The sequence below is a fragment of the Paenibacillus contaminans genome (genome assembly GCF_003285015.1).
Classification (GTDB): domain Bacteria; phylum Bacillota; class Bacilli; order Paenibacillales; family NBRC-103111; genus Paenibacillus_V; species Paenibacillus_V contaminans.
In genome coordinates, this window is record NZ_QMFB01000016.1 from 115343 (window position 1) to 172519 (window position 57177).

Here is a 57177-nt window from a genome sequence, read left to right on the forward strand (position 1 = left end):
GCAAAACGGCGATTGTCCCTCCGCAGTTCATTAACCGCATAGGCTTGTCCGGCATCCGCTCGCACGGTGCCGTATCGGCATCCGAGTCAAAAGAAACATGTTTGGACATTGGCGCTCGCATGGACTTTATGCTAATGATAACGATCATTGTCCCAAATCACAAGTTCCGCCCACGGAAAATACTTCCCCGGACAATGACGGGAATGAGGAAATATGCGCTCATAAGAGAAATCGTATAGCCGGGAGACGCGTAAAATAAGCTTTGACAACAAAAAAATCTGTTCCTTTACCTCAGGAACAGAACCGGAAAACGAACGGGCGAAATCGCCCTCCAAGCATATATGAATATAAGCCTTGTCCGTCCTGGAGGACGCCGGAACGATCGAGCCGTTCTTCGCGATATAGAAATCGTACCCCTTGCCGTTTATGGAGGAGCAAGCGGAATCGTGAATGATAATGCCTTCAGTCTGCATGCCGTTCACCTCCGGCGCATAATTGCTGCTAGCAATATATGACGGCGCCCGGGCGAATGTTCTAAAAGTTATTCAGACCTGTGTGACCGGTTCAAGCGAAGACGAGAAAACAGATGGCGATGGCGGCGATAAAACCGACGGCATCGGATATGAGACCAACCTTTAGCGCATATCCCGCTTTACGGATGCCGACGGCACCGAAATAAACGGTCAGCACATACAGGGTCGTATCGGTGCTCCCTTGAATTGTCGATGCGATACGGCCGATCATCGAATCCGGTCCGAATTCCCGGATCAGATCCGTAGTGAACGCAAGCGAGCCCGCTCCGGTTATCGGCCGCAATACGGCAAGAGGAAGCACCTCGCCGGGTATGCCCACTTTATCGAGCAGCGGCCGGAATACGCCGATCAGAAGATCCATCGCGCCCGAAGCGCGGAAAACCGTGATCGCGACCATCATCCCGACTAGATGGGGAATGATTTTAATCGCGGTATCAAATCCGTCCTTCGCGCCTTCGACGAACGATTCGTATGTAGGTATTTTTTTATAGGCGGCGAACAGCGGAATAAAAACGATAATGACGGGTATGGCCCAAGCGGATATGAGGGAAATCAGCCCATACATCGGTTACTTCCTCCTCTCGATAAAAATCAATGCCGGCTGCGCCAATAACGGCGCCGGTACCACCGGTCGGCGACGATCGCCGCCGTCGTCGAGATGACGGTGGCAATAAGCGTCGTTCCGACGATTTCCGCCGGATTGAGAGACTGAAAGCTCATTCGGATCGCGATCAGGGTAGTCGGAACGAGCGTGATGCTGGATGTATTCAACGCAAGCAGCGTACACATCGCCGGACTGGCCAGCTCCTTGTTGCCGTTGAGCTTTTGCAGCTCCTGCATAGCCTTGATGCCCATCGGTGTAGCGGCGTTGCCGAGTCCCAAAATATTGGCGCTCATATTAGACATGATGTAACCAAGCGCCGGATGATTGTCCGGTATGCTTGGAAATAAAAAGCGCACGACAGGCCTGAGCAGCTTTGCCAGCTTCTCCAGCAGCCCGGCGTCTTCGGCGATCCGCATAATGCCCAGCCAAAAGACGAGAATGCTGATCAATCCGAAGCACACCGTCACGCCCGTCTTCGCGCCGTCGAATACCGCTTGCGTAACCGCTTCGATATTGCCGTTTATCGCCGCAACCACAAAGCCTGCAAGGATGAAAAAAAGCCATATGAAATTAACCATTCAAACTCACCTCGCTTTGCCCGTAACCAATGTTCGGAACACGTCCCGCAGCGTGTCGAGATATTTATTCGCCGTTTTCATCCCGCTCTCGCCCGTTCGGAAGCCCCAAGCGCTTTTATTTTCGCTTCCAAGTCTGACGTCCCCGTCCGCATATAGCGGAACGACTCCCGCTTCTTCGCCGGCAACGGTAATTTTCAGCTTGCCGACTATGCCCAGCCGATAATTTAAGGTACCGGCCTCTTCCAGCTCGATTTTGCGCGTAATCTGCTCCGACTCGGCGCCATCCATCGGATAAGAAACCGTGTTTCCGGCCACTAAGCCTTGACCGACCGACTCGCCTTTCTCGACCAGCATCTGCAGCCTGTATTTGGCGAAACCGTAATTGAGCAGCTTCGTATGATCCGCCCAATCCTGCCCGTCGTTGATCGTAACGGCGGCAAGCTGCTGGCCTCCACGTGTCGCAGATGAGACGAGACATCGTTTGGCGAGCTTCGTATACCCCGTCTTTACGCCGTCCGCCCCCTCGTATAAACCGAGCATCTTATTTTTGTTGAACCAAGTGTAATCCCAAGACTCGTTAGGATTCGGCGCTTTCTTGGTTTCGGTCTTGACAATTTCCTTGAACACGGGATTTTTCAAAGCATAAGCCGTCAATTTGGCCAAATCGTTCGCCGACGAGTAATGACCTTCGACATCCAATCCATGCGGATTCATAAAATGCGAGTTTACGAGTCCCAGCTGTTCGGCTTTCTGGTTCATCAAGTAAACGAAGCCTTCCTCGGAGCCCCCGACGTGCTCGGCTATGGCAGTGGCGGCATCGTTGCCGGAGCGCAGCATTAATCCGTAAAGCATATTATGCAGGCTCATTTCTTCCCCCAGCTTCAAATAAATGGACGAGCCCTCTTTCCCGAACGCCCTTCCGCTCACCTTCACCAAATCGGAAAGCTTGCCGTTCTCGATCGCGACAATGGCCGTCATAATTTTAGTCAAGCTGGCGATTCTTACCTGCTTGTCTCCCTTTTGGCTGTACAGAATACGTCCGGAGGCTACATCGATCAGCGCGGCCGTTTCCGCATTCGTACTGATGGCAGGAGCGGCTACGACAGAGGGCTTAGCAGGTACGGCAGTTAATATAACGGCCCAAATGAACAAACACAATAAAATCTTTTTCATGGCATTCCTCCCAGAACATCGGAACATCGGAAACGGCTTCTGTTCCATAGCCTTATCAAGGTTCATCCGCATCCTTAAAACTTCCATACTTGTACATGTATATGCCCGTCCCGGAAAGATCATGTCCGAACGACGGCAAACAAGCCGCCTCTTAATAGAGGCAGCTTGCGCTTTTCTTTTCTCCGCTGTAAGGCGGTCGGTTAAACGATATAATTCGGCGAGTTCCGGTCGGTTTTTCCAGCTTGCTCCGCCTGTCCAACGGACGTCGAGGAAGTCGTCGTTGTCGTCGTGCGCGCGTTTTTCATCATCGATTGAATGCGGTCGAAAACATGAGGCGCGGAATCGATCAACCGTTCGTATAAATGCGTCGTATTGTCCAGAGGCACGACTTTAACGCCTTCCTTGCCCACAACCAGGAAAGCGATCGGCTGAATCGAAACGCCGCCGCCGCTGCCGCCGCCGAAAGGCATAGCGACCGAAGCGTTATGCGAATCGTTCTTGGACGTTCCGTGCTGCTCTTCGAATTCGCCGCCGAATTCGCTGCCACCTGCAGCGAAGCCGAAACCTACTTTAGAAATCGGAATGATTACGCTGCCGTCGGGCGTTTCTACCGCATCCCCGACGATCGTATTCACATCGACCATATCCTTAATATTTTCCATCGCGGTTTTCATTAAACCTTGAATAGGATGCTCTGCCATTGTCCACTAATCCTCCTGTCTGAAGTTCATGATGACTCGTCTATAGAGTCCCCATCGCAGAATTAGTTTATGTACAACCGAGTCACCCTGCCGGATTGCTTTCCAATTTGGTTTTCGTTTTTTTGTAATCGCGGTTCGCCCGCATAAAACGAACAGCTAGAAGCATCGCTGCAAGCAGTACAAGGCCAAACCGGATATGAATCATGCAGCGAAGCTTCACTGAAAACTGTTTGCGGTTATATTGCGGCTGTACAAGCAGCTCCGGACGAGCATCCAATTTTAAATAGCGAAATACAAAGCCGAGCAGCGATGTTTTGAGACCCCAAATGATGCCGGTTGCAATCGCCGTCTCTGCAGCATCGCCGATCCCTATATAAGTGGCCCACTGAAGCTGGGTGCAGCGGACTTTGGCAACCGTCCATTTCATCCATCCGGAAAAATCCTCGATACGTTTCGTAAACAGCTTGGCTTGCCGATAAAAGTCTTGAATGTTTTCAATGGAAATATCGCTGTCTTTTTCATCCAACAACACATCTTTTTTGCGGTCGACACGCTCCGTTTTCACATCGAAAAGATGGATCAGTCCATGAAATCGGATTAGCGGCACATCATATTTATAACGTACGATTCCGTAAAGGGCGCGAAACTCGACAAGCAAATGATCGTCTGAGCCCACACGAGAAAAATAAAGCTTGATTCGCACGCGGCTTGCGAGCAAAGCAGCAACCGCCGCAGCTGCGACCGCAGCAGCCCATAACCAACCCATCATTCGAGCCTCCACTTCCGGCAACGCCAAAAAACTCCGTTCTGCCGCCAGCGTATAATAACGCCGCTTCGCAAGCCGCCGAATGCGGCTTCGAAGCTGTTGAGCACGGAGTTAGTATGACCGTAACCATTGGAAACCATGCGGCGGCTAGCGCTCGGAATCGTCCTTAAGAAAGTCGGGAAGCTCGATTTCCATATCGGCCGGCTCCGGATTTTCTTTCATAACTTCCGCGAATTGTTCCTCCTCCGGTTCGAAGCTTTCGTCTTCATCCGGAAGCTCGCCGCGTTTGCCGTCGATATCGTCGATCGTTAACTGGCGGTCGAGCTTGGTGAACAGCATGCGCTCGTCTTCAAGACTCAGGTCCGCTTCGAATGTCGAGGAATCAGGCAAATCCTTCAGGCTGCCAAGACCGAAATAATCCATAAACTGCTTCGTCGTCCCGTAAAGGATCGGCCTGCCGATCGCTTCGGCGCGTCCCGTTTCTTCAATCAGCTCTTTCGCAACCAGCGTATGGAGCGCCCTGTCCGACTTAACACCGCGAATTTCCTCGATCTCGACTCTTGTAATCGGTTGTTTGTAAGCGATAATCGATAACGTTTCCAGCGCTGCTTGCGAAAGATTCGTGCGGGAAGGCGTATGGGCCAGCCGCTCGAAGTAAGGAGCATGCGCCGGAATACTCGCCATTTGAAACGAGCCCGCAATTTCGACGATCTGCAGCCCTCTTTCGTCGCGCACGTAATCTTCTTGCAGCTCGAGCACAAGCTCGACGGCAACATCCTTCGGAAGCTCTAGAACATCCGCCAATTGTCTGCCGTCGATGCCTTCGTCGCCCGAGACGAATAACAAACCTTCAATAATTGATTTCATCTTCCGGTAATCCATCGAGCAGCACCTCTTCTCTAGCCTCTATGACTATGTCGTCAAACAGCCGGTGCTGAAAGCAGACGATTTTTTTGACCTTCATCAATTCAAGAAGAGCCAAAAACGTTACGACGACGTCTTCTCTTGTAAAGTCGTCCGACAGCAGCCTGGTGAACATCATTTTGCCGCCTTGCTGCTCCAGAACGGAGACGACTTGGAACATTCGGTCTTTGACCGAAACCTCGTCCCGTCTAATTTTCGTGACGACGTTGCGGCTTGCCATCTTGCGAAGCGCCTTCTGAAAAGCGAGGAGCAAATCCGCCACATGCAGTCCTTGCACCGGATTTTCCTGAACGACCGGCACATACGGAGACAAATCCGCCGGCTCCCTCGAAAAAATCAAGCTCCGTTCGATTTCCTTCTCTCTCAGTTCTTCGGCGATTCCTTTGTACTTCCGATATTCGATCAGCTTCTGTACAAGCTCGGATCTCGGATCTTCCTCTTCCATCTCGAACATCATATCGTCCATCTCGATAACCGGAGGCTTCGGCAGCAGCATTTTGCTTTTGATGGATAGAAGCGTCGCAGCCATAACCAGAAATTCGCTGGTCACATCGAGCTCCATCTCCTGCATTTGCGACAAGTATTCGAGGTACTGGTCCGTAATTTCTTTGATTGGAATGTTATAAATGTCCACTTCCGCTTGATCGATAAGATGAAGCAGCAAATCAAGGGGGCCTTCAAACGTATCCAGCTTAAATGTAACCTTCAATGCCTTAGTCCCCCCAAACATTAATCCTTGTTATAGCTTAAAAACGATTGGTTTCGGTTATGCCTTCAGCTGCTTAACCAGGTTAACCATTTCGATGGCTGTCGCCGCTGCTTCCCAGCCTTTGTTGCCCGCCTTCGTACCGGCGCGTTCGATTGCCTGCTCGATCGAATCGGTCGTCAGCACGCCGAAGATTGTCGGAACGCCGGTTTTCAAATTAATTGCGGCTACGCCTTTGGAAACCTCGCTGCAGACGTAGTCGAAATGCGGCGTCGATCCGCGGATGACAGCACCCAGCGTGATGACGGCGTCGTATTTGCCGCTCTCGGCCATTTTTTGGGCGATCAGCGGAATTTCGAAGGCGCCGGGAACCCATGCGATTTCCACGTCGTCCTCGGCGGCGCCATGGCGTTTCAGCGCGTCCAGAGCGCCGGACAAGAGCTTGCCCGTAATAAATTCGTTAAAGCGGCCGACAACGACCCCATATCTGGCTTGCTGCGATACTAATTGACCTTCGTACATTTTCGTCATGTTGAATACCATCCTCTCTGAGTGAACCATAACTGTTATAGGTTTGACAAGCGTCAATAGGCTTATTTGTGAAATCCGCGAACTCTAGTTCAACTATTTGTTTTCCGCGCCGGTTTCGCCGGCATCCGTAAATTTCAACATGTGACCCAGCTTTTCCTGCTTCGTATGCAAATAGTTGCTATTATTTTCATTTTCCTTCATTTGGATCGGCACCCGCTCGACGACTTCAAGACCGTAGCCTTCGAGTCCGCGGATCTTTTTGGGGTTATTCGTAAGCAGACGGATTTGACGCACGCCGAGATCCTTCAATATTTGCGCGCCGATGCCGTAATCCCTTAGATCGGGAGCGAAGCCCAGCTTCAAATTTGCGTCGACCGTATCGAGTCCCTGCTCTTGCAAACCGTAAGCTCGAAGCTTGTTAATGAGTCCGATGCCGCGGCCTTCCTGGCGCATATAAAGCAGCACGCCTTCGCCCGCTTCCTCGATCGTACGCAAGGCGGCTTCCAGCTGAGGACCGCAATCGCAGCGATGCGAGTGAAAAATATCGCCGGTCAAGCATTCGGAGTGCACACGCACCAGCGTCGGGCGGCTTGGATCGATTTTGCCTTTGATCAGCGCGACATGTTCCTTGCGATCCACCTCGTTGGAGTATGCGATCATCGAGAACACGCCGAAATCCGTCGGCATTCTGACTTCGGCTTCCCGGGTGACCAGCTTTTCTTTCTCATTGCGGTAATGAATCAAATCGCGAATCGTAATGATTTTCAAGCCAAACTTCTCGGCTATTTCCATAAGCTCCGGTACGCGGGCCATCTCGCCGTCTTCCTTGATCACCTCGCAAATAACGGCGGCCGGATAAGAACCGCACATCTTCGCCAGATCGACGGCCGCTTCCGTATGGCCTGCACGGCGCAAGACGCCGCCCTTCTTGGCGATCAGCGGAAAAACGTGACCCGGTCTGCGGAAATCTTCCGCTTTCGTGTTCGGATCGATCAGAGCCTTGACGGTACGGGATCTTTCGGAAGCGGAAATGCCTGTCGACGTGTCCGTATGGTCAACGGATACGGTAAACGCCGTTCCGTGAAAATCGGTATTCCGCGCAACCATCGGAGGAAGCTCCAGCTGGGTGGCGCGTTCCTCCGAAATCGGAGCGCACACGAGCCCTCTGCCTTCTTTAATCATAAAGTTGATCATTTCCGGCGTCGCTTTCTCGGCCAGCGCAATAAAATCTCCTTCATTTTCGCGGTCTTCGTCATCTACGACGATTATCGCCTTGCCTTGTATCAGGTCGTAAATCGCTTCTTCTATCGTGTGAAACCGGATGTTTGTCAAAACGATCACCTCTTATTCTTCATTTAGGTCTTACAAAAACCCGTTCTCGGCGAGAAATTCCGCGGTAAGCCTTGAAGACCCGGCATTCGTTCCTCCTCCGCGCGCCGCCTCGTCCGGCATCTCGCGGTCCCGATAAAAAAGCAATCTCTCGATATATTTGCCGAGCAGGTCGCTCTCGATGTTGACGGACGAGCCGGGCTGCTTGTGAAGCAAAATCGTCTGAGCGAGCGTGTGCGGGATGATCGATACCGAGAACGAGCTTTCATCCACCCCGACTACGGTGAGGCTGACGCCGTCAATCGTAATCGAGCCGCGCGGTACGATATATTTCATCACTTCCCGGTTTGCGATCTCTACGGTGAAATAAACCGCATTTTCCTCCGGCCTTCTGCTTGTAATCCGCCCGGTCGTATCGACATGTCCTTGTACGATATGGCCGCCGAACCGGCCCTGCGCAGACATGGCCCGTTCCAGATTGACGCGGTCGCCGGCATGTAATAGCGACAAATTCGTATGCCGAAACGTTTCCGGCGTTACGTCTACCGTAAAGCTGCCGCTATCGAATGCGATTACGGTCAAGCAGACTCCGTTAATTGCGATGCTGTCGCCAAGCTGGACATCGTCCATAATGTGCTTTGCCGCAATCGACAAAACCATCGCTTGCCCCTGCTTGCCAATCCGCTGCATAATACCCACTTCTTCGATGAGTCCTGTAAACATGAGCGCTCCTCCCCCCAGATTTAGTAAGGTCCATAAACCGGGTATCCGGTTATGCAAACATCGTCTCCGAACGATTCCACACGAATGCGTTCCAGCTTCAAGGCGTCGCTCATCCGTTCAAAGCCTTCAAATGCGAAGCTGCCCGGAGCCTCGCGGCCTCCGATAATTTTCGGAGCGAAGAAAAGACGGCAGACGTCGACTAGCCTGTTTTCCAGCATCGCTCCGTTCAATCGGCCGCCGCCTTCCAGCAGGATAGAACCGATCTCCCGCTCGCCGAGCAATTTCATCGCCATCCTCAAGTCAACGTGCGGACCTTGTCCCGTTGCGACCACTTCCACACCTTTGCCGGTCAGCCGTTCGGCTTTATCGCGAGGCGCTTCGTCAGTCGTCAGCACGATCGTCCGCGACTGTCCGTCGAATATTTTCGCATTTTCGGGTGATCGAAGCATGGAATCGACCACAATTCGAATCGGCTGCAGCGCCTCCACTTCCAGCCTTGTCGTAAGGCTCGGATCGTCGGCAAGCACGGTGCCGGAGCCGACCATAATCGCTTGATGCCGATGGCGAAGCACGTGAACGAAAGCGCGGGATTTCTCGTTCGTTATCCACTTGCTGTCGCCTGTGCGGCTTGCGATTTTACCGTCCAACGTACAGGCTGTTTTCAAAGTTACGAACGGCAATCCGCTGACGATATATTTGTTGAACGGCTCGTTTAGTGCCGCAGCTTCTTCCTGCAACACCCCTGTTTCCACCTCGATGCCCCGGGAACGGAGCTTTTCGATGCCCTTGCCCGCCACTTGCGGATTCGGATCCAAACAAGCGACTACGACCTTGGCCACCTTCGATTGTATAAGCAGATCCGCGCATGGCGGCGTTCGGCCGTAATAGCTGCAAGGCTCCAGTGTCACATAAACCGTGCTTCCTTCCGCTTCGCCGCCGGCCATCCTTATCGCGTGAACCTCCGCATGCTCGGTGCCGCGTTTCAGATGCGTCCCTATGCCGACGATTCGTCCTTGCTTAACGACGACGCATCCGACTACCGGATTGACGCCGGTTTGCCCGCGTGCCGCTTCGGCCATTTGCAAAGCCAATCGCATATAAAATGATGCATCCATCGTTTCCGTTTCCATCACTCTCCTCGCCTCTTCGGGAACGCCAAAAACACCCTCAACGAACGGTTGGGGCGAAGAAAAGAGCACAAGCCGACCGTACCGAATGATTCGGCAAGGTCCCCGCAATATGGATAATTCCGTTCCGCCGGCTTGGGACGCGCATGACGAAGTCCGCACCGATTTACATACTTTTCCAATGGCGAATGATACAAATCCCCCTTGTTCCAGTCGAGTCGGACTAGACGGATACAGCCAAATAAAAGGCAGACCGCCCGCCGTAATGCCAGCCGCTAACGGCTAACCCGAATAATCCGAAATCGCGTTAAGCGATATTACGGAAATGGACGCAAGAAACCCATGTGAAAAAAAGTACATAAAAGCGCCGTTGAAACGAAAAAGTTATGCTCCTTCTCCCATCCAGACTATACTGTCGGTCTCGGAGTTGCACCGAGTCCACCGGTTGAATGCACGCTCTCGCCGGGAATGGCGGCTGCCATCCTTATCACCGATCGGGCGCAATTCATTCAACGCGGGTCACGGACTGACCGGCAAACGTCTGTTCGCCGGATCACCGCCGGTCGGGAATTTCACCCGGCCCCGAAGGATCGTATTATGTTATGGTTGCTTTCTTTTGTAGAACGCCTTACTTTGATTGAAATAGTACCACTGCATCGTAAAAAAAGCAACATTTTTCATTCCGATTTTTCATATTGTTTCAATCGGAATTATTTCGTGCAAACTAAAACCGACGTTCGGCCGCTTCCGGCGTACATGTCGGTTTCACTTTCCCATTATGATGAAGAAGCCTATGCTTCTACAACTTTGACGGTTTCCATTTTGTCGCGGCCTTGGAACTTATCTACATGCTCCATGCCCGAAACCACTTTGCCGAATACCGTATGCTGGCCGTCAAGATGCGGCTGCGGCTGGTAAACGATATAAAATTGGCTGCCTCCCGTGTTGCGTCCGGCATGCGCCATTGCGAGCGCGCCGCGCTCATGTTTGTTCGGGTTGATCTCGCAGTTGATTTGGTAGCCCGGGCCGCCTGTTCCCGTGCCGTGCGGACAACCGCCTTGCGCTACGAAGCCTGGGATAACACGGTGAAACGTCAATCCGTTATAAAAGCCCTCGTTCGCCAATTTTTCAAAGTTTGCAACCGTGTTCGGAGCATCTTTCTCGAAGAGCTCGATTACGACTTCGTCGCCGTTTGCCATTTTGATTTGCGCTTGCTTTGCCATTGATGAGGCACACTCCTTCATGCGAATAGTAGTAGCTCGTATACGTTAGGATCATACCGTAAAAATATTCCGGTTGCAACCGCAAACCCTATTTATACGTCGTTTCGAAGCCCTTCCACGCTCAATAGGAATCTCCGGGATTGATTTGACCCGAAGTATTACACTTGTCCGGCTATAACAAGGCACGCAAAAAGCACCGGAGCTTTCACCCCGGCGCCCATTTTAACGCTGTCGCTTGATTACTTGGAAACTACCGCTTTTTGCAGGCGCTCCGGAATCACGTCAAGTCCGACGATTGTGTCCAGCGACTCGCGTTTGACTGCGATGTCCGCCTGACCGTCCTTCACGAACACGACTGCCGGCTTACGAATCCGGTTGTAGTTGCTTGACATGGCGTAGTTGTACGCTCCCGTGCACGCTACGGCCAAGATGTCGCCGCTTTCTACCTTCGGCAGGTTTACGTCCCAAATCAGCATATCGCCGCTCTCGCAGCATTTGCCGGCGATCGAAACGACTTCCTCGTTCGCTTCATTGGCGCGGTTTGCAAGCATAGCTTCGTATTTCGACTCGTAAAGCGCAGGACGCGGGTTATCGGTCATGCCGCCGTCAACCGCAACGTATTTGCGGATGCCCGGAATATCCTTCGACGTTCCGACCGTGTACAGCGTCGTTCCGGCATCGCCGACGATACTGCGGCCCGGCTCGATCCAAATTTCCGGAATCGGATAATTGTGGCTCGAGAAGTGCGTTTGAATACCGTCCGTGATCGCCTTCACATATTCCGCTACAGGCAATGGCGTATCGCCTTCCACGTAACGGATGCCGAAGCCGCCGCCGAGGTTGACGACTTTGAACGTAACGCCCAGCTCGTCGCGTACCTTCGTCGCGAAGCCGATCGTTTTTTCCATCGCCATACGGAAGCCTTCCGTTTCGAAAATTTGCGAGCCGATATGCGAATGCACGCCCAAAATTTCGATATTGGACAGCTCCTTCGCTTCTTGGATTACGCGATAAGCCGCGCCGTTCCCGAGGTCGAAGCCGAATTTGGAGTCCTGTTGTCCGGTTGAAATGTATTCATGCGTATGCGCGGAAACGCCTGGCGTAATGCGGAAAAGCACTTTTACTTTGGCATCCTTCTCAGCCGCAATGGCATTGAGCATATGGAGCTCGATAAAGTTGTCTACGACGAAACAGCCGATCTGAGCGTCGATCGCCATTTCGATTTCCTGCGGCGACTTGTTGTTGCCGTGGAAGTGAATGCGTCCAGCTGGAAAGCCTGCTTGCAGCGCCGTATACAGCTCGCCGTCCGATACGACGTCAAGCGACAATCCCTCTTCTTCCGCGATGCGGCACATGGCCATAACGCAGAACGCTTTGCTGGCGTATGCAACCTGAAATTTCAAGCCCGATGCTTGAAATGCTTCAACGAATTGGCGCGCTTTCTGACGAACGAGCGCTTCATCCACTACATAAAGCGGCGTGCCGAATTTGGCTGCGAGCTCCGTCGCGTCAACGCCGCCGATTTCCAAATTGCCTTGATCATTTATTCGACTTGTCCCATGTAAATACATTGATCATACACCTCTCCCTGGCATGTTCAATTTGTACGTTTTCGTCCGCAAATCCTGTCGTAACGACTATATTTAAGGTATCATATCGGTTTTCATAACTCAATAACGTCATACGCGGAATGCAAAAGTTCGGAAGAAAGTGCATCAAGCCTCCGCACGAGGCTAATCAGCAAATCGTCCCAGAATAGCAGTATAAGCAAAAAAGCATAAAATGTGCAATGGGATCAGCTTCCATTTTTCATTTTTTGCCGCGAAACGTATGCACGTTTCAATTGTCACATTGATCAAGAAGTCATTCGAGCTGCATAGATTCGTACTGTATCAAATAAATTGAAGGTGAAATCCCATCTCCATCAATTGAGTGATCAGCAGTCCGATTCGGCCCATTGAAATGGAGACCGGCTTCCTTGACCAGCCAATACTCCGAAAATCCCTGCTTGCAGCTTAATTGACACACTAAAGCAGTAAATCCGATCTCTAAACGGTATTTATACCGATTGCCCTCCCCGCTCAATCGCTCGCATGTGCTGTAGTCCGGTTTTGCCCTCTTGGAATAGAGTAAAGCTTCCATTCCTCACTTGTAGTACGGAAACGCCCACTTGCAGCAGCTTTTTGGCCTAATACATCGATGAAATCGTTTTCCAAGCAGGCTACTTCGGACTACAACGTAAGAGCAGCCTCGATTTCTTGTTCCAAGTGGGATATATCGGATTGCAGCATAAAGTGGCGTCACTTAGCAGTTGCATGTTTAAAGGCTTCGCCGTCCATTAAGGCGCGTCAAGCGAGGTTTAGAGCCCCTCCCACGATGCGATTACCGGTAATTCGAAAAAGACGCATCCATTCCCACAAACAATGTGGTTTTGGAGGCGTCTTTGCAATCTTAGCGGGACTTAATTGCTTGTTTCAGTCCTATTTCGCGTTTCAAACCATTCGCGTAAAAAAGGTCAGTCTTCCCACATCTGCAATCCGGCGCCGAGCATTCCGCTCAAATTTCCTTGATACGCCGGAACGATCGTTGCACTTTCGAGCTGCGAGCTCATCGCTCTGCTTGCGACCTCCTCGCGAAGCTTCGCGAACAAAGGCTCGCCCGCTTCCGCGACGCCGCCGCCGATTACGACGACCTCGGGGTTGAATATATGAATGAGGCTGGCGATCGCCCCGCCCAGCGCGGCTACCGTCTCATTCATAATGGCGGTTGCTCCGGCGTCGCCAGCCAGCCACCGTTCGACGACGTCGCGAGCGCTGACGGCTTCGTCCGGTCTGCCTTCGGCGACTAACAGCTCCTGCATGCGTCTGCCGATCGACGTGCCGGATACGTATTGCTCCAAGCAGCCGCGATTGCCGCATATGCAGACGGGTCCGTTAAAATCGACCGTCATATGACCGATTTCTCCGGCGCCTCCCCACGCACCGTGTACGACTTTGCCGTCCGTCATGACGGCGCCGCCGACGCCTGTGCCGAGCGCAATGCAAATAACATGCTTCGCATTTTTGGCGGCGCCGATATATTTCTCGGTCAGCGCGAGTACGTTTACATCATTATCGACGTATACAGGAAGGCCGTACGCCTCTTCGAGCAATTTCTTAACCGGCGTGCCGGTGTAGCCGGGGATAAGCTCGGAAGCGAAACGGATGCTTCCGGAGGCGCAATCGACCTGTCCGGCCGTACCGACGCCGATACCGCGAAGCGTTCCGCCCGGCTGTAGGACCGCAAAGCGTTCCATTACCTCATCGATTCCCGCCTTCACTTGGTCGACGACCGTGCGGCCCGGTAGCTGCGTGGCAACGCGCACGGACGCAAGTACATCCCCGTTCCGGTTCATGATGCCGACGTTCGTCTTCGTGCCGCCGACATCGACGCCGATTGCCGCATCCGCCTGCGGATCGAACGGTAGCCGGCTCATTGCTTCTCCTCTTTCCCGGCCGCCGCCGCTACCGCCTTGGCGAAACGCTCAGCGATCAGCTGAGGCCTTGTAATGGCGCTACCTACAACTACGACGTCGGCCCCCGCTTCAAGCGCCTCTGCCGCCTGCTGCGGCGTCCATATGCGCCCTTCGGCGACTACGGGCACTTGCAAAGCCGCCTTCAGCTTGCGCACAAGCTCGAAGTCCGGCTCTTCCTGCTGCGGGCTATAAGGCGTGTAGCCGGACAACGTCGTACCGACATAGTCCGCTCCAAGCTTCTCCGCCGCTACGCCTTCCTCGAATGTTGACACATCCGCCATAACCGCCGCCCCGAGCCGATGAGCACAATCGATCAGCTCACGCACCGTATCGAGCCTTCCTTCGCGGTCGGTCACATCCATCGCGACGATGCCCGCTCCCGCTTCAACGATTGCCGTTACCTCATCAACCGTCGGCGTGATGAATACGGCGGAGCCCGGCATATCGCGCTTGATCAAGCCGATAATGGGCAGGTCGACGGCTTCGCGGATTCGGCGAATATCGTTTACGCCATTCGTGCGAATTGCGACTGCGCCGACCGATTTTGCGGCGACCGCCATTTTGGCCATCGTATCGCCGCCGTGCAGCGGTTCGTGCTCCAGCGCCTGGCAGGAGACGATAAGTCCCTTCGGCTGTATCGTTACGTTTGCTTGTGTCATTACGAATACGCTCCTTTGACGCCTTTTTTTTCATTAAAGGCGTTTACTCGCCCTTCATGATCGCGGAGTTTTCCTCCAATTATATAATATAAGGCGGAGTTTTCCTCCAATTATACATGCGGCCAAAGCGGTCTGTAAAGACCATAATGGCGGAAGCCGACGATTCCATCACTATCAGCACCGGTCCCTGCAGGCAACCGTCAATATTCCCTTATCGCCCTCTATAGCGTCAATATAACATATCCAGCACGGAATTCGCCGTTTTGCGAATAGCCTCGAGCGAGCGGTCCTTGCATCGCAGCGCCGCAGCCGTCGATAAAATATCGAGCACATGGATTTGCGCGATTTTGGCGTTAAAAGCCCCTCCCTGAAACGGGACTTCGCGTGATTTCGTCAACAATACGGCATCGGCATGCTGCGTAAGCGGAGAGCGGGCATGATTCGTCAAGCAAATGACAAAAACGCCTTTTGGCTTCGCTGCCCGTATCGCATCGACGATGTCCTTGGTGCTCCCGGACGTCGAAACGGCGAAAATAACGTCAGCGTTTGTCATTAGCGCGGCAGACATCGCCATCAGATGAGAATCCGTCACCGCCTCCACCTCGAAACCGAGCCGCATAAAACGGTATTTGGCGTCGGCTGCCGTATAAGCGGATGAACCGATGCCGAAAAAGAATATTTTCCGCGCCCGCATCATCGCCTCAATCGCTTTGTCCGTCTCGCGGATATCCAGCAGCGCAAGCGTGTTTTCCAAAGCTGCGCTGTTTTCGTTCGTAATTTTTCGCGCAATCGTCGCCAAGTCGTCGATGTCCTCGATTTCGCTGTGCTCGCTTTGAATCGGCGTCACCAAATCCTGCGCAATGGCCAGCTTGAACTCGTGATAACCGCGAAATTTCAGCTTGCGGCACAAGCGCAGCACCGACGTCTCGCCTACCCCCGCTTTTTCCGCAAGATCCGTAAGCGTGCTGTATACGACGTTCTCCGGGTTTTGCGTGATCGCGTCGGCGATTTTCCGTTCCGTCTTCGTTAGCGAATTATAAATGCTTGAAATCGTTAAAAGCGTGCTCGAGCCCTGGAGCATGGGCCGCCTCCCCTTCGTACTTCGATTCTCTTTCGGTCATGGAGCATATTGTTGAGTATAGTCGTTTTCATGTCTCCGGACAACAAAAAGCCCCGGCCGCAGCATGTTATCTGCGATACGGGGCGCCGGCATGGCTGCCGCGAGCTGCCGTTCGGTTATGTCACTGCTAAGCTCGCATTCATCTGCAAATAGCGGCGCCGAATGGGCTGAAGTTATGTCGGCTGCCGCGAGCTGTCGTTCGGCTTCGTCAAGCTGAGCCTGCTTTTCTCCTGCGAGAATGGAGCGCGTACGATGATGTTGTAGAGCGCTTTGGCATTAAACGGAATGAACGGCCATAGAAACGGCGAATTAAACGAGCGTTGAAACGCCAGCAGCAGCACCCAAAGCGTCGTGCCGACGACGAGACCGGGAACGGAAAAAGCGGCCGTAACGATCAACAAAATAAGCCGCGTAACGCGGTTGGCAAGCCCCAGCTCGTAGCTCGGCGTCGCAAAAATGCCGATTGTCGCCACCGAGAGGTACAAGATGACCTCCGGCACGAAAACGCCCGTCTTGATGGCGATATCCCCGATCAGGATAGCGGCGATCAAGCCCATTGCGGTCGCAAGCGGCGTCGGTGTATGAACGGCCGCCATGCGCATCAGATCGATGCCGACCTCGGCGATGACGAACTGTACAAGCAGCGGCAAATGCCCGCTTTCCTGCGGTCCCAGCCACCCCATGCCGGCGGGCTTGAATTCCGGGTGGGCGACCATCAGGAACCAGAGCGGCAGCAGAAACAGCGACGAAAAAATGCCGAAATAACGCACCCAGCGCAAATACGTGCCGATAAAAGGAGTCTGCCTATATTCCTCGGCATGCTGCACGAGATGGAAAAACGTCGACGGCAAAATGATGACCGACGGCGAAGTGTCGACGAACAGCGCCACATGCCCTTCGAGCAGATGCGACGAAATGACATCCGGTCTTTCCGAATATCGCACGACCGGATACGGATTCCATTTTTTATCGAGCAGCGCTTCCTCCAGCTGCTTCTCGGCGAGCGGCAAACCGTCCGTTTCCAGCTTCCGTATTTTGTCGCGGATCGACTCCACAAGCTTCTGATCAGCGATGTCGTTAATGTAGGCGACGCATACGTCCGTTTTCGTCCGCTCGCCTACTTGCATCATCTCCAGCTTCAACCGAGGATCGCGCAGCCGCCGCCGTACAAGCGTCACGTTCGTCAGCAGCGTCTCGACAAAGCCGTCGCGAGAACCCCTGACCACCCTTTCGAGGCTGGGCTCTTCGCTGGAGCGTACGGGAAAGCTTTTGGCGTCGATCACAATTGCGGCCGTTTCGTTTTCGATGAATACCGCAGTGCCGCCCGCAAGCACTTTGTTGATCGTATCAGTCATCGTCTCGACTTTTTCCACCTGGATGTGGGGAATGTACTTCTCCATAAACATCGTCAGCGTCCGGGAATCGACCTCGTCCTCGCTTAAGTACGACATGCGCGCCAAAACCTCCGTCAGCACGCTGTCTTTAACGAGTCCGTTCAAGTAAAAAATACCGGTGCGCTGCTTGCCGAAAACCATCTCGCGAAGCACGACGTCGAAGCTGCGCCCGAGTCCGACCGTCTCCTCAAGCACCCTTTTGACGCTGGCAATGCTGTCGGGAATCCGCTTCGTATGCATCAGCCGCTTCTCTTCGTCCGTCAGCTCCTCCTGATCCTTCCTCCGCTTCCGTTCGGTTTCGTCAAGCGCCTGCTCCTGCATATTGTCCGGCTCCCCTGCCATTCCGCCATACTGCAGCAAGCTTTCCGGCGGCATCCCTCCTTCGGTTCCGGGCTGCTGCACCTGATTATCCGAATTCGCCATAACACGTTCACTCCTTCACATCGTTAATAAAACAACCATTCGAACAAAGACCCGAATACTTTGCCGAAAATCATCGCCATCAGCAGCCAAATGATATAACTGCCCATCCCCATCCGGTTGGCGAGGACCGGCAGCACGTTGATCACTTCCGTTAATGCGGCGGCGAGCAAGCCGACGAACACGCCACACAGCAGCCCGACGAATGCCGTACTGATAGGCGAGAAAGAAGCTTGAAAGCTATAAAAATCGGCCAAACTGAAAAAAACCGAGCCGAAGACGACCGCATTTTCGTACCAATGGATCATGCCGATCGATTTCGTCAGCTGCACGAGACGCGGGATAATGTCCAGCACCACAAGAAATGCGACCATTCCGCTCCCGACAGCCAAACCTCCGGCAAAGCCGATAAAGATTTGGACGACGTCAATTAGAACGTTCATCAGACAACTCCGCTCCGCCTTGTTTCTCTTGAAGCTTGCTGTATTCGTTCGTGATGACGTAATGGTTCACATTTTCCTGGTACATGAACATTTCCACCTCCAGCGGACTCGGCTCCTCATTAAACTTCTTCTTGAACAGATGATTGAAAAATAGCACCATACCCGCTCCGATGCCGATCGAATACGGAATTTGCAAAAAGTACGGCTTCTCCGTCTCTTTCCCCGTCATCATTTCGTAAATTCGCTGATGCACCTTTAGCATGCTGACATCGGCATGGAAGTTCATGATGGCAAGCCCCGAGCCGATAAAAAGCAGCAGCCAGACGAGGACGATCAGCACGACATGCGGCTTTCGACCTCCGCTTACCACCTCAACCAGCGCATGCGGCTCTCCGATCAGTTCTATGTTCAGATTCGGCGCTATTTGCTTTACTTTGCGGATGACCATCATCATATCGATGACAAGCAGATTCCCGTCCTGCGGCCTCGGCTCGTATACGATAAGCTTGCGAAGGCGTTCTTCCAGCTCCGGTTCGGCGATCAGTTGGGCAATCTCCGAGAATAAAACCGACTTCCCCTTCGGAATCGTCACGCGTTTGCGAAAGCGTACATACAGCACCGGCGCGTTTAAGGAAGCATCCATCGTTTGGCACGCTCCTTTCTGGGATCGTTTCGGCAGGCTGCGATATCCTTTATTTTGCAATGGAGGAAGTCCTCGTAGTCGCGGTAAGTTCCGGTAAAAAGAACCGGGCCGCCGGTACCGTCTTGCTAATGTCGGAAAATCACTTGCCGTCATCCCGGCTTTGCGCAGGACATGGCTGTATAAAGCGGAAATCCGTGGTCATACTACCAATAATCTTGGAGCGGAAGCGAGGATGGAGCCGCCATGGGAATAAGAAGGCAAAGGCATCGGGAAAAACAGCAGCAACAGCATGTAGACGACAGGCTGTTTCTCGAAGCGCTCAAGAAATGCACGATCAGCGACTCGGCGGAAGAGAACAAGACGTTTCTCAACGACATCTTTAAAGACAGCTCCGATTTCGTCATCAGAGACTTCCAGCTCGATGACCGCACGGACGCCCTTCTCATTTATATTGACGGGCTCGCCAAAACCGATTCCGTCGATCTTGCAATGAAAACGCTCATGTTTCTGGATCACCATCAATCGATAGAAGAACAGATGAAGCGGATCAAAAGCTCGATTCTCCCCGTTACGCAGCTCGCGGATACGGATAATTACGGCGATATGCTTTCGCATGTTTTGTCCGGCGACAGCGTGCTGCTTGTCAACGGCAGCCGACTGGCCATCGCCCTGGGGCTGCGCGGCTCGGAGCACCGGTCGGTATCCGAGCCGGAAACGGAATCGGTCATCCGGGGCCCGAGGGAAGGCTTCACGGAAAACCTGCGGACGAACACCTCGCTCATTCGCAGAAAAATCAAATCGCCCAATCTGAAAATGCAGCCGCTCGTCGTCGGACGCGAAACGAACACAAACGTCGTCGTTTCCTATATCCACGGCCTAGTCGATCCGCAGCTTGTCGAAGAAATTGTCAGCCGTATTCAAAAAATCGATATCGACGGCATTTTCGAATCGGGTTATATCGAGGAATTGATTCAAGACAACGGTTATTCCCCGTTCCCTCAAGTGCAGTACTCGGAACGTCCGGACACCGTGTCGGCCGCATTGCTGGAAGGCAGAATCGCCATCCTCGTCGACGGCACTCCCTTCGTGCTGATTGCGCCTACCGTCTTCTTCCATTGGCTGCAAGCGAGCGAGGACTACTACGAACGATTCATGACGGCGACCTTGCTTCGCATGCTTCGGCTCGTTTTTTTATTTGTGGCTCTGCTGGCTCCGGCCATTTATATCGCAGTCACCACCTTTCATCAGGAAATGATACCGACGAATCTGCTGCTCAGCATAGCCGCGTCGAGGGAGCCGATACCTTTCCCCGCCGTAATCGAGGCGCTCATAATGGAAATCGCCTTCGAGGCGCTGCGGGAAGCCGGCATACGCCTGCCGCGGACGATCGGTCAAGCGGTCAGCATACTCGGCGCTCTCGTCGTAGGACAAGCGGCCGTGCAAGCAGGCATCGTATCGGCGGCGATGGTTATCGTCGTATCCGTAACGGGGATCGCTTCCTTTACGCTGCCCCGCTACAACGCCGCCATCTCGATCCGAACGCTTCGATTCCCTTTAATGATCATGGCTTCCATCTTCGGGCTGCTCGGAATCGTTATCGGAGTCATGATGATCGTGGGTCATATGGCGAGGCTCCGTTCCTTCGGCATCCCATATTTGTCGCCGGTCGGACCGCTTTCCGTCACGGATTTGAAGGATGTCGTCATCCGCGTTCCGTGGTGGAACATGGATAAACGGCCGGATTTCCTCGGCGCGACCGATCGTTCGCGGATGAGCGAATCGACGGCCGACAAAAGCGGCTCGCAACAAAACGAGACGGGAGCTGGAGACAATGACGAATCCGACCGAAAATAGCCGGCCGCTGTTGCGTATCGGCTTGCTGGCCATCGTTGCGGCCGCTTGCGCGGCGCTTTTGTCCGGGTGCTGGGACCGCCGGGAAATCAACGATTTGGCGTTTATTATGGCATCGGCCGTCGATAAAGAGAAGGACGGTTACAGAGTCAGCGTGCTCGTCCCGCTGCCCGGCAATATGGGCGGCCCATCAGGGGGCGGGGGCGGAAGCGGCGGTCAAAAGCCTTTTGCCATCGATTCCGAATTCGGCCGGACGCCCAGCGAAGCGACCAAGAAGCTGCAAAACAGACTTTCCCGCCAGCTCTACTTCGCTCATCGGAGAGTGCTTCTGTACGGCGAGGACGTATTGAAGGACGGTCTTATCGAAATTATGGACGGTTCGACCCGGACACCGGACAACAGACTTACGACACTGATTGCGGTCACAAGCGGGAAAGCCGCCGATTATTTGTCCGCAAAGTCAAATATCGAACGATTCGTAACGGAAGCGATCAGGGAAATGCTCCAATCCGATATTTCGATACCGATCCGGGTTAAAGATGTCATCGGTCAAATGAATTCCGTAGGGGACGACGCCCGTTTTCCTTATTTGGAGTTTGCGCCGATCAAGGACAAAAATCCGTCCAACGAAATACAAATATCCGGCTTTGCCATTACGAGCAAAGGCAAAATGGTCGGCCTGATCAAAAATGAAGACGCCCTCGGCTTTCGCTGGCTTCGTCAAAAATTCAAGCCTTACATGGATAACTTTCAAACGGAGAAGGGGCGTTATTCGGTTCAGATCGGCAAAAATTCCAGTATCATAAAGCCATATTTGGTCGGAAACAACATCCATTACGATTTGAGGTTCGATGTGACGGGTTACATCACGGAAGCATTCGATTCGCCGAACTATGAAAACCCCGATGAAACGAAGCTGCTAGAGAATGCGGTCGCATCCAAAATCCAAAACGAAATAAGCCGTGTCATCAAGGAGCTGCAGGACAAAAGAAGCGACTCCGCCGGCTTTGGCCAGCTGTTGTACCGCTCCTACCCCGGACAATGGAACCGTTCCTGGAAAAATAACTGGTACGATATTTTCCCAACGTGCAACTTCCATGTTTCCGTGGAAGCCGGCATACATAGAATTGGGATGCTTCGCGAGAATTTAGCGCAGAGGGAGTGACTGCTTGCATGTGGAACCATGGGATGTTCGTTGCGGTATTTTGCATTTTGCTAATACGAACGGTATTCGCCAACCGCAAAATTTTGGCTTCGAGAGGCAGCAGAGCCGCTTACATCTGTTTGACGGGTTTGACTTTATATTTGTTGACCGCATATGCGTTCGGCCTGAAGCCTCCTTCGTTTCCGGGCTGGTTGGTCGACCGGACTATACCTGTTTTCACGAAATTTACAAAGGGGTAACCGTATATGAGCCATAAGCGTTACATCGGCAGTTTACAGCTTGCGGGAATGGTATGCACCGTATTGGCCGTCGCGAATATGATAAGCCTGCCCATGTCGCTGACCGAGCTATCCCTGCAGGATTCGCTGTACTCGTTTTTCTTCGCTTGCCTGTATTGCATAGGCATCGCTTTCCTCCTGTATAAACTCGCGGAAAAGGTGCCCGGCAAAAATATTTTCGAAATTTCCAGACATTTGTGCGGCAAATGGATCGGAGGACTGCTGAACGGGCTGCTGATCCTCTACTTATTGTACGATTTGGCCGGGCTGCTCCGGCTTCACGCCGATTTTTTCAATTCGTCGATATTGCTGCGGACGCCGGTGGAGTTTATCATTCTGGTCACCGTCATGCTGCTTGCCTATTTCGGAGCAGGGTCGATCGAGGATCTGGTGCGGACCAACGATATGTTTGTTCCTTTATATTTGCTCCTATTCTTTATCCTGGCCCCTTTACTGTTTCTTAATGAAATCGATTTGACTCAGCTGCAGCCATCGCTCGCCGGAAGCTGGAGCAAGCCGTACGAAAGCGGCATACTGGGGATGGGCGCCTTCGGAGACATCATTTTGCTCGGCGCATTTATGAACAACGTCAAAGATCCGCGGGCGCTTTACGTTTCGCTGCGCAGCGGCATCATTTTGTCCGCCGGCATCATGACGATGTGGACCCTGCTTATCATTACGGTGATCAGTCCGACTACGGCTTCGCGAATCATTTACATCGGCTGGATTCTGGTTCAACAGATTCATATTACCGATTTCCTTGACCGCGTCGATCTGGTCGTCTTCTCGACCTGGCTTCCGCTGTTCCTGGTCAAAATGATGATTCTGTATCTTTCGATTTTGACCGGCCTTGCGACCTATACGAAAGACAACAGCTACAAACAGCTGAATATGATGACCGGGCTGTTCCTCATCATGCTGTCGACAGTTTGTTTCAAAAATGTGATGGAAGTCGTCACCTTCAACAACTACGGCATATTCCCGTTCACCTTTGCCGTACAGCTTCTGTATTTTGGCGTTCTCTTCGCCGTATTGTGGCTGCGGCGCCGCGGCAAGCATGAGCTTCGCGAGACGAACACGCCGATTGGACACGCATTGTGGCTGGGGCTCGCAGGATGCTTCGCGGCGATCATATTCGGAAACTTCTTCGGTCATATCCGAGGCTTTTACGGCATCGTATCCGTCGGCTGCTACATATTATTTCTCCTTCTGACCGTCATCTTCGCACTTACCGAATTGCGCCGCGTGCAGATGAGGTCGGTAAAGCAATAAAAAGCAAGACAAGGATAAACGCGCTCGTCCTTTAAAGGACGAGCGCGTTTACCGGAAATTGGAACAATCAGCGGAGGATATACTTTCTGACAATTGGAAAAAAAACCAGATCATTGAGCGATCTGGTTTTTTATCGATTGCAATATTTTTTTCTCGAGCCGGGACACCTGCACTTGCGAAATGCCCAGCCGGCTCGCCACCTCGGACTGCGTCTGATCCCGGAAGTACCGGAGATAAACGATCAGCCTTTCCCTTTCGTTCAGCGCTCCGATCGCTTCATTCAGCGCAAGCTTGTCGAACCACTTGTCTTGGGATTCGTCGGCTATTTGATCCATCAGCGTGATTGGATCGCCGTCATTCTCGAAGACGGTTTCGTGAATGGAGGTCGGCGGCTTGTTCGCCTCCTGCGCAAACACGACTTCCTCCGGAGTAATCCCCAGCTCTTCGGCCACTTCGCCGACTGTCGGCAGACGGCCGAGCCTTTTGGAAAGCTCGTCCTTCGTCTTGCGAACCTTATTGGCGAGCTCTTTGAGCGAACGGCTTACCTTAAGCGTACCGTCGTCGCGCAGAAACCGCTGTATTTCTCCGATTATCATCGGAACGGCATACGTCGAAAACTTGACCTCATAGGATAGATCGAATTTGTCGACAGACTTGAGCAGACCGATACAGCCGATCTGGAACAAGTCTTCCGCTTCGTAGCCCCGGTTAAGAAAACGCTGCACGACCGACCAGACGAGCCGGATGTTGCAGTTGACCAGCGTGTCTCTGGCCACGTTATCGCCGGATTGACTGAGGGCAATGAGCCGTTTGACTTCGGCATCATCAAGGTAACTGTGTGAGGCGTTCTTCAAATCGACATCCATAATTGATTACCCCTAGTTAACGAGAGCTTTTTTCGTTTCGATGCGCTTCGTCATTCTTACCAAGGTGCCTTTGCCGGGTGTCGTAACTATTTCGATCCGATCCATAAAGTTTTCCATAATCGTGAAGCCCATTCCCGATCGTTCCAGCTCGGGCTTCGACGTAAAGAGCGGCTGCCGGGCTTGCTCGATATCGGCGATACCGATGCCCTGGTCTTCTACGGCGATGGAAACCGTGTCGTCATCTATTTCGCAAGAAATCGTAATTGTGCCGTCAGTGCGGTTTTCATAGCCGTGAATAATCGCATTCGTTACCGCTTCGGAAACGACGGTTTTCACGTCGGTCAGCTCGTTTAACGTCGGATCGAGCTGCGAGACGAAAGCGGCGACGGCTACGCGGGCGAACGATTCGTTCTCGGAACGGCTTGCGAATTGCAGCTTCATGAAATTCGGACTACTCATGATACGACCTCCAGACTCGAAACGGCCAGCCGTTCGTTTTCCTGAAACGCCAATATTTTGAAGAAGCCCGACATTTCAAAAAGCCGGTAAACCGCAGGACTGACGTCGCATACGACCATCTTCCCGCCCTTTGCCGTAACTTGCTTGTAACGGCCAAGTATAACGCCCAACCCTGAACTGTCCATAAAGTTCAGCTCTTTTAAGCTAAGGATGACATGTGCCGCCGATCCCTTCTCGATCGCTTCTTCCATTTTGACGCGAACCGTCTCGGCCGTATGGTGGTCAAGCTCGCCCCGCAGTCTGACGATCAGCGCTTTGCGGACGTGTTCCAGTTCAATCTGCAGACTCATCCATGTTCACTCCTTCCTGTTGCAACCCCTAGCGGCTTGTAAGCCGATAGGAGTCGTCAACACGCATGAACATTGATTTCTACAATCGGACAGGAGATTCCTGCCCCTCGACAAAACTAGAAGAAATGCGTCATAACTCGTCAAAAGAGCCTATGGATCGGAACGAAACCGATGCAAGCTTACCCTTTGAAAAACATATGGGACGCCGTCCGTTTGAACAGCAGCCACCATCCGGCTTTTCTCACTTCCACCGGAGATTCGATATCGAATTCCGCGAGCTGCTTGTCGTCTTTATAAACGACCAGCTTGCCGATTTTTTGGCCTACGACGATTGGAGCTTTGAGTGTCGTATCGAGCACCAGCTCGTGGCGGATGCCTTGGCCGGCATCGCCCTTCTTCATCAGAACGCTATACTGATGCTTCGCGGTAAGCGGAACGTTTTCCAGCACGCCTTTGCGCACTTTAAACGTGCCGATTTCTTCGCCCGTTTTGAAAATCGAGTAATTTGTATATTGGGAGAACGCATAGTCGAACAGCTTTGTGACCTCGGCGTTGCGTGTTTTGGTGTCAGGCTCGCCCAGGACGACTGCAACGATACGCAAATTATCGCGTTTGGCCGTAGCGGACAAACAGAACTTCGCTTCGCTCGTATAACCCGTTTTCAAGCCGTCTGCGCCTTGATAAAAGCGCACGAGCTTGTTCGTATTCACGAGCCAGAAAGGCTTCTCGGAATCTTTGCGAAGGTAATCTTGATATACGCTAGTAAACTTCGTGATTTCCTCATGCTTCAGCAGCTCGCGGGACATGATCGCAATATCTTGCGCAGTCGTGTAATGATTATCCGCCGGAAGGCCGTTGCAGTTGACGAAATGCGTGTTTTTCATGCCAAGCTGCTGCGCCCGCTCGTTCATCATTTGGACGAAAGCTTCTTCGGAGCCGGCGATTTTCTCCGCCATAGCCACCGAAGCGTCGTTGCCGGACGCCATCGCTATCCCTTTCAGCATATCCTGCACGGTCATTTCTTCGCCCGGCTCGAGGAAAATTTGCGAGCCGCCCATGGAAGCCGCATATTCGCTTGTCCGGACTTTATCGTCCATCTTGATTTTGCCTTGATCAAGCGACTCCATAATCAACAGCATCGTCATGATTTTCGTGATGCTCGCGGGAGGCAGCTTTTCGTCCATATTTTTTTGCGCCATTATCGTTCCGGTATCGACATCCATCAGAACGGCCGACCGCGCATTCGGCGTCAAATCGATAGCTTTGGGCTCCGCCGCCTTTGCTTCTCCGGCCGGCTTGGCAGCGTCCGCCTTCGGTTCGGCAAACGCTGCTGGCGTCAGCACTCCGAAAACGGCGATGTGCAGACAAAGTAAGGTTGCAATCGTTCTTTTCAGCATATTCTCTACCCCTCCGAGCATGTTTTTCCTAGCTTTCTGCTGCTTCTTATCCATTGTTGACCAATTGTCTGGAAAATATTCGGACAGAGCGGTGATTCTAATGCCGCATAGAGGGGAAATCGATTGCTAAAAATAGAAGCGTACAGTCGTGTGAACGTTTGATCGTTTTAAAACCATGAAACGGGGTTGTATGCATGAAGGTTATACTAAGTTCGGTTATCGTTGTTTTCTTGCTTATGCTGCCTGTCGTGCCCTCCGTACATGCGGAGATTGTCCTTCCGCTTCCGTCGCCTGTCGTCGAACAAACGAGTCCCGAGGCGGACGAAACAATCGAATCCCAAGCCGCCCGTGCGGGAAGAGGAAGCTATAGATCGCCTACAGGCGGGTATCGAGCCCCTACAACCGGTACCGACCGAACGGGCAGAAATACGCGCGTAAACGAACCGACCGGACAGACGCCTGCTGCGCCTGCGACCGGCCGGTTCGGCTTCTTCGGCGGGCTGGCCGCAGGAACGCTGCTCGGATCGATTTTAAACCCGTTCGGCTTCGGCGGATACGGCGCCGGCTTCGGAGGCTTCTCGTTGATCGGCATCGTTTTTTGGGCCGTTATCTTGTATGTCGTATACCGCCTTATACGGAAATGGATGCGTTCGACCGGCGGCAGCCGGTAAATCGGTCCAACGCAAACAACCTCCATCCCGCTTCGATTGGAAGCGGATGGAGGTTGTTTTTTGTTGGAATCAAAGGCTGTTCTTTTTCTGAAAAAGCATGCGACAGCCATGTTCAATTATCTTTTATTGCTTGCCGAGCATATGGATCGGGTGGCCAAGCGCGATCTCGGATGCTTCCATCACGATCTCGCCAAGCGTAGGATGCGCATGGATCGTCAGCGCGATATCTTCCAGGGTCGCGCCCATTTCGATGGCAAGACCGATTTCTGCGATCAGATTCGATGCTTCCGGTCCGACAACTTGTCCGCCAAGCAGGATTTGCGTTTCTTTATCGGCTACGAGCTTCACGAAACCTTCGGTCGCATTAAGCGACTGCGCGCGTCCGTTGGCCGCGAACGGGAACTTCCCGACGGAAACGGTATAACCTTGCGCCTTCGCTTCGGTTTCGCTTAGTCCGACGCTGCCGATTTCCGGATCCGAGAACACGACTGCCGGTATGGCTTTATAATCGATCACGCTGGAAAGTCCTGCGATCGCTTCCGCAGCCACCTTTCCTTCGTAAGATGCTTTGTGCGCAAGCGCTGGGCCTGCCACGATATCGCCGATCGCATAAATGTTCGGTACGCTCGTTTGACATTTTTCGTCGATTTCGATCAAGCCGCGATCCGTCACCTTCATGTTTAGCAAATCCAGTCCGAGATCTCCGTCCGTATTCGGGCGGCGCCCTACGGTTACGAGTACATATTCGGCCGTTGCCTTTTTCTCTTCGCCTTTAACCGTGAACGTTACGGTAACGTCGTTCTCGGTTTTCTCATGGCTTTGCGCGAGCGCCTCCGTATGCACATCGACATCGAGCTTTTTCAGGTTGCGCGCGACAAGCTGCGAGAATTCCTTCTCGAAGCCGGGGAGAACCGTATCCGAGCCTTCCAGAACGGTAACCTTCGTGCCGAATTTCGCGAACGTTTGGCCAAGCTCGATCCCGATATATCCGCCGCCGATGACGATCAAACTTTTCGGAATTTCCTTAAGCTCAAGCGCTTCGGTCGAAGATAAAATACGGCCGCCGTACGGGAATGCCTTCAGCTCGATCGGGCGCGATCCCGTTGCAATGATACAGTGCTGAAAACGGTAGCGAGGCGCTTCTTGATCGTTGAATACGCGCGCTTCCGATTCATTGATGAACATGACCTCGCCTTGGAACGTTTGGATCTTGTTGCCCTTCAACAGAGTCGACACGCCGCCGATCTGTTTTTTGACGATGGACGATTTCCATTCCTGCACCTTCGTAAAATCGACCGATACGTTTTCCGCTTTGATGCCGATAGCTTCGCCATGCTTCGCCGCTTCGTATTGGTGAGCAGCCGAAATGAGTGCTTTGGACGGTATGCAGCCGCGATTTAAGCACACGCCGCCTAATTCGGATTTATCGACGATGAGTACGCTCTTGCCCAGCTGTGCGGCACGTATAGCGGCAACATAACCGCCGGGGCCTGCACCGATGACTAGAACGTCAATATCTAGAGATGCGTCTCCTACTACCATCGGATTATACCTCCATCACGAGCAGCTCGGGATCGGCCAGAAGCTGCTTGATATAGTTCAAGAAGTTTTGCGCGGTTGCGCCGTCGACGATCCGGTGGTCGAAGCTTAGGGACAGCGCCATCACAGGAGCGATGACGATCTCGCCGTTTTTGACGACCGGCTTCTCGGTGATGCGGCCTGTCCCAAGGATGGCCGATTCCGGGAAGTTGATGACAGGCGTAAAGAACATGCCGCCGGCAGAGCCGATGTTCGTAATCGAAATCGTGCTGCCCTTCAGCTCGTTCGCGCCAAGCTTGCCCTCACGTCCGCGGGTCGCCAAATCTTTGATCTCCGCAGCGACGGACCAGACGTTTTTACGGTCGGCATCGAAAATAACGGGAACGATCAAACCATTGTCCGTATCCGTTGCGATACCGATGTTGTAGTACTTTTTGTATACGATCTCGTTGGCCGCTTCGTCGATCATGGCGTTCATAACCGGGAATTGGCGGCATGCCGCAACGAGCGCTTTGACGATAAACGGCAAGTAAGTCAGCTTAACGCCCTTCTTCTCGGCGAGCGGCTTCGCTTTCTGGCGGAGCGCGACAAGCTGCGTTACGTCTACTTCATCCATCAGCGTAACGTGCGGAGCCGTATATACGGATTTGACCATTGCATTCGCAATGATCTTGCGGATTCCTTTGAAAGGAACGCGCTCTTCGGTGCGATCGCCGACCGGCTGCGAAGCAGGTGCGTTTACGGCTGCCGCCGGCGCCTGAGCTTCTTCCGAAACTTGCGCCGCTTCGGCCGGAGCTGCAGATGCGCCGCCGCCGGCGAAGGCGAGCACGTCTTCGCGCGTGATACGTCCGTTCTTGCCGGTCGCCGGCACTTGAGCGATCGTTACGCCTTGCTCGCGAGCGAGCTTCCGCACGCTTGGCGTTGCCAGCACGAGCTTAGAGTCGCCGCTTGCCGCAGCCGGTTGAGCGGGTGCGGCAGGCGCTGCCGCAGCTGGAGCTGCAGGAGTTGCCGAAGGAGCCGGTGCAGCCGCTGCAGGCTGAGTGTCGGCCGCCGCTGCTGGTGCAGGCGCATGTGCCCCCGCTGCGCTTTGCGAAGCCGGTACTTCGCCGGCGACTTCGATCGTCGCGACAACTTCGCCGATATTGCAAATTTGTCCTTCCGTCACGCGCACTTCAACGATCGTGCCGTTAACCGGACAAGGAACCTCAACAGTCGCCTTATCGTTCTGCACGTCCATAATAATGTCTTCGTCCGTAATCTTGTCGCCTGGCTTAATGTGCAGCTTGACGATTTCGCCTTCGTGAATGCCTTCGCCAAGCTCCGGGAACGTATATTCAAAAATGGCCACCCAGGTGTCCTCCCTCAATTTGCGTTTAAGTAGCCCCATTGGCCGGTTAAAGGCTTTTGGGGCTGTATCGGTCATCTCTTATTCATTGTGATATCCGTAAAATCGTTTCTAGAAATCGAGCGTTTGGTTAATCGCCGCTACGATACGCGCAGGTGTAGGCAGCCAAGCGTCTTCGATTTGGGCGAAAGGATACACGGTATCCGGTCCAGCCACGCGAAGCACAGGCGCTTCCAAGTGAAGAATCGCTTTCTCGTTGACTTGAGCGATAACTTCGGCTGCTACGCCGGACGTTTTTTGCGCTTCCTGAACGACGATAGCGCGGTTCGTTTTCTTGATCGATTCGACGATCGTATCGATATCGAGCGGCATCAGCGTGCGCAGGTCGATAACTTCCACTTTGGCGCCCCGCGTTTTCTCGATCTCTTCCGCCGCTTTAAGGGAAGTGTGAACCATCATGCCATAAGTCAGGATCGTCACGTCCGAGCCTTCGCGGACCACATTGGCTTTGCCGATCGGAACCGTATATTCGCCTTCAGGCACTTCGGCGCGGAATGCACGGTACAGATTCAGATGCTCCATGAAGAAAACGGGATCGTTGTCGCGGATAGCCGAGATGAGCAAGCCTTTGGCATCGTAAGGATTTGAAGGTACGACAACCTTGATACCAGGCGTCTGCACGAGCAAACCTTCGAGCGAGTCCGTATGAAGCTCGGCCGCTTTTACTCCGCCGCCGAAAGGCGTACGGAACGTGATCGGGCTATTATAACGGCCGCCGGAACGGTAGCGCATGCGAGCGGCTTGTACGCAAATTTGGTCAAGCGCTTCATAAATAAAGCCCACAAATTGAATCTCCGCGATCGGACGGAAGCCTTGAATCCCCATCCCGACCGCCAAGCCGCCGATTGCCGATTCGGCCAGCGGCGTATCGAAAACGCGCTCCTCGCCGAACTCTCCTTGCAATCCTTCGGTTGCACGGAATACGCCTCCGACCTTGCCCACGTCTTCCCCGAAAACGAGTACGTTCGGATCGCGCTGAAGCTCGACGCGCATTGCGTCTTTTATCGCTTGAATCATTGTCATCTGTGCCATTGTTCCACTTTCCTCCTCTTGTAAAAGCAAGCCGTCCGGCACCGCCGCGAGCGGCGCCGGAACAAAGATATCGTTACGCGAATTGCGATTTTTGCTCTTCCAAATATTGTGGCGTCGTCTCGAACATCGAATCGATGAGTCCGGCAACGGTCATTTTTTCCGTTTCTTCGGCTTTCTTGATCGCCTCGGCTACGGCAGCCTTCGCTTCTTCTTTCACGCGCGCTTCTTCCTCTTCGTTCCAAAGCCCCTTCTTCGTAAGGAACTTGCGGAAGCGATTCAAAGGATCCTTCGGCTCCCACTCGCCTTCTTCTTCCTTCGTGCGATACTTTGTAGTATCGTCCGCCATGGAGTGCGGCTTGAAACGGTATGTCAACGCTTCGATCAGCGTCGCTCCTTCGCCGTTGCGCCCGCGTTCCGCAGCGTCGCTAACCGCTTTGTATACGGCCAGAACGTCCATGCCGTCTACTTGCACGCCTTGAATACCGGCCGCTACCGCTTTATGAGCTACCGACATAGCCGCTGTTTGCTTGGCAAATGGCGTAGTGATCGCATAGCCATTGTTCTGAACCACATATACGACAGGCAGCTTGAACGAGCCTGCGAAATTCAGTCCTTCGTAGAAGTCCCCTTCAGAGGATCCGCCGTCGCCCGTATACGTAATGGCAACGCGCTTCTCGCCGCGTTTCTTGAATGCCATTGCAACGCCCGTGGCATGCAAAATTTGCGCGCCGATAATAATTTGCGGCATCAGTACGTTGACACCTTCAGGAATTTGTCCGCCGTGCTGATGACCGCGGGAATATAAGAAAGCTTGGTACATCGGAAGACCATGCCAAACGATCTGCGGCATATCGCGATAGCCCGGGCAAATGAAATCTTCCTTGTTAAGCGCAAATTCGCTGCCGATCATCGAAGCTTCTTGTCCGGAAACCGGCGCGTAGAAGCCAAGGCGTCCTTGACGGCCCAAATTGACGGCACGTTCGTCCCAAGTGCGGGTAAACACCATGCGTCTCATCAGCTCGCGCAGCTGGTCGTTGCTCAAATCCGGCATCGCGCTTTCGTTTATTACATCCCCATCCGGAGAAAGAATAGATAACGGAGTAACCGGCTCGACCTTCACAACATGCGAATCCGTTTGCTTCTGAAGATCTTTGACTGCATTGCTCATTGCGTGCACCTCACCTGTAAATTGTTTGATCACTAAGCTCTGTTATACAAATATTATATTACTGTTTCGTTAACATTTCCACAACAATATTGTAAAATGAATATATTCGACCATAACTGTTGCAAAACAGAGCAACAACTTTACTATAACAGTTATGCGAAAACAACCGTCAAACAGCGGTTTTCATGTTTTTCCATGAAAGTCTTCAGCCGCAAAACCTGCAAGTATGACGTCTTCTCAAAAAGCGATCTCTTCTATTGTTACCCATGATCGGCCGTTTGTTTCCGTTTAGTCCATAAAAAGTTCAGCGGCCGCCACTTTAGAAATCAAGGAGGCTTCATCCGAAATGTTCGATAGCCGGCATTACGCCCGAACGATCGTTAAAGAAAACATCCGCTCATCCGCGCTTGGCAAAGAGCGCCCTCTTACCGTTTATTTACCGCCGGGATACAATGAACTGCTGTCATACCCGGTCATTTATTGTCAGGACGGGTTGGAATTTTTTAATTTCGGCCGCATCGCTACCCAAACGAATTACATGATCATGGAAGAAAATGTGGAGCCGCCCATTATCGTAGGCGTGGAGGTTGACAAAGCGCTGCGATCGGAGGAATACGATCCGACAGGCGCGCGATTCGAGGCGTATCGCGATTTTTTCATAAACGAACTGCTGCCGGGGGTGGAGTCGCGCTTTCCCGTCAGACGTTCGGCGGACGAACGTATTTTGGCAGGCGATTCGCTCGGCGGCACGGTAAGCCTGCATCTTGCGCTCGATGCCCCGCAGTTATTCCGTAAAGTCATCGCCTTGTCGGGAGCGTTCTATGAAGCGACGCAATTGCGGCTTCAAGAAGAGACCGATCTGTCATTTCTGGAGCTGTTTATGGCTGTTGGGCTGCAGGAGCAAGCGGTCGAGGTAAGCAGAGGCGTCTACGATTTCCTGCAGGCAAATCGAAACGCCGCGCGGTTATTAACCGAACGCGGCGCAAAAGTAAGCTATGAGGAGAAAGACGGCAAGCATTTATGGGGTTTTTGGCAAAACGAGCTGCCGTCCGCGCTTCGCTTGTTTCTCGGCTGATCATTTGTCATACCGCTGGCGGAGTTTGTGCGACATCTCTGAGACTTCTTCCCGCGTAACTCCTGCCGTTTCAAAATCAACTATAACGCCGGATTTCGCTTCTAATACGCGTCTTACTGAGCCGGCGAACGCTTCCGCGGAAGGAACGCCCGCCAGCTCCTGTAGGCTCGCCATGCTCCCCGGCCTTACTAGCGGATATCCGGCAGCGTTCGTTCCGCCGGCTGCCTCGTCGTAAAATCGGCGGGCAAGCGCCGCCCTCTCCTCGCCGCTGGCTTCCACTACGATGAAAGCTTGCACGACATAAGCTTTCGTCTGCCTGCGCTGGGCGATCCCGCAAAATTTGCGGCCTCCGATACTCAGGTCGTAGTCGCCCGGGCAGTAGGCGCCTGAGATTTCCCCGTCGGCCACCGCCCCCATCTCCGTCCATGGCGCTAAACTTTCGCGAATCAATTCGACCATGATTTTAAAATCTTCGCGGAAATGAATGTTATTATCGGGATTCGGCAATATGATCGACAAATTGACGACTCCAAGATCCAGCGGAACCGCAGCCCCGCCGGAATTGCGCACGACCGTTTCCAAGCCCGCCAGCCGCAGCCGTGTCATCGCGTCTTCTGCGTTTGGCAGCCGCCTGTCCCGCAGTCCGACAACCATCGCACCCGGATGACGCCATAGGTGAACGATCGGTTTCGCACCCGCCCCTACGCGCCTGCATGCAAGCTCATCCCACGCGAACGGAAACATGATGTCGAAAGCCGGCTGCACTTCCGTTGAATCGAGTATATGAAAGCCCTGCGGCCACGGATTTTGCTGCATAATGAAACTCTTCCTTTCCCTTAGCGGATTCAATCTCCCATTTTACATGCCGGGCCGTGAAGAAAACAATATCCAGCCATCGAGAAGTCATTGATATGACAAAAATTCAGGTACGAATAATAGTCTTTCAAGTCTTATCCTATAGATTTCAAGGATGTAAGGCATTTGATTGTGCAACGGATAGTGACCCTCATCATGAGGCAAAGCTTACTATTCGTGAGGAAAACCTCACTATTTCTCGCCGGAAACCCGTGTTTCGGTGAGGTAATAAGGCAAACGCAACTAGTAGTGAGGCAAATGAAATTGATAGTTGCGTTTGCCTCACTGTTTGGCGAAAACGATCATTTCACCGGTGGAATAGTGAGGACAGCCTCATGAACAATAAGGTTTTCTCCACTAATCGCACGGTTCGTGCATAACCACTACGAGTTCCGTGTTTGCTTTCGTAACCAGCTTTNCTACGAGTTCCGTGTTTGCTTTCGTAACCAGCTTTAGACTTGATGACGGACTAATGACATCGGTTCGTTAGGCGTGTACGGATCAGGAAGGAGCGCCAAACGTCTTCAATGGACATTTGGCATTGGCCCGCTAATGAAAGGGGCCTTCTAAAAATATAAACAAAAAAGCTTCCAAACCACAGCTAAAGTGAGGGATGAAAGCTTATTTGATTGCTAAACAGCTCGTTAAGGAGCAAGGAAAAGGGGAATTGACTTTCAGGATGCCTCCGTTTATGCCAAAACCCCCCGCCCTTGATGGATATAGATGTAGAAATGATTTTCCAGTTACCTCAGACTTTCACAAGAGAAGAAGGGGCCCTTTTGGAAAGCCCCGCCTATTGTTTCCGTCAGATGCGAACACGTCTGGGGCAGCCGTTATATTACGTTTGTTTCTTGGCGGCACCGCAAAAGCGCTCGAGCGCTTCCTGCAAAATCGCACGCGGACAAGCAAGATTGATGCGCAAATATCCTTCCGCTTCCGTTCCGAATACGGAGCCTTCGCTAAAAGCGACCTTCGCCTTCTTGAACATCAGATCCTTCAAGCCTGGAACATCTAGACCTAGTCCGCGGCAGTCGATCCACAGCAAATAGGTGCCCTCGGGACGCATCGGCTTCACTTCAGGTAATTGCTCGTTCAAATAGTCGATCGCGTAATCGACGTTTCCTTGCAAATAAACCTTCAGCTCGTCAAGCCACGCTTCCCCTTCGTTATAAGCAGCCGCTACGGCGTCCACATTAAAAAAATGCATCATATGCAAGCTTAACGTCTTAAGCCGGTAATCGAACTTCCGCTTTAGCTCCGGATTCGGTATCGCTACGAACGAAGATTGCAACCCGGGCAAGTTGAAGGTTTTCGTCGGGGCCAGGGTGGTCAGCGTAAGTTGTGCGATTTCATCCGACAGCGATGCGAACGGAATATGCTTATGTCCCGGCAGCGCAAGATCGCAGTGAATTTCGTCGGACACGACGATAACGCCGTATTTCAAACAAAGCTCGGCTAGCTTTTCCAATTCCCCGCGTTCCCAGACGCGTCCTCCCGGATTGTGCGGGCTGCACAACAGCATAAGCTTCGCTCCGCCCTGCATCAATTGCTCCAAATGCGCGTAATCCATTTCATATCGTCCGTTGTTGATGACAAGCGGATTTTTGGCGACTTCGCGTCCGTTCATCTTGATCACGTCGTAGAACGGATAATAAACCGGCGATTGCAAAATAACTTGTCCCCCAGGCTCGCTGAACAACTCGACCGCAAGGCTTAACGCAGGCACGATTCCCGGCGTATCTGTCAGCCATTTCGGATCGATCGCCCACCCGTGCCTTCTAGCAAACCAGCCGGTAATGGCGTTCACATACCCCTCCGAACGAACCGTATACCCGTATGTTCCCTGCGAAGCCCGCTTTACTAGCGCTTCGACGACGGCCGGAGGACTTTCGAAATCCATGTCCGCCACCCACAGCGGCAGCACGTCCTCGTTTCCGAACAAACGTTCGGATTGATCCCATTTATAAGAATTCGTATTGCGTCGATCCAAAATCCGGTCAAATTCGTAAGTCATAAATCGTCACCTCTAAAAGTAGTGTGGAATTGTTATACATCCAACCTGCGCACGCCGTCTTTTGTTACGACTGCATAAACGAGCGGCTTACGGGCGGGTGCTTCCCATTCGACGCGATAAGCCGCCTGTACCCGGACGGCAATCTCCTGCAGCATCTTCTCGTCCGCTTGCTGTGCGTACAGGTCGGCGATCGTGTCCCCTTCGGCAATCGGATCGCCAACCTTCTTGCGCAAGACGATGCCGACTCCGTAATCGATCGCCGCATCTTTCGTCGCCCGCCCGGCTCCGAGCAGCATCGCCGCAATGCCGATCGACTCCGCGTCGATATGCGCGACGAAACCTTTTGATTCCGCGATCACCGGTACGACCTTGGCGGCGCCGGGCAGCTTCCCGGTATCGTCGACGACCGCAATGTCGCCTCCTTGCGCATCTATCAGCTCCCGCAGCTTCGCTATCGCGGCGCCGCTGCCGATCGCTTCGCGCAGCAGCGACTGCGCTTCTTCGAAATCCGCAGCCCGCTTGCCGAGCACGAGCATGTGCGCGCCTAACGCGATGCAAAGCTCCTGCAAGTCGGCCGGCCCGTTCCCGCGCAGCGTCTCGATCGATTCTTTAACCTCGAGCGCGTTGCCGATCGCAAAACCAAGCGGCTCGTCCATATTGGTAATCAGCGCGACCGTTTCGCGGCCGACCTGCTCGCCTATCGCCACCATCGCCTGAGCAAGCTCGATCGAACCCTCCAGCGTCTTCATAAAAGCGCCGCCGCCGGTTTTCACGTCCAGCACGATTGCATCCGCGCCCGAAGCGATTTTCTTGCTCATAATGGAGCTTGCAATCAACGGGATGGACTCGACCGTTGCCGTCACGTCGCGCAACCCGTACAGTTTTTTGTCGGCCGGCGTTAAATTGCCGGATTGGCTGACAAGCGCAAGCCCGTGCTTATTTACCTGCTCGATGAATTGCCCGCGGCTTCGTTCCACGTTAAACCCCGGAATCGCTTCGAGCTTATCGATCGTTCCGCCCGTATGACCGAGTCCGCGGCCCGACATTTTGGCTACGGGAACGCCTGCAGCCGCAACGAGAGGCGCCACGATCAGCGTTGTTTTGTCACCGACTCCGCCAGTACTGTGCTTATCCACCTTTACGCCGCGAATCGCGCTCAAGTCCATTTGTTCGCCGGAGCGTGCCATCGCAAGCGTCAAATCGGCTGTCTCGCGGGCCGTCATGCCGCGGAAGCATACCGCCATCGCCCAGGCCGACATTTGATAATCGGGTATCTCGCCGTTACAATAACCGTCGATCAGAAAAGCGATTTCCTCGGCGGTCATTTCGCCGCCTTCCCGTTTTTTCCGAATCAAATCAACCGTTCTCAACGTTATTGCCTCCCTGCCGCGACGATATATGTAAATTGCCATGCACGTTTCATTATACCTTATAATAGGCGACAACGATAAATCTCATCGGCGTCTTTTTTGACGGAGCGATAATCCGCTTTCCGAAATTCAAAAGCGACTTCGTAAGCATAAGCTGGGACCGGGGCGTTTACCAAGGTTCCACGATATACTTTCTAAGAAATTAAAAAAGAACGGACTGCCGTCGATCGGCAACCCGCCCTTTTTGGCTGGTGTATGTGTTTCGTCAATGCAGTATCGCTGTTGTCCGATTACTCGACAATCAACTTGGAAATCATGTCCAAATGACCTGTACCGCAAGGCAGGACACAATGAATTTCGTATTCGCCCGGCTTATCGAAAGTAACCTCTTTAATCGAGTTCGCTTTCGTCAGCGTCACGTCAAGTCCTTTGATTTCCACTTCGTGAATGCCTTCCTTCGATTGGAAAACGACGTTGAGCGTTTCGCCTTTCGCCACTTTATACTCGGGTTGATCGAACTTGAAGTTGGTGGCTACGAGTTTAAGCGATTTGCCCGCTCCCTCTTCGGAGGCATTTTCTTTGGCATGTTTGTTCACTTCGCTAAACAGCCCGGATAAACCAACGACGACTGCGATTATGACAAGCCCGAACATACTCCATTTATACATCGATGATTCCCCTCTTTCCTTCTGTCATTTGTACGCATTCCAAAAAATCGTCACCACCCCATTGTACAAAAAAACCGGCACAATTCCTTATGATTTTCATGACAAAGTCGTGAAACTTTTGTGACAAATCGGACGAAGTGAACGTTTTTCGAATCCCATTCGTATAATTGGCGAACGCAAGCGTAAGCAACCATGGCTTTATTTGCCAACTTGGGCATGATACGATAAAGAAGCCCCAAGAGCAATGAAATGCAGCAAAAAAAGATAATCGGGAACGAACGGCAGGTTCGTTTCGAAAGGGGAGCGATAGGGATATGATCGAATTAAACGCTGTTTCCAAAACGTACAACGGGACGGTTAAAGCCGTCGACAATTTGAGTCTTTCCGTGCCGAAAGGGGAAATATTCGGATTTCTCGGCCCGAACGGCGCAGGCAAAACAACGACGATAAAAATGATGACAGGCATTCATCGCATCGACCACGGCACGATCCGCATTAACGGCGTCGACATGGGGAGCAATCCGCTGGAAGCCAAAAAACAGTTCGGCTACGTTCCGGACAGCCCCGACATGTTCCTGAGGCTGAAAGGAATCGAATATTTGAACTTCATGGCGGACATGTACGATGTGCCCCGAGACGTCCGCCAGTCTCGCATCGACGGATTTGCCGCCCGATTCGATATGCAGCGCGTCCTGTCCGATCCGATCCAAAGCTATTCCCACGGCATGCGGCAAAAAATCATCATCATGGGCGTGCTGGTCCATAATCCTCCCGTATGGATTCTCGACGAACCGCTCACCGGTCTCGATCCGAAATCTTCATTTACGCTCAAGGAGATGATGCGGGAACATGCGGACAGCGGAAAAGCCGTCTTCTTCTCCACACACGTTCTAGAGGTCGCGGAAAAGCTCTGCGACCGCGTCGCGATCATCAATCGGGGTGTCATCCAATTTTGCGGCACGTTCCGCGAGCTTCAGGAGCATTCGAAGACGAACGCCTCCCTGGAAAGCATGTTCTTGGAGATGACCGGCCATGAATAAAACCTTTGCGCTCACACGAATGTTATGGAAGAACGGCAGCGGACTTTTCGGCAAAAGCATCGGTAAATCCGGCAGCCGGGTCAAATCGTATTTGCTGACCGCCCTCCTTTTCGTCGCGTTTTTGCCGCTTGCTTTTACGCTCGGCACGTTCATCGCCAAACTGTACGACGTGCTGGCGCCAATCGGTCAGGAAGGCTCTCTTCTCGGCTTCGGGCTTGCCGCTTCCAGCATTGTCATTTTCGTGTTCGGCATCTTTTACGTCATCAACGTTTATTATTTTTCCCAAGATGTCGAGCATTTACTTCCGCTTCCGGTGAAGCCGTCGCAAATATTAGCGGCGAAATTTATGGTTACGCTCGTTTATCAGTATGTAACCGAGATGTTTTTGATGGTTCCGCTGCTTATTGCATTCGGCTTGAAAAGCGGTGCCGGGCTCTTATTTTATGTTTACGGCGCAATTGTCTTCGCGGCGCTGCCCGTCATTCCGCTCGTCATTGCTTCGATCATCGCGATGATCGTAATGCGGTTTACGAATGTCGCGAAGCATAAGGATCGTTACCGGATGATCGGCGGAGCGGCGGCCATCATCGTCGGCTTGGGCGCGAACATGCTGTTCCAGAGGTACACGCGCGCTTCGCTAAACCCCCAAGAGCTGCAGGACATGCTGCAGTCCGGCAACAATTCGTTTTTGGATACGGCCGTGCAAATGTTCCCGACAGTCAAATTTGCGGCGACCGCTCTACTCAACGAGCTGGCATGGAAAGGCTTAGCCGGACTTGTGCTGTTCGTCGCCTTGTCCGCTCTCGTCACCGTAGTTTTTATGCTTCTCGGCGAGTGGCTATACTTCCGCGGCGTCATGGGAATGTCCGAATCCGGCTCCAAAAGAAAAGCGCTCAGCAGCAGCGAATTCGCCAAGGAAACGAAGCAAAATTCGGCGCTGACGGCATACCTGATCAAAGAAATGCGCATTTTGATCCGGACGCCCGCTTACTTCCTAAATTGCGTGTTAATGTGTTTCTTATGGCCGGTTCTTCTTCTGCTTCCGGTCATGGCGCAATCCGGCGGTAGGGGCGCTCTGGAATCGCTTGGCGAGTTCATCACCAACAGCGATTCGTCCGGTGCCGTGCTATGCGTAGGCTTCGCATTATTCCTTTTTGTTGCCGGAGCCAACAATACGTCTCCCACAGCGATCTCTCGCGAAGGAGCGTCCATGTTCGTCAATAAATACTTACCTGTGCCTTACGGGACGATGATATTGGCCAAAACGCTGTCAGGATTCGTCCTTTGTATGATTACGATGGTTTTATTGCTTGGGGTAGGCGCCGCCGTGCTGCATCTGTCGCCGCTTCTGGTAGTGCTGCTGGCTCTCGTCGGCATTCCTGGCATGCTGCTTGTCACGTTTTTCGGCATCTTGATCGATATCAACTTTCCAAAGCTTCATTGGGAGAACGAACAGAAGGCCGTCAAGCAAAATATAAACGTTTTATTCAGCACCTTGATCAGCGTAGCTTTGGCTGCCGCCGTCGTGTTTCTCGGCTTCTATTTTCAATTGTCCTTGCCGGTTGCATTCACCGGCATCATGGTCATATTTGTAGTGCTGAACGTCATTCTTTACAGAGTGCTGATGACTAAGGGCCCGTTATGGTTGAACAAGATCGAAGGGTAACATAGTTCCTGCTGCGATTCCATAAAAATGAAAGACCGTCCGGCATTAAAGCCGGACGGTCTTTCATTTTCCGTTTATGAAACCTCTACCTCGCGAACGAACGCCTTTACGAGCTCAATGAACTTCGGCTTCGTCCGGTTCGCGACGGCTACGACCTGCTCATGCGTGAGGGGCTCAAGCTCTTCTCCCACCGCCATATCGGTAATACAGGAAATGCCAAGCACACTCAGTCCGCAGTGACGGGCGGCAATCACTTCGCCGACGGTCGACATGCCGACGGCATCGCCGCCGAGGCGGGCCAGCATCGTAAGCTCCGAAGGCGTCATGTACGCCGGACCGCTGATCCCGCAGTACACGCCCTCCTGCAGCTTCCGACCGTCTCCGGCCTCCAGCTCGCCGGCAAGCCGGTGCGCCAGCTCCCTGTACAATTTGCTGTACGCTTCGGACATATCCGGAAAACGAACCCCCAGCTCCGAATGATTGGGTCCGATCAGCGGATTGTCGCCCGTCATATTAATGTGATCGGCGATCAGCATCAAATCGCCCGCCTGAAAAACACGGTTCATGCCTCCGGCAGCATTCGTAATGACCAGGCACTCGACGCCCAGCTCCTTCAACACATAAACGGGAAACACGACCTTGCGCATCGCATACCCTTCATAATAATGAAACCGTCCCTGCATCACGATTACGCTTTTGCCTTCAAGCGTACCGGCCACGAATTGACCGGCGTGGCCTTCCACCGTCGATACCGGAAAATGCGGCACCTCGGAATAAGGAATCGTAACCGGATCGGCGACCCGCTCCGCCAAATCGCCCAAACCCGACCCGAGAATAAGCCCGAGCTTCGGGCTTGAACCGCCCAATCTGCTTTGAATATAAGAAACCGCTTCGCGAATTTGCTCCAAATACGTGAGCCCGCCCACCGTCACCGTCATCGTGATACTCCTCCTGTCCGCATTTTCTTAAGCGAGTTACAGCTTGGCGATAATCCCCAGCACCAAGCTGAGGAACGTTTGCTTGACGCGCTCCGTCGTTTCGATCACTTCTGCATGCGAAAGCTTTTGCTCCAGTATGCCCGCCGCCATATTCGTGATGCAGGAAATGCCGAGCACCTCGATTCCCGCATGCCTCGCTGCGATAACCTCCGGCACCGTCGACATGCCTACCGCATCGCCGCCGAGCGTACGGACCATGCGAATTTCCGCAGGCGTCTCGTAGGTCGGACCGAGCAAGCCCGCATATACGCCTTCTTGAAGCGCGATACCTTGCTCGGCTGCGGCTTCATGCGCCAGCGCCCGGAGCCTTTTGGCGTACGCCTCCGACATGTCCGGAAAACGAACGCCGAAGGACGGATCGTTCGGACCGATCAGCGGGCTCCGGTTCATCAGATTGATGTGATCGGATATCAGCATCAAATCCCCGACCCGGAAGCCGGTATTTACACCGCCTGCCGCATTCGTCACGATAAGCGTCTCGACGCCGAGCGCTTTCATGACGCGCACCGGGAATGTAACGGAGCCGCCTTCATAACCTTCGTATAGATGAAAACGGCCTTTCATCATCAGCACGCCTTTGCCTTGGACCGTACCCGCGACCAGCTCGCCGGCATGTCCTTCTACAGTCGATACGGGAAAATGCGGCACGTCGCCATATGGGAAAACCGTCGCCTCTTCGATCAGATCGGCCAGTACGCCCAGCCCGGAGCCAAGTATTAACCCGATCTTCGGGTTCTGCAATTTCGGCCTCAAGTAGTCTGCTGCCTCACGGACCAACTGTCCTTGCGGGATTTGGTCCAGCGATCCGCTTAGATTCGAGCTGTTCATTAACGCCCCTCCTCTGCACCGTTCGGCTTCGGCAGCTTGCTAAGAAAGCTTTCGCCATGGGCGGGCTGCTTGAGGCCGAAATTTTCGGCGATAGTCGCGCCCAAGTCGGCGAAAGTGCTTCGCACCCCGATCGACCGTTCCCCGCCGGAGCCGGCCGGATCGCTGAACGAAGGGCTCCAGGCAAGCAGCGGGACATACTCGCGCGTATGGTCCGTCCCGGCATGGAATGGATCATTGCCGTGATCGGCGGTTAAGACGAGCAAATCGGACGGCTCGAGCCGCTTCATGATCTCGGGAAGCCGCCCGTCGAACTCCATCAAAGCGTTCGCATATCCTTGCGGATCGCGTCGATGACCGTAAAGCGAGTCGAAATCGACGAGGTTCGTGAACAAAAGGCCGCGGAACGGTTTTTCCAAAGCTTCAATCGTTTTATCGATGCCGTCTTCGTTGCTTTTGGTAGACAAAGCCGAGGTTACGCCTTCGCCCGAATAAATATCGTTGATTTTACCGATCGCAATGCAATCGTACCCGCCATCCTTCAGTGCGTTCATCACTGTGGGGGCCGGAGGCTTGACCGCATAATCATGCCGGTTCGGCGTTCTTGCGAAAGCGCCAGGCTTGCCGGTATACGGCCGCGCAATGACGCGTCCGACCGCGAACTTCGGATCCATGGTCAGTCGGCGGGCAGCTTCGCAAGCGCGGTACAGCTCATCAAGAGGAATAATCTCTTCGTGAGCGGCAAGCTGAAACACGCTGTCTGCGGATGTGTAGACGATCCAAGCGCCTGTCCGCATCTGCTCCTCGCCCAGCTCGACGAGTATTTCCGTTCCGGAAGCAGGCTTGTTGCCGATCGTTTTGCGGCCCGTTTCCTCCTCGAACCGGCGAATCAGCTCTTCCGGAAAGCCTTCCGGGTAAGTTTGAAACGGAATTTCAACCCTTAATCCCATCAGCTCCCAATGACCGGTCATCGTATCCTTGCCTACGGAAACCTCCGCCATTTTGCCGTAAACCGCCTCCGGATTTGCCGAGGCTTCTACACCAGCGAGCGCCGCGATATTTCCCAGTCCCAGCCTCTGCAGGTTCGGAACGGCAAAACCGGGCACACGCTCCGCAATATGGCCGAGCGTATGTGAGCCTGCATCCCCGAAGGTTGCCGCATCGGGCAGCTCGCCGATTCCTACGCTGTCCAGTACGATCAGGCATATTCTTTTGTAGCTCATAGCAGTCCCTCCGTGTTATCTAAATAAGCTGAACCCATGAATAGGGAGTCCATTTCATCCGTACTCCTTGCCGGCTTCTTCCGTTCAACTTATGTTGTTACAGTCCGGCGGACTACCCCGCCCGTTTTAAGACCGGCCGACTTTACAAGTGCGCTCTCGGATGCGCGCGGTCGTATACGTCCTTCATCTTGACTTTGGTAACCTGCGTATAAATTTGCGTTGTCGAAATATCCGCATGCCCGAGCATTTCCTGGACGGCGCGCAAGTCGGCCCCGTTCTCCAGCAGATGCGTCGCAAACGAATGACGCAGCGTATGCGGCGTTATTTCCTTCGTTATCCGAATATCACGCGCATATTTCTTGATGATTTTCCAGAAGCCCTGCCTGGATAATCTGGTGCCCAGATGGTTGATGAATAGTGCCTGCTCGTTCTCACGCTTGCGTATGAGCTGCGATCTGATGTCCTGCATATAAGGCTCCAGCCAGCGGGCAGCTACGCGCCCCAAAGGAATGATCCGCTCCTTGGCTCCCTTGCCCATGCACCGCATAAAACCCATCGTCGTATTCGCGCTGTCGATATCGAGCGATATGAGCTCCGAAACGCGGATCCCGGTTGCATACAGCACCTCCAGCATCGCCTTGTCGCGGATGCCGTGCGGCGTCGTCAAATCGGGCGCTTCCAGCAGCTGTTCCACCTCCGCGACGGTCAGCACGCTGGGGGGACGCTTGTCCAGCTTCGGCGACTCCAGGTTTGCCGTCGGATCGGTTTCCGCTAAACGCTCTCTAAGCAAATAACGGTGGAAAGAGCGAATCGACACCAAGCAGCGGGAGACCGAGGCGGCTGCCCGGCCAAGCTTTTTGAGTTTTTGCAAATATTGCAGAACATGCACTTTCGACGTCTCCCTAGCCGCGCCGATGCCGCTTTCCTGCAAATAATCGATATATTGCGATATGTCTCTTTCGTAAGCGTTGAGCGTATTCGCCGACAACCCTCGTTCGACGGCTAAGAAGCTCAAATACGATTGCATCTGGTCTTTCATTGTTTCCTCCGCTTGAATAACATGACTTTCCGCACCGCCTTCGCAACTACAGCGGAAGACGGTTCTCTAATCAATGATTCCACACCGGCAAAACGATTTCCTTCTCCCGCGGCCAAAAAACTCACATGAACTGTCAAAGTTCGTGAGAATCGCAGCTTCGAAACATGCGGTTTTCCCAATAAACAGAAAAACCGAGCCCATGCGGGATAAAGCAATCCGCGCCTGTCCGGTTTTTCGGCTTCCCTTACTCGCCGTACCAGTAAAACAGCATGAGCCGGTCCTTCATCGGTATGTGAGCGTCGTCGACGCCTTCATTTCCGAATACTTTGACCGATCGCCCGGCAGGCTGCTTATACTTATGCGTGGGCTCCATCCAGCCGCTTACGATGGTCATAATATGATACAAAAAAAACGTCAATACGATGAACATCAGCAAATATTTGAACAGCTGCAGCCCTTTACGGAGCGAGAAAATCATTCGCCGCGCCTCCTTCGCCCAAACGCCGCTTCGTGATGGCTGAACAAAACGGTACCAGCGTAAATCCCCTTACCGTAACGTATGTTTTGTCCATCCCGGATATGACGAAACGCAGCAGTTAACGGCGCGGCGTTCCGCCTATGTTTGCTCGGCTTGCAGCAGGCTGTCGAGACGCACATACGGCTTGCCTACGGACTCCGCAACAGCCGCATGAGTAATATGCCCCCGAAACGTATTGACGCCCTGACGAAGCGGCAGGCTGTTTCTAAGAGCCTGTTCGGGCCCATTGCCCTTACCTGCCAATTCCAAAGCGTAAGGCATCGTCGCATTCGTAAGCGCCAGCGTCGAGGTGCGCGGTACGGCGCCCGGCATGTTCGCGACGGCATAATGAATGACGCCGTGCTTCTCGTACGTCGGCTCGCTGTGCGTCGTTACCCGGTCGATGGTTTCGATCGAGCCTCCTTGATCCACGGCAACGTCGACGATTACAGCGCCCGGCTTCATCTGCTCGACCATTTCCTCGGTCACGAGCTTCGGCGCCCGGGCGCCGGGAATCAGCACGGCGCCGATCAGCAAATCGGCTTTCCGCACCGCGCTGGCAATATTGTACGGCGTGGACATCAATGTGCGCAGACGGCCGCCGAACACATCATCCAAGTAACGCATACGGTCCGCGCTGCGCTCGATGATGACGACGCTTGCGCCGAGTCCGAGCGCCATTTTGGCTGCATTCGTGCCGACGATACCGCCGCCCATAATAACGACATCGGCAGGAGGCACTCCCGGCACGCCGCCAAGCAAAACTCCGCGTCCGCCGTAAAAACGCTCCAAGAAATGCGCCCCCACTTGAACCGACATCCGGCCGGCGACCTCGCTCATCGGCGTCAGAAGCGGCAGGCTCCCGTTAGCGAGCTGAATCGTCTCGTAAGCGATTCCGGTAACTTTCTTTTCGATCAATTGCTCGGTGAGCGCACCGGCGGCAGCTAAATGCAGGTAGGTAAACAAAGTAAGATTTTCACGAAAAAATCCGAATTCCTCCGGAAGCGGCTCCTTTACCTTCATGATCATGTCGGCCCGCGCCCAAACCTCCGGCGCCTCCGGCACGATAACCGCGCCGGCTCCCGCATAATCCTCGTCCGGAAAACCGCTGCCCGCACCGGCGCCGCGCTCGATCAGTACGCGATGTCCCGCCTGATGCAGCATATGAGCTCCCGAGGGCGTTATCGCCACCCGGTATTCGTTATTTTTAATCTCCTTCGGAATGCCGACGGTGCAAACTGTCATCCATTCATCCCGCCTTCCACGTAATTGGTATGCATTGGCTTAATGTAACCGGAACCCGCTTTCCTTAGTCGCCTTCGCCTGCATGGAGTCGATCCGGCAAACCAAATGTCATGTCCCGCTCACGGGCAACTCTTCTCTATCATATTTTGAAATAGAGATTGCTATGTTTGCAGGAGGGATGAAGATGAACCGACTAGCCGAATTGCTGAAATCAGCGCTTTCCCCCGGGCATAAAGCCGAAATCGCTTCGAGATCGAGGCGCACGCAAATACGCAGATTGATCGTACTTAAAAATAATGCTTGTTATGACGCATTTTTGCGCACGATGAAATCGGTCGGCCTTTCGCCCGATAAAAAAATAAAATCTCACAAAGCCGTTATCTGCCATTTTAACCCGACGACCGATTGGCAATCGCTTAGCAAGCATGCGCTTGTCAGACGCATCGAGGTAGACCGCAAGCTGACGCTGCATGTACTGCCGGGAGAACGGACGGGAGCCGCCGATTCCGCATGCGCTTCCGTCAATAAGAGCCAGGTCATTCCATGGGGAATAAACCGGATTCGCGCGCCGCGTTATTGGGAAAGAGCCGCATACGGGAGAAATGTGAAGGTCGCCGTCATCGACACCGGGGTCAGCCCCCATCCGGACTTGAACATATCCGGCTCCTTTAACGCTATCGACAACGGCCGGTCCGCGAGGGACGATAACGGACACGGCACCCACGTAGCCGGCACGCTGGCGGGTCTGAACAATAAATTCGGCGTTATCGGCGCTGCGCCCGGCATCCGTTTGTATGCGGTCAAAGCATTCGACTCCACCGGCACCGGCTTCGTTTCGGACATTATCGAAAGCATCGACTGGTGCGTGCGCAACCGGATGCACGTCATCAATATGAGCTTCGGCATGGCCGAAGGAAGCGCCACCTTGCTGGAATCGATCCGCAGAGCCCATAATCGCGGGATCGTGCTCGTAGCTTCATGCGGCAATGAAGGGATTATGGCCGATCATATCGATTATCCCGCCAAATACTCGGAAACGATTGCCGTAGCCGCGACGAACCGTGACAATCAGATCGCCGGCTTCAGCAGCCGCGGCAGCGGAATTACGCTCGCCGCCCCCGGCGTCGGGATCTGCTCGACGATACCGGGCTCCAAATACTCGCTGCTGAGCGGAACGTCGATGGCCGTGCCGCATGTAAGCGGAGCGGCGGCCTTATTATTGATCCTGCACCCGGGCATTACGCCGTCTCAATTGAAATCGCGATTAAAGCAAACCGCACGCCGGCTTTCCGGCTCCGGCACGGATGCCCAAGGTGCCGGTCTCATCCAGATTACTTAGTTTGTCCGGAAATACAAAAAACACCTTCCAGACGAGGAATATCGTTCCGTCGTCTTGGAAGGTGTTCGTTTGCTTACTCGTTCTTGTCGTTCTTTTCGTTCTTGGCTTTGTCGTTGCAGCGGTGGCATATCCCTTGAAAATCGAGACGGTGATCCAGCACCTTGAAATTATATTGCTGTTCCAACCGTTCCTCCAGCGGCAGCAGCCAATCCTCCATGATCTCATCGACGGCGCCGCATTGGACGCAGATCAAATGATGATGATGGTGATGGGAGCTGTCATTCCTCAAGTCATACCTGGCGACGCCGTCGCCGAAATTCATTTTCTCAAGCACATGCAAATCACTCAGCAGTTCAAGCGTACGATATACGGTCGCAAGACCGATTTCAGGAGCCTTCTCCTTCACTAACATGAAAACGTCTTCCGCACTAAGGTGGTCTTCCTCGTTTTCCAGAAGGACGCGGACCGTCGCTTCCCGCTGAGGGGTTAATTTATAGCCCTGCGACTGCAGCTGCTGTTTTATTTTATCAATTTTGGCTTCCATGCTGGATTCCATAGCTCTTCCCCCTCAAACGGCCATCCGTTGACGTGCAAACTTGCTTTCATTATAGGGGGTGTTTGCAAATAAAGTCAAACCTTTTACGTCGGAGACTATCCGGCTTGTGCGACCGTAAGCATCGGAGAAACCCATTTCAAGACCGCCGGAGACAGAAACGCTTCATAAATCGAGGCTGCGATCAACAGCATGGCCATAACGGCCGTAGTCAATGAATACCGCATAAACGGCGGTACGACGGTCCCGCTTCTCTGCCAAAACCGCTGCTTGATCATATCCAGCGAGAAAGACATGGCGGTGACGCTGCACACGACGATGACGGGCAGCACGATCATATTTTGCGGCACGACGCCGGCAAGCGCGAACAACATGCCTTTCCACGAATATTGACCGATCATGTAGCCTACCGTGAAGCCGATCAGAACGCCTTTAAGAAAATCGAGCACCAAAATAAGCGGAAGCCCGATGACCGACAGTCCGAAAATCCAGATGAGCAGCACCCATTTCCAGTGCATGAGCAGCCCCGCGAAAAACGTATCGCGATTTCCTTCGCTTAGCCCTTGGTCGACCGATTGCAAAAAACTCCCCAAATGACGGCCGATTTCCTGCTTCTGCTCAAGCGTCAGCGCATTGACCATCACCGCGCCAAATACGACGCCCGTAATCAGGATAACGGCGATAAATACATAAAGCGACAAATGTTCCTTCGTATAGTTCTGCATCGTTCTGCTTAGACTCGTCATTGCAGGCGTTCCCCTTTCACGGATCGTAAGGCGGCTTCGATGAACAACCTCTACTAATCCTATGAGAAACGGAAACGGCTTATGACTGGCTTGTCCTGCAAAATATGCAGCCTGTTCTGCCATTATTGGCAGCTATATCGGTTCATAGACTCATTTGCCGCAAAATCAGGTTCGGCTCACTTTACCGTATCGGCCGCCGCCGCCGACCTCCACCTCAAGCAAGCCGCCCCTGGCTTGAACAATCATGCCTGCCACGCTTTCCCCTGCTATTTCCGCCAGCGAGCTTTCCGATACCCTGTGCAAAATATTCATCTCGGTGCCGAACGCTTCGAGCAGCCGGTTCAGCAGCTTTGGCCCGAGGCCCGGTATGAACTCCAGCGGCACTTGATACCGGTATGGCGGGCGCGACGCCGGCGGCTGCGGCGTTTCGCGGTCCGCAATAGCCTTAATCCTGTCCAATACGCCGCGAACAAGCTTGGCGCTGCCGCAGTATACGCAGCGGTCGACCGTCGTCTCGCTCTCGTCGATGATCGATTCGCAAAGCCCGCAATACGTACGGTGGTATTTGCCGAGCCGCGGATTCAAGCCGAAGTTGGCTTCCACGCCTCTTCCGTCCGCGCCGGCAAGCGCCTTGACGAGCTCGGCGAAGGTCGGCTCCGCCAAAGTCAGTTTATTGTACTCGCGTCCGATTTTTCCGAGCGAATGCGCATCAGAATTCGTCAGCAGCGTAAACCGGTCCAGCTCCGACAAATACCCTGCCATTTCGGTATCGGCGCTCAAACCGAGCTCGACGGCTGCAAGACGGTCCAAATCAAGCAGATCGGACATTTGCTGCGAACAGCTGCCGTACACGCTCTTGTGAGGCGTAAAAATATGCGCAGGCACCATGATGCCGCCGCGATCGATCGCCTCCTGCTGAAGCTCGCGTGCTGTGACATAGATGCGCTGGGAGCTGAGCGTCACATTTTTCATAAATTTGCGCATCCACTCCGTAAAATCGCGCATATCGGCGAGCGAAGGCAAATAGACGAGCAAATGGGCAGGCCCCATGCCGGGATCGCGCACTTCGATTTCGCTGCCCAGCAGCAGCGTCGTTTTTTTGTACCGGATTCCTCCGCCTGCAAGCTCCGTCATTTCGCCGCTTTCAAGCAGAGTGTCTATTTCTTCCTGCACGGCCGGCGATTGGCAGTCGATGATGCCGACGATGTCGATTCCTTTACGGTCCGAGGCTTCCCTTGCGATGTTCGCGAACGTTAGATTGTTGGCGGCGCTGATTTTGACCGGAGCTCCTTTGGCCGTTCTTCCGATATGAATGTGAAGATCGGCATACAAGGAGCGAAGCTGCCCGCTCACGAGTGCCCGATTTGGCCGGTCAGCCGGTAAAGCTGCCATGCGTACACGGCCAGTATCGTTTTGGCGTCGCTTATTTTTTGATCCGAAATATAACGCTGCGCCTCTTCCAGCGTGATCGCCTCGATGTCCAGAAACTCGTCATCGTCCGGATTCGCCTCGCCCTTCGTCAGCTCCTCAGCAACGTACAGGTGCAAAATCTCGTCGGCAAAGCCAGGCGACGTATAAAACGAGCATACATGCTTCAGCGATGAGCTGCGATAGCCGGTTTCTTCCTCCAGCTCGCGAATTGCCGCTTGCAACGGATCTTCGCCCGGATCCAGCTTGCCCGCGGGAATTTCGACTTGGCTTTTCTCAAGCGGCTTGCGGTATTGCTCGACCACGATCATTTTATCGCCGAGGAGCGCAAGCACCCCGACCGCCCCGGGATGTTTTACGATTTCTCGCGTCGCCGTCCCGCCGTTCGGCAGGGTGACGGTATCCACCTGAAGGGAAATTATTTTTCCTTGAAAAATCGGTTCGCTGCTTATCGTCTTTTCTTCGAATTTTTTGTGCTGATCCTGTCCGCTCATCGTTATGATGCCTCCTCGTTAATTTCGAGCGCTTATCGGTGCCCTTTGCCTGTATTCCCTAGAAAATGACGACTAATGCTAAATGTAGAACAAGCCCCATTATACCATGTTCGGGTCGGCCTATCCCAAATAGAACAATAATCTAGGGCCCGGACATGCATAACTCGTCCGTCTTCCGCATAAAGTTTGTACAAATAAGCCCAAATCCCCGGCGGTGCGCGACTTTTCGAGCAACGATCATCGGCACCGCCCGGACGGGACGAAATGAGGACGAAACGATGAAAAGCACATTTACTCCGAACCAAATGAGATTGATCGGCAAAGCTTGGGAGGTACGCCATTTATTGCGGGTGCTCGTCAGCCAGGCAAAGGATCGCCATGCTCCGCTGACGGAGCTGCTGGAACGCCGTCAGCTTGTGAAGGCAAAAGCCGAAATGCATGCTCAGCAGCAGCACACACGCCGAGAAAATACGACGGATCGTCGCGTAATCCCCTTCCCATTGTCGTAATCGAATGCGGGTATGGCTTCATCGCCCGTACGGTTTCCGCAACCGATACGCCGTCCACCCATATGCATTGATGCTTGGCTCCGCATCCGCTCCGCTCAAGCTGCCGTTCCACGAATAAGCGTCTCGCTTGCTCGAGCGAGGCGGGGAGAGGAACAATTGCCGGCGTCAACGCGATATCGCTCAGGGCGGATACGATATGATGGCTCAAGCCGTAATGACGCTCGCGCGGGTCGGCGAAGCTTAATCGCGGCATGACGATCGGAATGCCGCCCAGCGCGCTTACGGCATGGACAAGCTCCGCCACCTCGATGGCCGTATGGCCGAGCCGCGTACCCGTGCCCGCGCTGCCGGGGCCCATGCACGCAATCGCAATGCCGGCATGCAGCGAATGCCGCGCGGCGAGAAGCGCGCTATATTTATTCATCGCCTCAAGATCGCCGCCATAGGCGTGGCCCGCCGTAACCGTTCCGCACAGCCAGCCTAAACCGCGCAGCGCCGCTGCATGCTGGCTCACGGCAAGCGGCAGCGCTCCTCCATCCGTCATCACGTATGCCACAGAAGTGCCTTTCCCGCCATCCGATTGTCCGATGCGGAAGCGAAGCCAGCACAGCGCAACAGGAAGCATACTGTGCAAGCCTCCGATCAGCACCGGCATCCCTTCCAGCGAAAGCTTGCCGCGAAATTTCGCATGATGGCCGCCGCCATCCTCCTCAACGGCATGCACCGCGCGCTGAACCGGCGTATAACGCAGCTTCATCATTTTTCCTGCAGACCGCCCTGCTTGCGAACCATCCCCGTCATTATCGTTCAATCCGATCATGCCGTCATCGCGACTATCGCCATCGTTCAACAATGCGCAAACGAAGTCGATTCCGCCGGTGCCGAGCTTCAGCTTGACCGCCGTCCGGTTCAGCATGACGCGATCCCCGACCTTCACCGGAGGCAATACGTCCGTATAATGGTAAGCTAACGACATCTCCGCAGCCGCACCTTCCAACGCAACGCGCAGCTCTTGAACAGGCCTGTTTTCCAGCTGCTTGCATTGGACAACTCTGCCTTTGGCCCAATCGATCATGTCCGTCCCCCCTTATCCGCAGTTTCATCATTGATCTATATGCGGAAAAGGGAGAACATTTTCTTCTTTATGCGTGAGCCCTGCGGCGAATGTGTTATAATACGCCATACGGAGCCCATTATGAAGAGAGGGTGCAAGCCCTAACAGGAGGCAGCAGCATGAACGAGTCGCTAACCGGCAAACAACGCGTTTCCCATAAATTGCTTTCGGAAAGGCTGGAATCGGTAAAGCCGCTGGAACAAAATGATATTGAAACGTATGAGATCGTCAAAGACCGGATCACCGGAGAACATTACTTGCTCTACTATTACATTCATATCGCGGTCGCGGAAGGCGGCCACAAGGAAACGTATTACCATTTGATGCCGCTGGAATCGGACGACGTACTGGCAACCATTTTCGGAGATCAAGCCTTCAAATATCCGGAACACTGGCTGAAGCCTTACTTGCGTAACAGCTCCGACGACGATTCCTACGTCTGGTACGATCCGTCGTTCGTCGAGGATTTCGATCATTACGAGCAGACCGGACGAAAGCTTCAGGATATGCTGCGCGCATTTAAAGAAGAAGGCCAGTTCGATGAAAACAAAGTGCGGGAGCTTCTTCGAAAAATGGACGAGGAATCATAATGCAAACTTACAAGGAAAACCGTCCGAATATCACGGACGGTCCTTTGTGCTCGGCTTTACGTTTGCACGTGTGCGAGGTAATGGATTGGGGCTTTCAACCGCTCTTGAAATCGTGTGATCTAGAATTGGATTTGCGGGTATCACACGATTTCAAAGGCGGCCCGTAAACTTTGCAGCCCCAACCCACTACCTCTTCTCTCCTTCGCTGCTTCTCTCTACGTCCTTGTTCCTAACCAGTCTTTCAGCCGGTATTCATAACCATGCAATCCTTTGTAATACTCCGGATACATTTCCCATCCGCACTTCTCGCACGCAAACTGCGGTGGTACCTCCGGATCTCCATCGTCCATAACATCTAAGTCACCTACTACGCTCAGCGGAATTTCCTCCTCCTGACGGCAGCTCAAACAAACATACCTGACCGTCTATTTCTCCTCTAGAAACTTGCTTCGGCTTGGTAACTGCGGCTTCTTTTTCTTTCCTGGCTTTCGTTTTTTGTATACCGTTGAGATCGTCAATCATCCTTTCCAGACATGCTCTGCTTTGCTTACAATGGGCGTACTTCACCTACAATCTCCCGTCCTTTCCGCGGATTTGAGCTGTCTTCCGCGATATACTTGCCGGCAATTTGAAAAGGAGCATTCGCTAACGCGAACGCTCCTTTTCTTGACGCAAGTCTGCTAACAGGTTCAAGCGATCCGTCACATGTTCCCAATGCCGCAGCATAATTTCGCGTATATACGGATCTTCCAGTTTCTCCTGATGAAAGCTGATTGTCGTCTTTCCCCCGCTTGCCGGTAAGACTCGAATCTGGAGCGCGGACGAATCGTCCCACTCCTTGCGCTGCCAAGACATGCGCATATGGCTAACCGGTTTGAACAAGCGGAGCTGAGCGGATGTCCCGTCCTCGGCCAACAAGCTTAGTCCGGCTTGCAGACGGTAAGAAGCCGTCTCGCCCAGCCATAAACCGACGCCTTCTTTCGAAATCAGCAAGTCCCATGCCTCCTCCAACGAGAGGGGTAACGTCCTTCTGACTCCGATCTGAAATCCAACATCCGCCGTAAGACCTACGGGCTTCCGTCCAAGCAGCCATTCATACATAACGGCTGTTATTTCACTCCACTGCGGATTCATACCGCCGTCAGCCGTCAAATAGTCGACGATTTCCTCATGCGTCCAATCCGGCTCAGCGATTTGCTGCAGCTCTACCACCCATCGCTCCCATGTTTTACCCGTATGTTCATGCAAAGCATTTCTAAATATCGCACCGGCCAAGTTCCTTCCTCCTTCTAACTCCTTATACATTCTTGCGCTTAATTAAACTTTATTATAGTTCATATGCACTGACAAGGGTTGTCAGTTGATTCGGAATCGGACACATTTCATAATGCGTTCATCTAATTGAATAAATCGCCGGGAACTTTACCTTCCCAAGTCTGCGGCGCGCTCAAGCCAAGTGCATAAGCTACAACAGCGGCAGTGTCCTTGATCGACAAGTCGGCCGCCAGCTTCGTTCCCGGTTTAATGCCGGGCCCGTAACAGCCCCAGAAAATCGTCATATCAAGCGGGTCTGCGCTACCGTGCGATTTCGGCTTGCCGTCGCCTCCGCCGCCGTGGTCGGTCGTAATGATAACGAGGCTATCCTTCATCAATCCCGCATCTTCGATCGCGGCGAGCACCGTTCCGATATAACCGTCGCAATCGGTTATCGACTGCAAATGTCCCTCATTGCCGTAGCCGTGCTTATGCCCTGCTGCGTCGACCTGGTCGAATTGCATATACAAGATTTTGACGTCCGGATTGGCGCGGATGTAATCCGCAGCCGCTTCCGCAAGATCGGGCGAAGGAAGCGAAACGGCGTGCAGCCCGCAAGATTGTTCTATAATTCCGTCGTTAATCGGCGACCATTCGCTGAAAGCGGCCAGCTTGCAATCCGGCCATGCCTGACGGGCAAGCTTCAGGAATGACGGGTACGGCGAGTTTTCAGGATACGGCAGTGTCGCTGCTTTTTCATTCGTCAGCTCGTGCTTCTCCGGATCGACTCCGTGAAACATCGCTCCCCAGCATTCGGCGCTGATCGATGGGAAAACCGTTTGCGCTTCGTAAGTGAGCGCGCCTGCCTCCAGCAGCTTGAGAATATTCGGCGTGTCGGTATTTCGGATGAATTGTCCCGCGCCGTCGATACCAAGCACAAACACCCGGTTAATCGTCCTGCTCACAATCATCATCCTTTCTCTGTCATGGTTGATAGGTAACTTAACCTAATCTTATCGAATCCGCCCAAAGTGTCAAGAAAAAATAACACAAAACAACCAATAACACAAAAATCAATTCACTCTTGCTTTCCGAAACGATCGCCGATATAATGACACTATCTTACAGACCGGAGGTACCCACGAGTCCGATGAACAACTAATTCATGAATTTTCCGAACGAGTTTGAATGGCGAACGTTCAACGAACTGCCTATCGGCGGCGCGTACGGGATTTTTATGTCTTGTTCAGGACTTGCGGGTATTTTTATGCGTATTTTCGGTTTTTCGGCCGGGATGCCTGTTTCATGCGGGCTTATTCTCGTGTTGCCGTTTACGCCGATACGGCCCCTCTTGAACCCGATATTTTCGTACACGTCCACAGCCGCAGGCATAGCCTGGCGGTTTTTTTGTCGACTAAAAAAGAAACGATTATCCCTTATCGGAATCGAATGATCGGGAGTGAACCTGTATGACGATTATTAAAACAAAAGGCCTTTCCAAGGAATGGAACGGAAAGCCCCTCTTTCAAAATATCGATCTTGACATAACCGCCGGCGAGCGGATCGCTTTCTTCGGTCCAAACGGAATCGGCAAAACGACACTGCTGCTAACTCTTCTCGGCAAAATCGAGGCGGATGGCGGTACCATCGAACGTCGGCTGCCTCTGGAATCTTGGGGATGGCTGAACCAGCATATAACTGCAGGCCTTGAGCAAACGGCGCTTGAATTCGTATTCGCAGGCAATCCGCCGCTGGATCGTACGAGAAAAGAAATGCTGGAGGCACAAGCCGCGCTGCATGATTCCGCGATGAAGGAGGAGGAATATTCCTTCTGGATGGAACGTTACACGCAAGCATATGAAAGCTTCCTTTCGCTTGACGGCTACGAATGGGAAAGAAAAGCGGAGAGAAGTTTGCTCCAGCTCAAGCTCGAACCGCAGCTCTGGCACGAACCGTTCGCGAAGCTGAGCGGCGGACAAAAAACGAAGGCGCAAATCGCCAGGCAAATCGCTGCCGAGCCGAAGCTGATCGTGCTGGACGAACCGACCAAC

At 53.3% G+C, this 57177-nt stretch carries 56 protein-coding genes and 1 riboswitch (1 of these 57 running past the window's edge); of the genes, 11 read left to right on the forward strand and 45 right to left on the reverse strand.

Annotated features, from left to right (window positions below):
• Positions 1-131 precede the first annotated feature (131 nt).
• From DQG23_RS25005 to DQG23_RS25100, 20 genes are all read right to left on the reverse strand, one after another.
• On the reverse strand, positions 132-473 hold the full coding sequence (locus tag DQG23_RS25005) for an N-acetylmuramoyl-L-alanine amidase (protein WP_113033757.1): 342 nt from the start codon (positions 471-473) through the stop codon (positions 132-134).
• A gap of 91 nt (positions 474-564) precedes the next feature.
• Positions 565-1098, reverse strand: a complete 534-nt coding sequence (locus tag DQG23_RS25010; protein ID WP_113033758.1) for a spore maturation protein — start codon at positions 1096-1098, stop codon at positions 565-567.
• A gap of 26 nt (positions 1099-1124) precedes the next feature.
• Entirely contained in the window at positions 1125-1715 is a 591-nt protein-coding gene (locus DQG23_RS25015; protein WP_113033759.1) for a nucleoside recognition domain-containing protein, read from the reverse strand.
• 6 nt (positions 1716-1721) lie between these two features.
• Complete coding sequence (locus DQG23_RS25020) at positions 1722-2888, reverse strand: D-alanyl-D-alanine carboxypeptidase family protein (protein WP_113033760.1); 1167 nt, start codon at positions 2886-2888, stop codon at positions 1722-1724.
• Positions 2889-3088: 200 nt separating this feature from the next.
• Entirely contained in the window at positions 3089-3589 is a 501-nt protein-coding gene (gene ytfJ / locus DQG23_RS25025) for a GerW family sporulation protein (RefSeq protein ID WP_113033761.1), read from the reverse strand.
• An 82-nt stretch (positions 3590-3671) separates the two neighbouring features.
• Positions 3672-4358 carry a DUF2953 domain-containing protein gene (locus DQG23_RS25030; RefSeq protein WP_113033762.1) on the reverse strand — a complete coding sequence of 229 codons (687 nt, stop codon included), beginning with the start codon at positions 4356-4358 and terminating at the stop codon, positions 3672-3674.
• A gap of 144 nt (positions 4359-4502) precedes the next feature.
• Positions 4503-5237: an SMC-Scp complex subunit ScpB gene (gene scpB / locus DQG23_RS25035; protein ID WP_113033763.1), complete on the reverse strand. Its 735-nt coding sequence runs from the start codon at positions 5235-5237 to the stop codon at positions 4503-4505.
• Complete coding sequence (locus DQG23_RS25040; protein ID WP_113033764.1) at positions 5206-5988, reverse strand: segregation and condensation protein A; 783 nt, start codon at positions 5986-5988, stop codon at positions 5206-5208. The genes scpB and DQG23_RS25040 overlap by 32 nt, the downstream gene beginning before the upstream one ends.
• A gap of 57 nt (positions 5989-6045) precedes the next feature.
• The gene (gene ribH / locus DQG23_RS25045; RefSeq protein WP_113033765.1) at positions 6046-6516 is read right to left on the reverse strand and encodes a 6,7-dimethyl-8-ribityllumazine synthase; all 471 of its coding nucleotides are present in this window, start codon (positions 6514-6516) and stop codon (positions 6046-6048) included.
• Between the two features lie 93 nt (positions 6517-6609).
• On the reverse strand, positions 6610-7848 hold the full coding sequence (locus DQG23_RS25050) for a bifunctional 3,4-dihydroxy-2-butanone-4-phosphate synthase/GTP cyclohydrolase II (protein ID WP_113033766.1): 1239 nt from the start codon (positions 7846-7848) through the stop codon (positions 6610-6612).
• Positions 7849-7878: 30 nt separating this feature from the next.
• A complete protein-coding gene (gene ribE / locus DQG23_RS25055) occupies positions 7879-8568 on the reverse strand; it encodes a riboflavin synthase (protein WP_113033767.1) in 690 nt (229 codons plus the stop codon).
• A gap of 20 nt (positions 8569-8588) precedes the next feature.
• Positions 8589-9698: a bifunctional diaminohydroxyphosphoribosylaminopyrimidine deaminase/5-amino-6-(5-phosphoribosylamino)uracil reductase RibD gene (ribD, locus tag DQG23_RS25060; RefSeq protein WP_113033768.1), complete on the reverse strand. Its 1110-nt coding sequence runs from the start codon at positions 9696-9698 to the stop codon at positions 8589-8591.
• A gap of 383 nt (positions 9699-10081) precedes the next feature.
• Positions 10082-10289: riboswitch (FMN riboswitch) on the reverse strand.
• 197 nt (positions 10290-10486) lie between these two features.
• A complete protein-coding gene (locus tag DQG23_RS25065) occupies positions 10487-10918 on the reverse strand; it encodes a peptidylprolyl isomerase (protein WP_113033769.1) in 432 nt (143 codons plus the stop codon).
• A gap of 239 nt (positions 10919-11157) precedes the next feature.
• Positions 11158-12489 carry a diaminopimelate decarboxylase gene (lysA, locus tag DQG23_RS25070; RefSeq protein WP_113033770.1) on the reverse strand — a complete coding sequence of 444 codons (1332 nt, stop codon included), beginning with the start codon at positions 12487-12489 and terminating at the stop codon, positions 11158-11160.
• A 944-nt stretch (positions 12490-13433) separates the two neighbouring features.
• On the reverse strand, positions 13434-14393 hold the full coding sequence (locus DQG23_RS25075) for an ROK family protein (protein WP_113033771.1): 960 nt from the start codon (positions 14391-14393) through the stop codon (positions 13434-13436).
• The gene (locus DQG23_RS25080) at positions 14390-15091 is read right to left on the reverse strand and encodes an N-acetylmannosamine-6-phosphate 2-epimerase (RefSeq protein WP_113033772.1); all 702 of its coding nucleotides are present in this window, start codon (positions 15089-15091) and stop codon (positions 14390-14392) included. The genes DQG23_RS25075 and DQG23_RS25080 overlap by 4 nt, the downstream gene beginning before the upstream one ends.
• Before the next feature lie 229 nt (positions 15092-15320).
• Entirely contained in the window at positions 15321-16172 is an 852-nt protein-coding gene (locus tag DQG23_RS25085) for a MurR/RpiR family transcriptional regulator (protein WP_113033773.1), read from the reverse strand.
• A 212-nt stretch (positions 16173-16384) separates the two neighbouring features.
• Positions 16385-18028 carry a spore germination protein gene (locus tag DQG23_RS25090; RefSeq protein WP_113033774.1) on the reverse strand — a complete coding sequence of 548 codons (1644 nt, stop codon included), beginning with the start codon at positions 18026-18028 and terminating at the stop codon, positions 16385-16387.
• Positions 18029-18051: 23 nt separating this feature from the next.
• Positions 18052-18468, reverse strand: coding sequence for a stage V sporulation protein AB (locus DQG23_RS25095; RefSeq protein ID WP_113033775.1), 417 nt, complete (start codon positions 18466-18468; stop codon positions 18052-18054).
• A complete protein-coding gene (locus DQG23_RS25100) occupies positions 18452-19111 on the reverse strand; it encodes a stage V sporulation protein AA (RefSeq protein ID WP_113033776.1) in 660 nt (219 codons plus the stop codon). The genes DQG23_RS25095 and DQG23_RS25100 overlap by 17 nt, the downstream gene beginning before the upstream one ends.
• Before the next feature lie 243 nt (positions 19112-19354).
• On the opposite strand from DQG23_RS25100, the gene DQG23_RS25105 reads away from it, so the two are divergent.
• The 4 genes from DQG23_RS25105 to DQG23_RS25120 are packed head-to-tail and all read left to right on the forward strand — an operon-like array spanning position 19355 to position 23677.
• Positions 19355-20965 (forward strand): spore germination protein, encoded by a 1611-nt coding sequence (locus DQG23_RS25105; RefSeq protein WP_113033777.1) that lies wholly within the window; start codon positions 19355-19357, stop codon positions 20963-20965.
• Entirely contained in the window at positions 20943-22127 is a 1185-nt protein-coding gene (locus DQG23_RS25110) for a Ger(x)C family spore germination protein (protein ID WP_113033778.1), read from the forward strand. The genes DQG23_RS25105 and DQG23_RS25110 overlap by 23 nt, the downstream gene beginning before the upstream one ends.
• An 8-nt stretch (positions 22128-22135) precedes the next feature.
• Positions 22136-22366, forward strand: coding sequence for a hypothetical protein (locus DQG23_RS25115; RefSeq protein WP_113033779.1), 231 nt, complete (start codon positions 22136-22138; stop codon positions 22364-22366).
• 6 nt (positions 22367-22372) lie between these two features.
• On the forward strand, positions 22373-23677 hold the full coding sequence (locus tag DQG23_RS25120; RefSeq protein WP_113033780.1) for a GerAB/ArcD/ProY family transporter: 1305 nt from the start codon (positions 22373-22375) through the stop codon (positions 23675-23677).
• Between the two features lie 110 nt (positions 23678-23787).
• On the opposite strand, the gene sigF is transcribed toward DQG23_RS25120, so the two are convergent.
• The 4 genes from sigF to DQG23_RS25140 form a co-directional block, all read right to left on the reverse strand.
• Positions 23788-24543 (reverse strand): RNA polymerase sporulation sigma factor SigF, encoded by a 756-nt coding sequence (sigF, locus tag DQG23_RS25125; RefSeq protein ID WP_113033781.1) that lies wholly within the window; start codon positions 24541-24543, stop codon positions 23788-23790.
• Between the two features lie 12 nt (positions 24544-24555).
• Entirely contained in the window at positions 24556-25002 is a 447-nt protein-coding gene (gene spoIIAB, locus DQG23_RS25130) for an anti-sigma F factor (RefSeq protein ID WP_113033782.1), read from the reverse strand.
• A complete protein-coding gene (spoIIAA, locus tag DQG23_RS25135; protein ID WP_113033783.1) occupies positions 24999-25352 on the reverse strand; it encodes an anti-sigma F factor antagonist in 354 nt (117 codons plus the stop codon). The genes spoIIAB and spoIIAA overlap by 4 nt, the downstream gene beginning before the upstream one ends.
• 179 nt (positions 25353-25531) lie before the next feature.
• Positions 25532-26749 carry a D-alanyl-D-alanine carboxypeptidase family protein gene (locus DQG23_RS25140; protein ID WP_113033784.1) on the reverse strand — a complete coding sequence of 406 codons (1218 nt, stop codon included), beginning with the start codon at positions 26747-26749 and terminating at the stop codon, positions 25532-25534.
• Between the two features lie 194 nt (positions 26750-26943).
• Here DQG23_RS25140 and DQG23_RS25145 point away from each other — a divergent pair, with 194 nt between their 5' ends.
• Positions 26944-27420: a hypothetical protein gene (locus DQG23_RS25145; protein ID WP_113033785.1), complete on the forward strand. Its 477-nt coding sequence runs from the start codon at positions 26944-26946 to the stop codon at positions 27418-27420.
• Positions 27421-27543: 123 nt separating this feature from the next.
• On the opposite strand, the gene lpdA is transcribed toward DQG23_RS25145, so the two are convergent.
• From lpdA to pdhA, 4 genes are all read right to left on the reverse strand, one after another.
• On the reverse strand, positions 27544-28962 hold the full coding sequence (lpdA, locus tag DQG23_RS25150) for a dihydrolipoyl dehydrogenase (protein WP_113033786.1): 1419 nt from the start codon (positions 28960-28962) through the stop codon (positions 27544-27546).
• A gap of 4 nt (positions 28963-28966) precedes the next feature.
• Complete coding sequence (locus DQG23_RS25155; RefSeq protein ID WP_113033787.1) at positions 28967-30307, reverse strand: dihydrolipoamide acetyltransferase family protein; 1341 nt, start codon at positions 30305-30307, stop codon at positions 28967-28969.
• Between the two features lie 108 nt (positions 30308-30415).
• Entirely contained in the window at positions 30416-31396 is a 981-nt protein-coding gene (locus DQG23_RS25160) for an alpha-ketoacid dehydrogenase subunit beta (RefSeq protein ID WP_113033788.1), read from the reverse strand.
• Between the two features lie 73 nt (positions 31397-31469).
• The gene (pdhA, locus tag DQG23_RS25165; protein WP_113033789.1) at positions 31470-32564 is read right to left on the reverse strand and encodes a pyruvate dehydrogenase (acetyl-transferring) E1 component subunit alpha; all 1095 of its coding nucleotides are present in this window, start codon (positions 32562-32564) and stop codon (positions 31470-31472) included.
• 346 nt (positions 32565-32910) lie between these two features.
• Here pdhA and DQG23_RS25170 point away from each other — a divergent pair, with 346 nt between their 5' ends.
• Positions 32911-33639, forward strand: coding sequence for an alpha/beta hydrolase (locus tag DQG23_RS25170; protein ID WP_113033790.1), 729 nt, complete (start codon positions 32911-32913; stop codon positions 33637-33639).
• On the opposite strand, the gene DQG23_RS25175 is transcribed toward DQG23_RS25170, so the two are convergent.
• The 4 genes from DQG23_RS25175 to DQG23_RS25195 all read right to left on the reverse strand — a co-directional run bounded on the left by DQG23_RS25175 (position 33640) and on the right by DQG23_RS25195 (position 38546).
• Positions 33640-34455, reverse strand: coding sequence for a lipoate--protein ligase family protein (locus DQG23_RS25175; RefSeq protein ID WP_113033791.1), 816 nt, complete (start codon positions 34453-34455; stop codon positions 33640-33642).
• A gap of 877 nt (positions 34456-35332) precedes the next feature.
• A complete protein-coding gene (locus DQG23_RS25185; RefSeq protein WP_113033793.1) occupies positions 35333-36508 on the reverse strand; it encodes a MalY/PatB family protein in 1176 nt (391 codons plus the stop codon).
• A 32-nt stretch (positions 36509-36540) separates the two neighbouring features.
• The gene (locus DQG23_RS25190; RefSeq protein ID WP_113033794.1) at positions 36541-37878 is read right to left on the reverse strand and encodes a pyrimidine-nucleoside phosphorylase; all 1338 of its coding nucleotides are present in this window, start codon (positions 37876-37878) and stop codon (positions 36541-36543) included.
• A gap of 290 nt (positions 37879-38168) precedes the next feature.
• Complete coding sequence (locus DQG23_RS25195; RefSeq protein WP_113033795.1) at positions 38169-38546, reverse strand: cupredoxin domain-containing protein; 378 nt, start codon at positions 38544-38546, stop codon at positions 38169-38171.
• Between the two features lie 314 nt (positions 38547-38860).
• Here DQG23_RS25195 and DQG23_RS25200 point away from each other — a divergent pair, with 314 nt between their 5' ends.
• Entirely contained in the window at positions 38861-39586 is a 726-nt protein-coding gene (locus DQG23_RS25200; protein ID WP_113033796.1) for an ABC transporter ATP-binding protein, read from the forward strand.
• Complete coding sequence (locus DQG23_RS25205; protein ID WP_113033797.1) at positions 39579-41252, forward strand: putative ABC transporter permease subunit; 1674 nt, start codon at positions 39579-39581, stop codon at positions 41250-41252. The genes DQG23_RS25200 and DQG23_RS25205 overlap by 8 nt, the downstream gene beginning before the upstream one ends.
• 74 nt (positions 41253-41326) lie before the next feature.
• On the opposite strand, the gene DQG23_RS25210 is transcribed toward DQG23_RS25205, so the two are convergent.
• The 6 genes from DQG23_RS25210 to ald form a co-directional block, all read right to left on the reverse strand.
• Positions 41327-42190 carry a purine-nucleoside phosphorylase gene (locus DQG23_RS25210; RefSeq protein ID WP_113033798.1) on the reverse strand — a complete coding sequence of 288 codons (864 nt, stop codon included), beginning with the start codon at positions 42188-42190 and terminating at the stop codon, positions 41327-41329.
• 36 nt (positions 42191-42226) lie between these two features.
• Positions 42227-43078 (reverse strand): purine-nucleoside phosphorylase, encoded by an 852-nt coding sequence (locus tag DQG23_RS25215; protein WP_113033799.1) that lies wholly within the window; start codon positions 43076-43078, stop codon positions 42227-42229.
• Entirely contained in the window at positions 43078-44298 is a 1221-nt protein-coding gene (gene deoB / locus DQG23_RS25220; protein ID WP_113033800.1) for a phosphopentomutase, read from the reverse strand. The genes DQG23_RS25215 and deoB overlap by 1 nt, the downstream gene beginning before the upstream one ends.
• 142 nt (positions 44299-44440) lie before the next feature.
• The gene (xerD, locus tag DQG23_RS25225; RefSeq protein WP_113033801.1) at positions 44441-45337 is read right to left on the reverse strand and encodes a site-specific tyrosine recombinase XerD; all 897 of its coding nucleotides are present in this window, start codon (positions 45335-45337) and stop codon (positions 44441-44443) included.
• A 244-nt stretch (positions 45338-45581) separates the two neighbouring features.
• Positions 45582-45815: a DUF4227 family protein gene (locus DQG23_RS25230; protein ID WP_113033802.1), complete on the reverse strand. Its 234-nt coding sequence runs from the start codon at positions 45813-45815 to the stop codon at positions 45582-45584.
• A 138-nt stretch (positions 45816-45953) separates the two neighbouring features.
• Positions 45954-47099, reverse strand: a complete 1146-nt coding sequence (ald, locus tag DQG23_RS25235) for an alanine dehydrogenase (RefSeq protein WP_113033803.1) — start codon at positions 47097-47099, stop codon at positions 45954-45956.
• A gap of 184 nt (positions 47100-47283) precedes the next feature.
• On the opposite strand from ald, the gene DQG23_RS25240 reads away from it, so the two are divergent.
• Positions 47284-48438: a S8 family peptidase gene (locus DQG23_RS25240; RefSeq protein ID WP_158560676.1), complete on the forward strand. Its 1155-nt coding sequence runs from the start codon at positions 47284-47286 to the stop codon at positions 48436-48438.
• A gap of 73 nt (positions 48439-48511) precedes the next feature.
• Here DQG23_RS25240 and fur read toward each other — a convergent pair whose 3' ends face one another.
• The 5 genes from fur to DQG23_RS25270 all read right to left on the reverse strand — a co-directional run bounded on the left by fur (position 48512) and on the right by DQG23_RS25270 (position 53243).
• Positions 48512-48982 (reverse strand): ferric iron uptake transcriptional regulator, encoded by a 471-nt coding sequence (gene fur / locus DQG23_RS25245; RefSeq protein ID WP_113033866.1) that lies wholly within the window; start codon positions 48980-48982, stop codon positions 48512-48514.
• 107 nt (positions 48983-49089) lie between these two features.
• Entirely contained in the window at positions 49090-49737 is a 648-nt protein-coding gene (gene spoIIM / locus DQG23_RS25250) for a stage II sporulation protein M (protein WP_238178018.1), read from the reverse strand.
• Positions 49738-49902: 165 nt separating this feature from the next.
• Positions 49903-51129 (reverse strand): endonuclease Q family protein, encoded by a 1227-nt coding sequence (locus tag DQG23_RS25255; protein ID WP_113033805.1) that lies wholly within the window; start codon positions 51127-51129, stop codon positions 49903-49905.
• Positions 51087-51659, reverse strand: a complete 573-nt coding sequence (locus tag DQG23_RS25260; RefSeq protein ID WP_113033806.1) for an NUDIX domain-containing protein — start codon at positions 51657-51659, stop codon at positions 51087-51089. Before DQG23_RS25260 ends, DQG23_RS25255 begins: the two co-directional genes overlap by 43 nt.
• Before the next feature lie 357 nt (positions 51660-52016).
• Positions 52017-53243: a DUF3866 family protein gene (locus tag DQG23_RS25270; RefSeq protein ID WP_113033807.1), complete on the reverse strand. Its 1227-nt coding sequence runs from the start codon at positions 53241-53243 to the stop codon at positions 52017-52019.
• A 158-nt stretch (positions 53244-53401) separates the two neighbouring features.
• On the opposite strand from DQG23_RS25270, the gene DQG23_RS25275 reads away from it, so the two are divergent.
• Positions 53402-53872, forward strand: coding sequence for a hypothetical protein (locus tag DQG23_RS25275; protein ID WP_113033808.1), 471 nt, complete (start codon positions 53402-53404; stop codon positions 53870-53872).
• 645 nt (positions 53873-54517) lie between these two features.
• Here the strand turns inward: DQG23_RS25275 and DQG23_RS25285 are convergent.
• Together DQG23_RS25285 and DQG23_RS25290 are read right to left on the reverse strand one after the other, a co-directional pair.
• The gene (locus tag DQG23_RS25285) at positions 54518-55147 is read right to left on the reverse strand and encodes an SRPBCC domain-containing protein (RefSeq protein ID WP_238178019.1); all 630 of its coding nucleotides are present in this window, start codon (positions 55145-55147) and stop codon (positions 54518-54520) included.
• Between the two features lie 122 nt (positions 55148-55269).
• Positions 55270-56091, reverse strand: coding sequence for an alkaline phosphatase family protein (locus DQG23_RS25290; protein ID WP_238178020.1), 822 nt, complete (start codon positions 56089-56091; stop codon positions 55270-55272).
• 504 nt (positions 56092-56595) lie between these two features.
• Between DQG23_RS25290 and abc-f the strand changes: the two genes are divergently transcribed.
• Positions 56596-57177 carry the beginning of a ribosomal protection-like ABC-F family protein gene (abc-f, locus tag DQG23_RS25300; RefSeq protein ID WP_113033812.1) on the forward strand. 1296 nt of this gene lie beyond the right edge of the window, so the window shows 582 of its 1878 coding nt (coding positions 1-582); its start codon is at positions 56596-56598; its stop codon lies beyond the right edge, outside the window.

What these genes read in the sequence shown, in the direction of transcription:
- DQG23_RS25005 (WP_113033757.1), bottom strand. Translation starts at nt 473, where the DNA reads ATGCAGACTGAAGGCATTATCATTCACGATTCCGCTTGCTCCTCCATA.
- DQG23_RS25010 (WP_113033758.1), bottom strand. Translation starts at nt 1,098, where the DNA reads ATGTATGGGCTGATTTCCCTCATATCCGCTTGGGCCATACCCGTCATT.
- DQG23_RS25015 (WP_113033759.1), bottom strand. Translation starts at nt 1,715, where the DNA reads ATGGTTAATTTCATATGGCTTTTTTTCATCCTTGCAGGCTTTGTGGTT.
- DQG23_RS25020 (WP_113033760.1), bottom strand. Translation starts at nt 2,888, where the DNA reads ATGAAAAAGATTTTATTGTGTTTGTTCATTTGGGCCGTTATATTAACT.
- ytfJ (WP_113033761.1), bottom strand. Translation starts at nt 3,589, where the DNA reads ATGGCAGAGCATCCTATTCAAGGTTTAATGAAAACCGCGATGGAAAAT.
- DQG23_RS25030 (WP_113033762.1), bottom strand. Translation starts at nt 4,358, where the DNA reads ATGATGGGTTGGTTATGGGCTGCTGCGGTCGCAGCTGCGGCGGTTGCT.
- scpB (WP_113033763.1), bottom strand. Translation starts at nt 5,237, where the DNA reads ATGGATTACCGGAAGATGAAATCAATTATTGAAGGTTTGTTATTCGTC.
- ribH (WP_113033765.1), bottom strand. Translation starts at nt 6,516, where the DNA reads ATGACGAAAATGTACGAAGGTCAATTAGTATCGCAGCAAGCCAGATAT.
- ribE (WP_113033767.1), bottom strand. Translation starts at nt 8,568, where the DNA reads ATGTTTACAGGACTCATCGAAGAAGTGGGTATTATGCAGCGGATTGGC.
- ribD (WP_113033768.1), bottom strand. Translation starts at nt 9,698, where the DNA reads ATGGAAACGGAAACGATGGATGCATCATTTTATATGCGATTGGCTTTG.
- DQG23_RS25065 (WP_113033769.1), bottom strand. Translation starts at nt 10,918, where the DNA reads ATGGCAAAGCAAGCGCAAATCAAAATGGCAAACGGCGACGAAGTCGTA.
- lysA (WP_113033770.1), bottom strand. Translation starts at nt 12,489, where the DNA reads ATGTATTTACATGGGACAAGTCGAATAAATGATCAAGGCAATTTGGAA.
- DQG23_RS25075 (WP_113033771.1), bottom strand. Translation starts at nt 14,393, where the DNA reads ATGAGCCGGCTACCGTTCGATCCGCAGGCGGATGCGGCAATCGGCGTC.
- DQG23_RS25080 (WP_113033772.1), bottom strand. Translation starts at nt 15,091, where the DNA reads ATGACACAAGCAAACGTAACGATACAGCCGAAGGGACTTATCGTCTCC.
- DQG23_RS25085 (WP_113033773.1), bottom strand. Translation starts at nt 16,172, where the DNA reads ATGCTCCAGGGCTCGAGCACGCTTTTAACGATTTCAAGCATTTATAAT.
- DQG23_RS25090 (WP_113033774.1), bottom strand. Translation starts at nt 18,028, where the DNA reads ATGGCGAATTCGGATAATCAGGTGCAGCAGCCCGGAACCGAAGGAGGG.
- DQG23_RS25095 (WP_113033775.1), bottom strand. Translation starts at nt 18,468, where the DNA reads ATGAACGTTCTAATTGACGTCGTCCAAATCTTTATCGGCTTTGCCGGA.
- DQG23_RS25100 (WP_113033776.1), bottom strand. Translation starts at nt 19,111, where the DNA reads ATGGATGCTTCCTTAAACGCGCCGGTGCTGTATGTACGCTTTCGCAAA.
- DQG23_RS25105 (WP_113033777.1), top strand. Translation starts at nt 19,355, where the DNA reads ATGGGAATAAGAAGGCAAAGGCATCGGGAAAAACAGCAGCAACAGCAT.
- DQG23_RS25110 (WP_113033778.1), top strand. Translation starts at nt 20,943, where the DNA reads ATGACGAATCCGACCGAAAATAGCCGGCCGCTGTTGCGTATCGGCTTG.
- DQG23_RS25115 (WP_113033779.1), top strand. Translation starts at nt 22,136, where the DNA reads ATGTGGAACCATGGGATGTTCGTTGCGGTATTTTGCATTTTGCTAATA.
- DQG23_RS25120 (WP_113033780.1), top strand. Translation starts at nt 22,373, where the DNA reads ATGAGCCATAAGCGTTACATCGGCAGTTTACAGCTTGCGGGAATGGTA.
- sigF (WP_113033781.1), bottom strand. Translation starts at nt 24,543, where the DNA reads ATGGATGTCGATTTGAAGAACGCCTCACACAGTTACCTTGATGATGCC.
- spoIIAB (WP_113033782.1), bottom strand. Translation starts at nt 25,002, where the DNA reads ATGAGTAGTCCGAATTTCATGAAGCTGCAATTCGCAAGCCGTTCCGAG.
- spoIIAA (WP_113033783.1), bottom strand. Translation starts at nt 25,352, where the DNA reads ATGAGTCTGCAGATTGAACTGGAACACGTCCGCAAAGCGCTGATCGTC.
- DQG23_RS25140 (WP_113033784.1), bottom strand. Translation starts at nt 26,749, where the DNA reads ATGCTGAAAAGAACGATTGCAACCTTACTTTGTCTGCACATCGCCGTT.
- DQG23_RS25145 (WP_113033785.1), top strand. Translation starts at nt 26,944, where the DNA reads ATGAAGGTTATACTAAGTTCGGTTATCGTTGTTTTCTTGCTTATGCTG.
- lpdA (WP_113033786.1), bottom strand. Translation starts at nt 28,962, where the DNA reads ATGGTAGTAGGAGACGCATCTCTAGATATTGACGTTCTAGTCATCGGT.
- DQG23_RS25160 (WP_113033788.1), bottom strand. Translation starts at nt 31,396, where the DNA reads ATGGCACAGATGACAATGATTCAAGCGATAAAAGACGCAATGCGCGTC.
- pdhA (WP_113033789.1), bottom strand. Translation starts at nt 32,564, where the DNA reads ATGAGCAATGCAGTCAAAGATCTTCAGAAGCAAACGGATTCGCATGTT.
- DQG23_RS25170 (WP_113033790.1), top strand. Translation starts at nt 32,911, where the DNA reads ATGTTCGATAGCCGGCATTACGCCCGAACGATCGTTAAAGAAAACATC.
- DQG23_RS25175 (WP_113033791.1), bottom strand. Translation starts at nt 34,455, where the DNA reads ATGCAGCAAAATCCGTGGCCGCAGGGCTTTCATATACTCGATTCAACG.
- DQG23_RS25185 (WP_113033793.1), bottom strand. Translation starts at nt 36,508, where the DNA reads ATGACTTACGAATTTGACCGGATTTTGGATCGACGCAATACGAATTCT.
- DQG23_RS25195 (WP_113033795.1), bottom strand. Translation starts at nt 38,546, where the DNA reads ATGTATAAATGGAGTATGTTCGGGCTTGTCATAATCGCAGTCGTCGTT.
- DQG23_RS25200 (WP_113033796.1), top strand. Translation starts at nt 38,861, where the DNA reads ATGATCGAATTAAACGCTGTTTCCAAAACGTACAACGGGACGGTTAAA.
- DQG23_RS25205 (WP_113033797.1), top strand. Translation starts at nt 39,579, where the DNA reads ATGAATAAAACCTTTGCGCTCACACGAATGTTATGGAAGAACGGCAGC.
- DQG23_RS25210 (WP_113033798.1), bottom strand. Translation starts at nt 42,190, where the DNA reads ATGACGGTGACGGTGGGCGGGCTCACGTATTTGGAGCAAATTCGCGAA.
- DQG23_RS25215 (WP_113033799.1), bottom strand. Translation starts at nt 43,078, where the DNA reads ATGAACAGCTCGAATCTAAGCGGATCGCTGGACCAAATCCCGCAAGGA.
- deoB (WP_113033800.1), bottom strand. Translation starts at nt 44,298, where the DNA reads ATGAGCTACAAAAGAATATGCCTGATCGTACTGGACAGCGTAGGAATC.
- xerD (WP_113033801.1), bottom strand. Translation starts at nt 45,337, where the DNA reads ATGAAAGACCAGATGCAATCGTATTTGAGCTTCTTAGCCGTCGAACGA.
- DQG23_RS25230 (WP_113033802.1), bottom strand. Translation starts at nt 45,815, where the DNA reads ATGATTTTCTCGCTCCGTAAAGGGCTGCAGCTGTTCAAATATTTGCTG.
- ald (WP_113033803.1), bottom strand. Translation starts at nt 47,099, where the DNA reads ATGACAGTTTGCACCGTCGGCATTCCGAAGGAGATTAAAAATAACGAA.
- DQG23_RS25240 (WP_158560676.1), top strand. Translation starts at nt 47,284, where the DNA reads ATGAACCGACTAGCCGAATTGCTGAAATCAGCGCTTTCCCCCGGGCAT.
- fur (WP_113033866.1), bottom strand. Translation starts at nt 48,982, where the DNA reads ATGGAAGCCAAAATTGATAAAATAAAACAGCAGCTGCAGTCGCAGGGC.
- spoIIM (WP_238178018.1), bottom strand. Translation starts at nt 49,737, where the DNA reads ATGACGAGTCTAAGCAGAACGATGCAGAACTATACGAAGGAACATTTG.
- DQG23_RS25255 (WP_113033805.1), bottom strand. Translation starts at nt 51,129, where the DNA reads ATGGCAGCTTTACCGGCTGACCGGCCAAATCGGGCACTCGTGAGCGGG.
- DQG23_RS25260 (WP_113033806.1), bottom strand. Translation starts at nt 51,659, where the DNA reads ATGAGCGGACAGGATCAGCACAAAAAATTCGAAGAAAAGACGATAAGC.
- DQG23_RS25270 (WP_113033807.1), bottom strand. Translation starts at nt 53,243, where the DNA reads ATGATCGATTGGGCCAAAGGCAGAGTTGTCCAATGCAAGCAGCTGGAA.
- DQG23_RS25275 (WP_113033808.1), top strand. Translation starts at nt 53,402, where the DNA reads ATGAACGAGTCGCTAACCGGCAAACAACGCGTTTCCCATAAATTGCTT.